This is a genomic window from Rhodoferax sp. ZS1R25 (assembly GCF_056521335.1).
In genome coordinates, this window is the sequence record NZ_JBWMAZ010000002.1 from 1,075,970 (window position 1) to 1,131,451 (window position 55,482).

Below are 55,482 nucleotides of genomic sequence, written 5' to 3' on the forward strand. Positions count from 1 at the left end.
ATAGAAATCTGAAATTCAGCAGTTCGTCAATGAAACGCCGCCAGCAGCGGCATGGAAAGCATGCGGAATGCGGCAGCACCCCGGGGGTGCTGCCAAAGCCGATTAGGCCTTTTTGTGGGACGTCGCGTAATCGATCGCGTTTTGCACGGTCGTGATTTTTTCCGCGTCTTCGTCGGGGATCTCGATCCCGAATTCGTCTTCCAAAGCCATCACCAGTTCCACGGTGTCCAGGGAGTCGGCACCCAGATCGGCCACGAAGGCTTTTTCGTTGGTGACTTGAGACTCTTCAACGCCGAGTTGTTCGGCAATGATTTTTTTGACACGGACTTCGATATCGCTCATGGGTTCCCTCTAAGGGTTGTAAAAGAATCCGAGATTTTACCCGCCCTAGAGACTTGTCTCTAACCGGGCCGCCGCTCAGACATCGGCGAGGTTGAATCACTTACATGTACATGCCGCCATTGACGTGCAATTCCTGCCCCGTCACATAGCTGGCCTGGGGGGACGCCAAGTAGGCCACAGCGTGCGCAATGTCGATGGGTTTACCCAGATGGCCCAGGGGAATCTGGCCCAACAGGGCTTTTTGCTGGTCTTCGCCCAGGGCGGCAGTCATGTCGGTTTCAATGAAACCCGGGGCCACGCAGTTCACCGTGATGTTGCGCGAACCCAGCTCGCGGGCCAGCGCACGGGTCATGCCCGCCACGCCAGCCTTGGCTGCCGCATAGTTGGCCTGACCGGGGTTGCCGGACGCGCCCACCACCGAGGTAATACTGACGATGCGGCCGTAGCGTTGTTTCATCATGGTGCGCAGTACCGAGCGGCTCATGCGGAACACGCCCTTGAGGTTGGTGTCCAGCACGGCGTCCCAGTCATCATCCTTCATGCGCATGGCCAGGATGTCGCGCGTGATGCCGGCGTTGTTGACCAGCACGTGCAGGCCGCCCTGCTCTTTCACAATGGCATCTACCAGTGCATCACCGGCAGCGCCATCCGTCACGTCCAGCGTGCGACCATCGCAACCGGGGAAGGCGGACAAGGCTTCGCGGATCTTGGCCGCGCCTGCGTCAGACGTAGCCGTGCCCATCACTTTGACACCCTTGCGGGCCAATTCCAGCGCAATGGCGGCGCCAATGCCGCGCGAGGCGCCGGTCACCAGGGCCACCTGGCCTTCAAATTTCACTTCGCTCATGCCAATACTCCCTTGACGTCTTCCAGGCTGGCGGGGTCGAACAGCGCTGCGCCGATCATTTCCGCGTCGATGCGCTTGACCATGCCGGCCAGCACCTTGCCGGGACCGCACTCTACCAAGGTGGTCAGGCCGCGGGCCTTGATGGCTTGCACGCACTCCACCCAGCGCACCGGGCCAAAGGCCTGGCGGTACAGGGCGTCGCGGATACGGTCCGCATCCACTTCCACCGCCACATCAATATTGTTGATCAGCACGATCTGGGGCGCGGCGATCTCGATGCTTTCCAGGCGCTCCTTGAGCTTTTCGGCCGCGGGCTTCATCAAGCTGGAGTGGAACGGGGCCGACACGGGCAATATCAGCGCGCGCTTGGCACCGGCTGCCTTGAGCAGCTCACAGGCCTTGTCCACGGCTGCCTTGCTGCCAGCAATCACGGTTTGGGCGGCGTCGTTGAAGTTCACGGCTTCCACCACTTCGGTGCTGTTGGGGCCGAAAGCCCCCGTCGCTTCTGCGCAACCAGCTATCACTTTCGTAGCATCCATACCGAGGATGGCCGCCATGGCGCCTACCCCTACGGGCACGGCTTCCTGCATGGCCTGGGCGCGCAGGCGCACCAGCGGTGCGGCTTGGGCCAGCGTCAGCGAACCAGCGGCGACCAGCGCGGAGTACTCGCCCAGCGAGTGGCCAGCCACGGCTTGCGGAGCCACGCCGGTCTCGGCCATCCAAACGCGGTACGCCGCCACACCGGCCACCAGCATCACGGGTTGGGTGTTGGTGGTCAGCGCCAGCGCCTCTTTGGGGCCTTCGTGGATCAGCTGGGCCACGTCTTCACCCAAGGCGTCCGACGCTTCGCGCAGGGTTTGGGCCACTACAGGGTGGTCGCCCCAGGCGTCCAGCATGCCCACGGCTTGAGAGCCTTGACCGGGAAATACAAATGCAAATGATTTCATAGAGATTGGCAATGAAAGTGGGCTCAAGCCCGCATGGAATATGCGCGAGCAGCTACAAAGTCAGGAGCACGGCGCCCCAGGTGAAACCGCCGCCCACGCCTTCTAGCATCAGGGTCTGGCCGGGTTTGACCTGGCCGGCCCGCACCGCGAAGTCCAGCGCCAGCGGGATCGAAGCCGCTGAGGTGTTGCCATGCTGGTCCACCGTCACCACCACTTTATCCATGGGAAGTTTCAGTTTTTTGGCGGTGCTCTGCATGATGCGGATGTTGGCCTGGTGGGGAATCAGCCAGTCAATATCAGCCTCGGTCTTGCCGGCCTTGGCCAGCGTGGTGCGGGCGGCGCTTTCCAGAACGCCCACGGCCAACTTGAAAACGGCCTGGCCATCCATCTTTAATAGAGGGTCGCCCAGAATGTGCCCGTTGGCCACATGGCCGGGCACGCAAAGGATGCCCACGTGCTTGCCATCGGCATGCAGGTCGCTGGCCAGAATGCCGGGCGTGTCAGAGGCCTCCAGCACCACGGCGCCCGCGCCGTCGCCAAACAACACGCAGGTGGTGCGGTCGTTGAAGTCCAGCAGGCGGGAGAACACTTCGGCCCCTACCACCAACGCTTTGTTGGCAGCGCCGGACTGGATCATGGCGTCGGCAACGGTCAGCGCGTAGACAAAGCCGCTGCACACGGCCTGCACGTCAAACGCCGCGCCACCGTTGGCGCCCAGCTTGTTCTGCAAGATACAGGCGGTCGAGGGGAAGACCATGTCAGGGGTGGACGTGGCCACAATGATCAGGTCAATGTCTTTGGCTTCCAGGCCCGCAGCCTGCAGCGCACCCTTGCAGGCCTCCAGGCCCAGGTCGCTGCTGTAGACACCATCGGCTACGAAGTGGCGGGCGCGGATACCGGTGCGCTCCACGATCCACTCGTCCGAGGTTTCCACGCCTTTGGCGGCCAGCTCGGTCACCAGGTCGGCGTTGCTCAGGCGGCGGGGAGGCACATAGCTGCCGGTGCCGGTGATTCGCGAATATCGTCTCATGGGTGTTATGGCGGGCACCCGTTCAGGCTATTGCGTTGCGTCAGACGCAGCCAATAAGGGGGCTGCATGGGCAATGCGAACCTGAACGCGGTCCAGCAAGTTGTTTCGGGCTGCATCATACGCCCGGTTCAAGGCGTTGCTGAACGCCAGCACATCGGCCGAGCCATGGCTCTTGAACACCAGGCCACGCAGGCCCAGCAGTGCGGCACCGTTGTAGCGGCGGTGGTCTACGCGGTTTTTAAGCGCCGTTAGCACCGTATAGGCTGCAATAGCCGCCATTTTTGTAAAGATATTTTTGGAAAACTCGGCCTTCAGGAAGTTGCCAATCATGGACGCCAGGCCTTCGCTGGTCTTGAGCGCCACGTTTCCGACAAAACCGTCACACACCACGATGTCGGCCGTGCCCTTGAAAATATCGTTGCCTTCGACGTTGCCCACAAAGTTCAAATCGCCAGATTTAGCTGCATTTCGCAGCAATTCACCAGCTTTTTTGATGACTTCGTTGCCTTTGATGACTTCTTCACCAATATTGAGCAGGCCCACCGAGGGTGATTCCTGGTTGGTCAGCACCGACACCAGTGCCGAGCCCATCACCGCGAATTGCAGCAGGTGTTCTGCCGTGCAGTCCACATTGGCCCCCAGGTCCAGCACCGTGGTGGCACCACCCGTGGCATTGGGGATCTGGCCCGCAATCGCCGGGCGTTCGATGCCGTCCATGGTTTTGAGGATGTAGCGCGAAATCGCCATGAGTGCGCCGGTATTGCCCGCCGAGACGGCTGCCTGGGCAGTGCCATCCTTGACCTGCTGGATAGCCACGCGCATGGAAGAATCTTTCTTCTTGCGCAGCGCCACCTCCAGCGGATCGTCCATGGTGACGACTTCGGTTACCGTGACCAGCGTGGCGCGGGGGTGCGAGAAGCCTTTGAGCGCTTCGGGCAAACCGACCAACACCAGTGCAGCCTCGGGATGCTGCTCCAGAAACTGGGTACAGGCGGGCAAGGTGACTTGGGGACCATGGTCCCCTCCCATGCAATCGACGGCGACAGTAATCATGCGTTCATCATTCCAACGACAACGAAGTCAAACATCTCAATATAGAGGCCATAAATGACAAAAGCCCGTCGCTACAGGAACTGTAGCTTCGGGCTTTTAGAGATTCAGGCGAATCAGGCTTCGGACTTGGTCTTCAGCACCTTGCGACCACGGTAGAAACCAGTGGGGCTGATGTGGTGACGCAGGTGGGTTTCACCGGTGGTGGATTCCACAGCAATACCAGGCACAACCAAAGCGTTGTGCGAGCGGTGCATACCGCGCTTGGAAGGGGACTTTTTGTTTTGTTGAACTGCCATGGTCGGCTCCTGAGCAAAAGTGCTGCACAGGTTGTGGCAACACGGTTAGGGTTAGTAAAACGCGACGGATTTACGCGCGAAGCCTCAGATTATAGCCCAAAGCGGGGCGCTTAGCCAGGGCCCTTGTCCTTGAGCTGCTGCAATACCGCAAACGGGTTCGGTTTTTCCTCAGGCGCATCGACAAAATCGGCATCCGCCACGGCCAGCTTGACCGGCAGAGGGCAGGTCTCGTGCATGGGCACGGGCGGGATGGACATGAGCAGCTCGTCCTCCACCAGGTCCAACACATTGAACTCGCGGCTCAGTACCAGCACATCCTCTTCCGATTCCTCGTCCTCGATCTCGGCCAGCGCCTCGGTCGCCACAAAGCGGAAGTCGCGCGTGAATGCGATATCCACATCCACCGGCGTCAGGCAACGCTGGCAGGTCATGGTCAGGGTGGTCTTGCCTGTCAGGTGCACCCAGGGCTCGTCCACTCCGGCCGCATCGGAGCGGATAGCGCCATGGGCGTCAAATTGCACGGCGACAGCATCTGCCGCACCCTGGGTTTCTTCGCGCAAGCGCAGCATTTGGGCCAAAGGCACCTGGCCCACCAGCTGGCCGTCGCTCTTGGCGAAGGTCAGGATGTTCAGGCTGTTGGCTGAATATTCATAAGTCATGGGCGCAGTGTAAGAGAATCGCCCCATGCAAGACTCCGCCCCCCGCAAACTCGTTTTAGGCTCCACCTCGGCCTACCGCCGCGAACTGCTGCAGCGCCTGCGCGTGCCCTTCACCGTGGCCGCCCCTGATGTGGACGAAACCCCCCAGCCCACGGAGACCCCACTCGCGCTGGCGCGCCGCCTGGCACTGGCCAAGGCGCAAGCCGTAGCCCGGCAATACCCCGACAGCGTGGTGATTGGCTCCGACCAGGTGGCCGATCTGGACGGAGAACCGCTGGGCAAACCCGGCACCCATGCCCGTGCCGTGGCCCAACTGCAGAAAATGCGCGGCAAAACGGTGATTTTTCAGACTGCCGTGGCCGTGGTGTGCCTGGCCAGCGGGTTCGAGCAGGAGGATGTGGCTCCGGTGCGCGTGGTGTTCCGCGACCTGAGCGACGCCGAAATTGAAAACTACCTCCGCGCTGAGACGCCCTATGACTGCGCCGGCAGCGCCAAGAGCGAGGGCCTGGGCATCGCTTTGCTGGAATCCATCGACAACGACGACCCCAGCGCCTTAGTTGGCCTGCCACTGATACGCACCAGCCGCATGCTGCGCGCGGCGGGCATTGCATTGCTGGGGCCGGTATGACGCAAGCGCCCTCCTCTAAAGGCACGCTGTATTTGGTGCCCGCGCCGCTGGACTTTGGCTGCGCCACCCAAAGCCCGCTGGACCAGAGCATGCCCGCCCATACGCTGGCCATAGCGGCACGCCTGCGGCACTGGATCTGTGAGAACGCCAAAAGCACGCGCGCCTATTTAAAGCGCGTAGATGCCAGCCACCCGCTAGGCGTGGCCTTGCAGGAACTGCAGATTCAAGAGCTGCCACGCGAAGTGCACAAGAAAGGCGACCACCTGGGCGGCTTTGACGCCACGCCGCTGCTGGCGGCAGCCTTGCAGGGCCACGATGTGGGCCTGGTCAGCGAAGCCGGAATGCCCGCGGTGGCGGACCCGGGTTCGTCGGTGGTGCGCGCGGCGCACGACCTGGGCCTGCGCGTAGTGCCATTGGTGGGGCCCGTGTCGTTGTTGTTGGCGCTGGCCGCCAGCGGGCTCAATGGACAAAACTTTGCGTTTGTGGGCTATGTGCCGGCCGAACCGGCCGAGCGCATCAAGCGTATTCGCGAACTGGAATCGCTGGCGCTAAAAACAGGACAAACCCAGCTCTTCATCGAGACACCCTACCGCAACACCGCCTTGCTGCAGGGTCTGCTGCAAACCCTGCAGCACAACACGCGGCTGGCGACTTCCAGTGGGCTCACGTTAGACAACGCCGCCACCCACAGTAATCTCGTGAAACAGTGGAAGCAGAGCGGCTGGGCGCTGGACAACGCCACGCCCACGGTATTTGCGATCGGCCGCTAAACCCACTCAGTGAATGGCGGGAAGCGAACGCAGCGCCTTGGCGGCACCATCGCCAATGGATGCACCAAAGCGTTTGACCAGGCGTTCGGCCACGTTGTCCTTGCGGGTGTAGTCGATGATTTCTTCGGCCTTCACCACCTCACGCGCCACATAGTCCAGGTTGCCCAGCTTGTCGGCCAGGCCCAGTTCGATGGCTTGCTGGCCAGTCCAAAACAGGCCGCTGAACATTTCAGGGGTTTCTTTCAGGCGTGCGCCACGGCCCTCTTTCACCACGGCAATGAACTGCTGGTGGATCTGGTTCAGCATGGCCTGGGCAAACGCGCGTTGCTTCTCGGTCTGCGGGCTGAAGGGGTCCAGGAAGCCTTTGTTCTCGCCAGCGGTCATCAGGCGTCGCTCAACACCCAACTTGTCCATGAGGCCGGTGAAGCCAAAGCCGTCCATCAGCACGCCAATACTGCCCACGATGCTGGCCTTGTCCACAAAGATCTGGTCGGCACCCGCGGCAATGTAATAGGCCGCTGAGGCACAGGTTTCTTCCACCACGGCATAGACCGGCTTGTTGTGCAGAGCCTTCAGGCGCTTGATCTCGTCATTGATGATGCCGGCCTGCACCGGGCTGCCACCCGGCGAGTTGATCAGCAGCACCACCGCCTTGGCGCCGTCGTCTTCAAAGGCACTGCGCATGGCGGCCACCACAAATTCGGCACTGGCTTCGGCACCCGCGGCGATCTCGCCCTGGATGGCAATGACGGCGGTGTGGGGTGTCTTTACATCGGTGGTGGAGCCGCCGCGTTGCATACCGAGCCACACCAGCACGGCCAGAAACACCAGCCAGCCAATGCGGATGGCATTGCGCCAGCGACGGGCCGCGCGCTGCTCTACCAGCGACGCCATGGCCAGCCTCTCCAACGTGGCCCGCTCCCAGCCGGGGGCCGACGTCGCAGCACTTGCTACGCTTTTAGGAGCTGCTGGCGCAGATTCCACGGGGGCTGGACGAGGATTTTCCTCAGAATCAGGCGTGGGCGGGAATGGGGAGTCAGACATAGTTCTAGAAAACCACAGGTTGTAGGTGAGGGCCAGTATGCCAGTGCACGACACCATCAACTTCGGTGAGGGCAATGGAGACCAAGCCGCCGCGGCAGGGGCCGGTACGGCACTGGCCGGTTTGGGGGCTGTACATGGCGCCGTGGGTGGCGCACATCAGCCAATTGCCGGTCATGTCGAAAAAGCGGTTGGGCTGGTAATCCATCTCCATGGGGACATGGGAGCAGCGGTTCAGGTAGGCATAGGCTTTGTCCGCGTAGCGAATGGCAAAGGCGTAGCAGGTCTGCCCGCAGTACACCACGTCAAACGGCACGGCTAGGCCGCTGTTCGCCAGGTCGCCCGAGTTGCACAGGGCGATGACTTGGGGCTCAGTGTTCAAGGCCATGGCCGCGTCTCCGTCTCTGTATCGATCAGGCGTTATCCAACAGCCAGGCGTGCAGCTCGGCCACCGAATGCACCACACAGCGCGGCCCCAGGTCCTCAAACATGGCTGGCGCATGGGCGCCGTAGCTCACGCCGACGCTGGCGCAGCCCGCGTTCAGGGCCAGCTGCAGGTCGTGCGTGGTGTCGCCCACCATCAGCACGCGCTCAGCCGGCACGCCCAGCTCGGCCATCAACTCCTGCAGCATGCGGGGGTGCGGCTTGCCCGCGGTTTCGTCCGCGGTGCGAGAGCTGTCAAACATGCCCTTGAGCTCCACCGCGTCCAGCACTTCGTTCAGGCCCGCACGGTTTTTGCCGGTGGCCACGGCCAGCAGGTGCTGCCGGGTCTTGAGCTCGACCAGCATGGGCAGCACGCCGGCAAACAGGCTGATGTCGTTCTGGTGCGCCACGTAATGGTGTTTGTAGCGCGCGCCCAGCTCAGCGTACTTTTCCTTGGGAACATCGGGCGCGGCATGGGCCAGCGCCTGCATCAGCCCCAAGCCGATCACATAGGACGCATCTTTGTCGCTGGGCACGGCACCGCCCACATCGGCCACGGCCAACTGGATGCAGCGCGTGATGATGGCGGTGGAGTCAAACAGGGTGCCGTCCCAGTCGAACGCAATCAGGTCGAACTGGCGGGCACGGGTGCGGGGAGAGGGCATAGGCTTCTACAAAAAGATCGAAAAAGGGCCGCTCAGGCGACACCGGGCAAGGCAGAGGCCAGGAAGGTACTCAATTCTGCAGGCAATTCGGCCCGCAGCTCCACCCGCTCGCCGGTGGCGGGGTGGTTGCACTGCAGGCGCCAGGCGTGCAAAAACATGCGTTTGAGGGCCGCAGCGCCCACGCCCCGGGCCAGCGCCTTGTTGCGCTCAAAGTCGCCGTACTTGTCGTCCCCGGCAATCGGCATACCTTCCGACGCCAAGTGCACCCGGATCTGGTGGGTGCGCCCGGTCTTGATGGTCACTTCGAGCAGGGAGTAGTCGTCCGCGGCGGCCCGCACCTTCACCAGCGTGAGCGAGGGCATGCCGTCCGGGTCGTCCTTGGCTACGACCTTCACACGCCGCTCGCCGGCGTCTGCCGCACCATCCTTGCTGGCCAGCAGGTACTTATGCAGGGGCTTGTCCAGCACCTTCTTATTAGCAGGCCAGGCGCCCAGCACCAGGGCCAGGTAGGTTTTGCCGGTTGCCCGCTCGCGGAACTGGTCTTGCAGGGCTTTCAGCGCACTCCGCTTCTTGGCCACCAGCAAAATGCCGCTGGTTTCCCGGTCCAACCGGTGCACCAGCTCCAGAAATTTGGCCTGCGGCCGCGCCATGCGCAGCTGCTCGATCACCCCAAAACTGACGCCCGAGCCACCGTGTACCGCCACCCCGGCAGGCTTGTTCACCGCCAAAAAGTGGTCATCCTCAAACAAAACAGGGAAGGCTTTGGCCGGAACCCGCCCGGTGGCCTGGGCGGCCACCTGCTCGGCCATGGCCTGGGTTTTCTGCTCGGCCCGCTCGGACACGCGCACCGGCGGCACCCGCACCACGTCGCCCACCGCCACCCGGGTGTCTGCGCTGGCCCGGCCCTTGTTCACGCGCACCTCGCCGCTGCGAATGATGCGGTAGACGTGGGTTTTGGGCACGCCCTTGAGCTCGCGCATCAGGAAATTGTCCAGGCGCTGGCCCGCGCTGTCTTCGTCAACCGTCACGGATTTGACTTGCGGGTTTGTCAGGGGGTCAGACGGGGTCGGATTGCCCCCTATAATGTGTTTCACTAGCGTCGCGCTGTAAGTGGTTGATTTGTCTGGAGTTTAGTCCACACCCCACGAACCGTTGCGCTGGAAGGTCGATGCCACCGGGCTGCAATGCTTGCAAATCACACGCCACCTGCCTGTGATGGTCAGCAACAGCGCGGCCAAGCCGACGAATTGAAACCCTGATACGGAATACCCCAAGTTCGCAAACCCACGGTTTGCGAATGGAATGAAACGAGATGTTTGTGTTGCTAAGCCTGATGACCTTGTGCCTGCGGAGCGTTTGCGCCCCGTTGGGTGGCACATATCGGCCTGCAGCCCCGGTACAACCTGCGCAACGAGCTATCCTTTTGATAGCAAGTTCACAAACGCACCCTCTCGTCCCCATCCCTGCGCCTACGCTTCGTCACCTCGTGTGACCTGAAGTTCTCCGGCAATTCCACCTCACTTCAATTCGTCAGTCCGGCACCGTACGCCCAATTCGGGCATGTGCTTATTGAAGAAGGATGCAATCCATGAAACGGATGCTGATCAACGCCACGCAGGCTGAAGAACGCCGCCTGGCCATCGTCGACGGACAAAAACTCCTCGACTACGAAATCGAAATCGAAGGGCGCGAACAGCGCAAGGGCAATATTTACAAGGCCGTCGTTACCCGCGTCGAGCCGTCGCTAGAAGCCTGCTTCGTGGACTACGGCGAAGACCGCCACGGTTTCCTGCCGTTCAAGGAAATCTCCAAAACCTACTTCCAACAAGGCGTTTCCGCCGGTAACGCCCGCATCCAGGATGCGATCCGCGAAGGCCAGGAACTGCTGGTGCAGGTCGAAAAAGAAGAGCGTGGCAACAAGGGTGCCGCCCTGACCACCTTTGTCTCGCTGGCCGGCCGCTACGTGGTGCTGATGCCCAACAACCCCCGTGGCGGTGGCGTATCGCGCCGCATCGAGGGTGACGACCGCGCTGAACTCAAAGAAAACATGGACCAGTTGGAATACCCCAACGGCATGTCCATCATTGCCCGCACCGCGGGTATCGGCCGCGCAGCGCCCGAACTGCAGTGGGACCTGAATTACCTGCTCAAGCTGTGGAACGCCATCGACGGCGCCGCCAAGGGTGGCAAAGGTGCTTACCTGATTTACCAGGAATCTTCTCTGGTGATCCGCGCGATCCGCGATTACTTCAACAATGACATCGGCGACATCCTGATCGACACCGACGACGTGTACGAACAGGCCCAGCAATTCATGGCCCACGTGATGCCCGAGCACGCTGCCCGCGTGAAGCGCTACCGTGATGACGCCCCGCTGTTCAGCCGCTTCCAGATCGAACACCAGATCGAATCCGCCTACGCCCGCACGGTGCAACTGCCCTCCGGCGGCGCCATCGTGATCGACCACACCGAAGCTTTGGTGTCCGTGGACGTGAACTCAGCCCGCGCCATCAAGGGCGGCGACATTGAAGAAACCGCCACCCGCACCAACCTGGAAGCCGCTGACGAAGTGGCGCGCCAGATGCGTCTGCGCGACTTGGGTGGCCTGATCGTGATCGACTTCATCGACATGGAAGAGTCCCGCAACCGCCGCGAAGTGGAAAACCGCTTGCGCGACGCGCTGCGCCAGGACCGCGCCCGCGTGCAGTTCGGCACCATCAGCAAATTCGGTCTGATGGAAATGAGCCGCCAGCGTCTGCGCCCGGCCCTCTCCGAAGGTGCGTCGATTCCTTGCCCCCGTTGCGGCGGCTCCGGCCACATCCGTGACACCGAATCCAGCGCGTTGCAGATTCTGCGGATCATCCAGGAAGAGTCCCTCAAGGACAACACCGCCTCCGTGCTGTGCCAGGTGCCTGTCGATGTGGCGTCGTTCCTGCTGAACGAAAAGCGCACCGAAATCGCCAAGATTGAGCTCAAGCAGCGCATCAACGTGCTCATGGTGCCCAACAAGACGCTGGAAACGCCCAACTACAAGCTCGAACGCCTGAAGCACGACGACCCACGCCTGGACCACATCGAAGCCAGCTACAAGATGGCCGACGACATGGAAGAGGCCACCGGCGTGACCCGCCGTTCGCAAGAGCCTACCAACAAGCAAACCCCGGTGATCAAGGGCGTGCTGCCCGATGCACCCGCCCCCATCGCCGTGCCCAAGCCCGAAGTGGCCAAGCCCCAGGCTGCAGCGCCCGCTGCCAAGCCCGTGGTGGCAACACCTGCCCCTGCCAGCCAAGGTTTCTTTGGTTGGATCAAGGGTCTGCTGGGTATCGAAGAAGCCGTACCGGTGGCCAAGCCCGCACCCGCAACTGCCAAGACCGACGACAAGCGCGAAGGCCGTGACGGCCGTGGTGGCCGCGATGGCAACCGCAACGGTGGCCGTGGTGGTGAACGTAACGACCGTGGTGGCGAGCGTGGCGAAGGCCGCAACAGCCGTGGCGGGCGCAATGAGCCCCGTGGCGAAGGCCGTGGCCCCCGCGAAGAGAACCGTGGTGAAGCCCGCCCTGAAGGCAATGGCGACCGCTCCGAACGCGGTGGCCGCAATGGCCGCAACCGTGGTGAACGCAGCGAGCGCGGTGAACGCCAGGGCGGTGCGCAGCGAAACGAACGCATGGATGCCGGCGCTCCCGCAGTAGGCCAGGACGTCCAAGTCAACGCTATCGCAGACGGCGGCAACGCCCCTGCAGCACGCGGTGAAGGCCGTGGTGAGCCCCGCCAAGACCGTGGTCCCCGCGGTGAAGGCCGTGGTCGCAACCGTGGCGAAGGCCGTGGTCCGCGTGAAGAGAATGGTGACCGCCCTGCCGAACCCCGCAACGAAGTGCGCGGTGAAGAGTCCGGTGAGGCCCGCCCTGAGGTCACTGGTGAGGTGAATGCCGAAGCCCGCGGTGAAGGCCGCGAAGGCCGTGGTCGCAACCGCAGCCGCAATGGCCGCCGTGATGAGCGCGGTCCCCGCCAGGATGACGGCAACCAAGCTGCCCCTGAGCAGCAATCCACGCTGGGCTTTGCCGACACCGAACCCCATGGTTCCGATGCCGTGGCACCAGCCCCTGCCAGCGACGACACTGGCGAAGGCCGTGCGCCCCAAGGCGAGCCCCGCGAACGTCACTCCCGTGACCGCTATGGCCGCGACCGTGGCAACCGCCAGGAACGTGGTGAGCGTGCGCCGCGCCCCGCGCAAGAAGACGTGCAATCCGACGCAGCCCCCAGCAGCGAGACCTTCGCGCCTGAAGCGGTAGCCCCTGCGCCGGTAGCAGCTACTGTGCAACACGCCGCACCAGCCCCTGTGGTGGCAGCGCCTGCCCCCGTGGCACCTGTTGCTGCACCCGCAGTGGCCGCAGGCCAGATGCCCAAGGTGCAGGGTTATGCCTTGCCCACGGACTCGCTGCAGCAAGTGGCGCAAGGTTCCGGTTTGCAATGGGTCAACTCTGACCTGAGCAAGGTCGCAGCCGTGCAGGCCGCGATTGCCGCCGAACCCAAGCCTGTGCACGTGCCACGTGAACGGCCGGCTCCGGTGGTGATTGAAGAGCAGCCGCTGGTGCTGGTGGAAACCCGCCGCGACCTGCGCAACATGACCTTGCCTTTCGAGAGCAACAACGCGGGCTAACCACGCGGCTGTGTGGGTTCGCAAGAACCCCACACAGCCATGGAAAAGGGGCACCTCGGTGCCCCTTTTTCATGGGTGAAAACTATCGATCAGACCGTCAGAACAAATCCACCGCACCAATCTTCATCGCCTCACCGAAGAAACCCCGGCGTACCAATTCAGCATGGCTGAACACCTTGTTTTGTCCATTGTGCTGGGCATAGTCCACGGCGCGCTCGGCGCGCTCCAGCGCAGTACTGGGGGAATCGTCCGGCGTCACGCGGGTAAAACCACCGCAAATCGTCAGGCGCCCCACCTGCGGGAAGTTGAATTTCTCAATATTGGCGCGAAAACGCTCAAACGCCGCCAGCACCAGCGCCTCGTCAGGGCAGTGCATCAGCACCGCAAACTGCTCGCCACCAAAGCGGTAGAGCCGGTCGTAGGTGCGGAACGTGTTGTTCATGATGCGCGCCACCAGCAGCAACACCTCTTCTGCAATCAGGTGGCCGTTCTTGTCATTGATCAGGCCAAAGCTGTCCACGCTGATGGTGCCCAGCCAGTAGTTGGGCGGCACCCGGTGGCGACGCTCCTGCCCGGGGGCAACGGCCACTTCAGGCGCGCCTCGGGCGATGGCATCGCCCTCGCCCAGTTCGTCCAGCACGGCGCTGTAAAAGGTGTCGTCCAGTGACTTGCGGTTCAGCAGGCCGGTGAGTGCATCCCGGTCGCTGTAGGCCAGCAGGTGGTACATATTGCGAAACACATGGTGCACCGCGCCAATGGTCAGCACCTGGTCTGAGCTCAGCACCGAGGCGGAATGGATTTCGAGCACGCCTTCGTCATCGCTCAGGCTTTCGGCAAACAGCGGGAAGTAGGTGATACGCGGACCGTCTTCACCGGCCCAGGCAATTTCCACCGTGCTGCGCGTTTGCAGGGCTTTCAGGCGGTCCTTGTTGTCTTCCAGCAGCGGCAGCTTTTGGAAGTCCACCCGCAGCGGGTCTACCACCTTGCCACCCCCCTTGGCGTCCAGCGTGGTCACCTCCAGCCATCGCCGAATCCCCTCCTCGCTGACCACCCGTGCCACGAGGACACGCTGGATGGGTACAAGGTCAATCAAGGCCTTGGACAGGGTGAGCTCCAACAGGTCGCGCTCGCGGTGGTCTGTGAGCTTGATGAGGTGGTCTATGAGTGTGGCCATGGGCGGATAATAGCCCTGAAAACCGGCCCCGTCACGCTTTGGCGGCTTCCTTGTAAGCCTGTGCCGCAGCCGTCATATCCTGGCGCTGTTCGGCCAGTTCGGCCAGAGCCCGCCAGGCATCGCGTTTGAGTTCCTTGTCCTTGAGCATGGAGAGCGATTGGCGCAGCAATTGCTGGGCCTTGCCCCATAGCTCCAGACGCGCGCACATCACCCCCGCCAGGTACTGCAACACCGGGTCGGCAGGATTGGACAATTGCAGCGACTCAATGCGGGACAGCCACGCCGCATCGGGTGCGCCAGTGGCCACGGCAAAGCCTTTTTCCAATACGCGAATCAACCGCAGGCGCAAGGCCGGGCTCAGCGCGTCCAAGCGCTGCGACATGGCCTGCCACAGCGGGTGCACCCACAGCCGCGACACGGCCACATCCCCACCCAGCGCCAGGCAGCGCTCCGCCGCCTCCAGGGCCACTTCGGGAATGCGCTGCTCGGTTGGGTCCAGATGGTCCCACTCGCGCTGCAGCTGGGCCGGGTCATAGGCCGAGCGAATCATCTCCAGCGCCAGACCGCGGGCAATGCCGGCACCCGCCACTTCGGAGAACGCCCGGTGTTTGGTGAGCAGGCGCGAGGCGTCCAGTGCCATGCGGGCCTTGCCCGCCTGGCGCGCCACCTTGAAACGCAGGCGCAACGCAATGGTGCGCCGCGCCGTGCCCTGGGGCAACTGGTCCAGCCACTGCATGGCAGCACCGGGGTCGCGGTCGTCAAAGGCCCAGCGCGCCGCGCGCATGTGTACGCCATCGCGGGCGTCCTGCGCCTCGCGCAGATGGGTGTGTTCCAGCGCCAGCTGGAAGTGCTGGTCGCGCACCGTGCGGTCTTGCAGCGCGTGTGCGCTCTCGGCCGCCAACAAGTGAGACAGCGTGCGCAGTCGGGCCGCCTGCACCACGTTTTCATCCCCGGCGCGCACCGACTCTTCCAGCGTCACCACCAGTTCGGCGGCCTTGCGGGCGCGCACAAAACGGCCTGCCACCAAGTGCAGCAGCGCATCGATCAGGGCGGTGTGGATGGCACGTTCTTTTTGCAGCAGGCGCCAGCGTTTGGCCTGCAGCGGAATGCTGAACAGGCCCGACAGCGCCCGCAGCGCCAGGTGCAGCGTCACAAAAGCCAGCGCCAGCACCAGCAGCACCAGGTTCAGCGATACGTCAACACGGTAGGGCGGCCAGTACAGCGTGACCGTACCCTGGTTGTTCCCCGCAAACAGCGCGGCCGCCACGGCCGTGCCAAACAACGCCATCAGCCACAGTGCAGCCCGCATCTCAGCGCCCCGCCGCCGCAGTGGCCAGTGCCGCCAGCGTCTCGTCCACGCGCGGCAGCTCCAGCGACCGCATTTGGCCCTGCAACTGCTGCAGCACGCCCTGTGCGGCCTGGGTCTTGCGCGAGGAGGTATCGAAATAGCGGCCCAGCGATGCCGATGCCGCGGCCAGGTCGGCACGCGCCGAATCGGTCTGCCGGGCCAGCAGGCCCAGGCGGGCGTTGAGCAATTTGAGCTTGAGGTTTTCGCGCACAAAGAAAGACTGTTCGGGCGACAGCAGCGGTGCCTCGGGGTTCTCGATGCGGCTCACCCGCACCAGGCCACGAACTTCTTCGCGCACCACCGACAGCATGCGCATCCACCAGGTGGGCACCGACTCTTCGGTCTTGCGCTGCAGGCTGGCAGCAGGGCGTGCCACGGCGACCGCGTTGGCCACCGGCAGATCGTCGGCCAGCAGCACGAGTTCATCGAGTTTGACCAGCAAGGCCGGCGTGTCAGCCAGCGCCGTGGCCTTGATGCGCGCCACGTCTTTGGCAATCGCGCGTTGCAGCGGCGTCAGGCGCGGCTGGGCAGCACGCGCCACCCGCAGTTCAGCCGATTTGAGGGCCGCCAACAGCGGCTCTGCGCTGCCGGTGAGCTGCGCCTGCTGCTGCGCCAAGCGCAGTGCAGACTCGATGTCCACCACCAGGTTTTCATCGCGCGAGCGCGACAGGCTTTGCATGAGTTCTTCGAGCTGGGTGCGTTGCAGCGACACCTCGCTCAGCCGCGCCTCGGTCACGGCCAGTTTGGCCGCCGTCTCGATGGCCAGCTCTTGCGCCTGGCGGGCTGTGGCGCGCGCCTCGGTCGCTTGGGTGCCGGCATCGGCGCTTTGGCGCGCCAGCTGCTCCTGGATGGAGCTGAGCTTTTGCCACAGGAACACACTGGCCACTAACCCGACCACCGCCACCACGGCAACGCCGCGCAGCAAGCGCCGGGAGGATTTGACCGCAGGCAGGATCGCGCCGGCCTGCGGCGTGACATCCACCACCTCAGGCGCCAGGGGAACCGGGGACTCAGTATTCATCACAGGGATTCTATCGACGCCATCAGCGCCGCCAGCGCAGGTTTGGACTCGCGCACCGTGCCAAAGCCCGCATCGCGCGCGGCCTGGCCAATGCGCGGGTGGGTGACCACGGCGCGGGCTTGCTGCCAGGGCTGCTGCGGGCACCAGGCTTGCAGGTTGGCGATGGCCTCAGAGCTGCTGAACAGCCAGACCGACCCATCGCTGGCCGCCTGGGCGATCAGGGCCTGGCTATCGGCCGACAGCGCGGGTCGTTGCCGCTGGTAGGCCACCACGAAGTCGACCACCGCACCGGCCGCCGTGGCCCTGCGCGCAAACCAGTCGCGGCCCACGCCCTCGTCGCTGGCATCGCCCTGCGCGGTGGTACCACGCACGATCAGCAGGCGAAAGCCGGGCACCACCCTGGGCTGGACCACGGCCCACAGGGCCTCGGAATCAAACTGGCCGGTGTCGTGCGAGGGCGCGTCGATACAGCCGGGCTCGGCGCCCGCCCGCAACAAGGCTGAATAGCTGCCGGGGCCAGTGACGAACGCTCTGCTTTTGATAGCTGCTTGCGCAATGAATACGGGGGCTGCAGCCTGTTTTAATGCAAAAAAGTGGTCTACCGCGTTGCGACTGACGAACATCACCGCGTCGTACTGGTTCTGCTCCAGCCGGGCCCAGGCCTCGCGCACCGCTTGCGGCTGGGCCGCCGGCTGCACATCGATCAGGGGCAGGCTGTGCGCCTCGTAGCCCGACGCCTGCAGGGCTTGCACCCACTGCGCGGCTTCGGTCTGCGGGCGGGTCACGATGACGCGCATGGCTCAGTGCCCTGCCGCGGTCTGCGCGCGCACGCCATCCTGCAGCTGGCGCGCCACCTGCTCACCCAGGGCCACGGCCGCGGCATGGTCTGCCACCTGGCCACTGGCCTGGGCAGTCACCAAGGGCAGCACGCCATTGGCGTCACCCCAGGCGGCGCGGATGTGCAGTTGGCTACCGTCCAGCGTGGCGTAGGCCGCCAGCGGCATGGAGCAGCTGCCGCCCATCATGCGACTGACCGAACGCTCGGCCGCCACGGCCAGCCAGGTGGGCTGGTGGGCCAGCGGCGCCAGGGCCTGGGCCACGTCGGCGCGCCCCAGACGAATCTCAATACCCAGGGCGCCCTGCCCGGCCGCGGGCAGCATCTGCTCGGGGCTGAAGGTGGCGCGGATGCGCGATGCCAGCCCCAGGCGCATCAGACCCGCAGCGGCCAACACAATGCCGTCGTACAGGCCATCGTCCAGCTTCTTGAGGCGAGTGTCCAGGTTGCCGCGCAGCGGCTCTATGCGCAGGTCGGGGCGCAGGGCGTGCAGCAGCACCGTTCGGCGCAGGCTGGAGGTGCCCACTACGGCGCCCTGCGGCAGGTCCAGCAAACTGGCGTAGCGGTTGGAAACCAAGGCATCGCGCGGGTCTTCGCGCTCCATCACGCAGGCCAAGTCAAAGCCTTCAGGCAACTCCATGGGCACGTCTTTGAGCGAGTGCACGGCGAGGTCGGCACGACCTTCTTCGAGTGCCACTTCCAGCTCTTTGACAAACAGGCCCTTGCCACCCACTTTGCTCAGCGAGCGGTCCAGGATTTGATCGCCCTTGGTGGTCATGCCCAACAGGGTCACCGAGGCCCCTTGTTGCTCCAGCAACGCCTTGACGTGTTCCGCCTGCCAAAGCGCCAATCGGCTCTCGCGTGTGGCGATCGTAAAATTGCGCAAAATCGTAACCTGTTAGTAATCGGTGGAATGCCTTCGATGCTAGCATGGGCGCGTTCCTTGCTTCGTTCGAAGCGCCCTCCACTCCCACCTGTTTGACCCATGAAAAATGCCCCTGCCGCTGAGACGGCCAAGCGTAGCAAAGACAACGAACGCCCTCTGGTGGAGGACATCCGTCTTCTGGGTCGCATTCTGGGCGATGTGATTCGCGAACAAGAGGGTGTGGAAGCCTATGAACTGATCGAACAGATCCGCAAGCTGTCGGTGGCGTTTCGCCGCGATGCCGACCACGAGTCCGACAAGGCGCTGAAAAAGCTGCTCAAGGGCCTGTCGGGTGACCAAACCGTGAGCGTGATCCGCGCCTTCACGTATTTTTCGCACCTGGCCAACCTGGCCGAAGACCGCCACCACATCCGCCGCCGCGCCATCCACGAGCGCGCCGGTGACACGCAGGAAGGCAGCATCGAGGTGGCCATGTCGCGCATGCGCTGGGCGGGCATTTCGCCCAAGACCATCTCGCAAACGCTGGCCCAAAGTTATGTGTCGCCCGTGCTCACCGCCCACCCCACCGAAGTGCAACGCAAGAGCATTCTGGATGCCGAACGCGACATCGCCCAGCTGCTGACCACGCGCGATGAAATCAAGCTGCGCGCCATCTCGGTCGACAGCAAGAAAGACGCCCTCACCCCCAAAGAACTGGCCGCCAATGAAGCCCAGATGCGGGCCCGGGTGATGCAGCTGTGGCAAACCCGCCTGCTGCGCTTCAGCAAGCTCACCGTAGCCGACGAGATCGAAAACGCGCTGAGCTACTACGAATCCACCTTTCTGCGCGAGATTCCCAAACTCTACGCCGACCTGGAAGAGATGCTGGGCAACCAGCCCGTGCACAGCTTCCTGCGCATGGGCCAGTGGATTGGCGGTGACCGCGACGGCAACCCCAACGTCAGCGCCCAGACCCTGGAATACGCGCTGCGCCGCCAGTCTGAAGTGGCCCTGCGCCACTACCTGACCGAAGTGCACCGCCTGGGTGCCGAGCTGTCCATCTCTGCCATGCTGGCCGACTGCACCCCCGAGATGCAGGCCCTGGCCGAACGCTCGCCTGACCAGAACGAACACCGCAAGGACGAGCCTTACCGCCGTGCCCTGACCGGCATGTACGCGCGCTTGGCCGCCACCCTTCTGAGCCTGACCGGCACCGAGGCCGCCCGCCACGCCGTGGCCCCGCAAAACCCCTACCTGCTGGCACAAGAGTTTGTGGCCGACCTGCGCACCATCGCCGCCTCACTCAAGGCGCACCACGGTGCGGCCCTGATCAAGCAACGCCTGCACCCGCTGATCCGCGCGGTGGAAGTGTTTGGCTTCCACCTGGCCACGGTGGACTTGCGCCAAAGCTCTGACAAACACGAAGAAGTGGTGGCCGAGCTGCTGGCCACGGCCCGTGTGGAGGCCAACTACAGCGCGCTGGACGAAGCCGCCAAGCGCACTCTGCTGCTGGGTCTGCTGAACGACGCACGAACGCTGCGCGTGCATGGCGTGGACTACTCGGCCCACGCCCAGGGCGAGCTGGCCATCTTTGCCGCCGCCAAGGTCATGCGCGAGCGCTTTGGCTTTGAAGCGATCCGCCACTACATCATCAGCCACACCGAAACCGTGAGCGACTTGCTCGAAGTGCTGCTGCTGCAAAAAGAAGTGGGCCTGATGCGCGGCACGTTGGACGCGCAAGCCATCGTGGACCTGATCGTGGTGCCACTGTTCGAAACCATTGAAGACCTGCGCAACGCCGCACCCATCATGCGCGAGTTCTATGCCCTGCCCGGCGTGGCCGATCTGGTCAAGCGCAGCGGTGCCGAGCAGGACATCATGCTGGGCTACTCTGACTCCAACAAGGACGGCGGCATTTTCACCAGCAACTGGGAGTTGTACCGCGCCGAGATCGCGCTGGTCGAGCTGTTCGATGTGCTGGACAAGCAGCACAAGATCCAGCTGCGCATGTTCCACGGCCGTGGCGGTACGGTCGGTCGCGGCGGTGGCCCCAGCTACCAGGCCATCCTGGCCCAGCCCCCCGGCACCGTGCGCGGCCAGATCCGCCTCACCGAGCAAGGCGAAGTGATCGGCTCCAAATACGCCAACCCAGAAATCGGCCGGCGCAACCTGGAAACCCTGGTCGCCGCCACGCTGGAAGCCACGCTGCTGCAGCCCACCAAGTCCGCCACCAAGGCCTTCCTGGAGGCCGCGGCCGAGCTCTCACAAAACAGCATGGCCGCCTACCGCGCGCTGGTGTACGAAACCCCGGGCTTCACCGAATACTTCTTTGCCTCCACGCCCCTGCGCGAGATCGCTGAGCTCAACATCGGTTCACGCCCCGCATCGCGCAAGGCCTCGCAAAAGATCGAAGACCTGCGCGCCATTCCTTGGGGCTTCAGCTGGGGCCAGTGCCGCCTTACCTTGCCTGGCTGGTTTGGCTTTGGCTCGGCAGTGCAGAAGTTCATCAGCTCTGGCACACCCGAGCAGCAGAAGGAGCGCACCGCCTTGCTGCAAAAAATGTACAAGCAATGGCCCTTCTTCGGCACCCTGCTCTCCAACATGGACATGGTGATGGCCAAGAGCGATCTGGCGCTGGCCTCGCGTTACTCGGAGCTGGTGGGTGATGCACGCCTGCGCAAGAAGATCTTCAGCGCCATCGAAGCCGAGTGGCAGGCCACATCGCAAGCCTTGACCACCATCACGGGCGAGAAGGGCCGCCTGGCCAACAACGCCGCACTGCAACGCTCAATCCGCCACCGTTTCCCCTACATCGACCCGCTGCACCACCTGCAAGTTGAGCTGGTGCGCCGCTACCGCGAAGGCAAGGCCGACGAGCGCGTGCAACGCGGGATCCACATTTCGATCAACGGCATTGCGGCCGGCCTGCGCAACACGGGCTAAGTGACTCAGCAGACCGTAGGGCCCACCAGCCCTACGGCTTCCAGCGTGCTTCGATGCGGGCGTACTCGCCCGACTTGCGGACTTTTTCGAGGCCTTCATCAAACTGGGCAATCGTGCGTTCAATGCCAGGAAAGTCGCGCGCGAAAGAGATGTAGAGCTGCGGCTCCACCAGCACCCCACGCTGCTTGAAGCCTTGTGCCAACTCCGGGTGCTGGCTGGCAATGTGTGCAGCCACCCGGTCAAACACCAGCGCATAGTCCACCCGCCCCGCCACCAGCTTGCGCAGCGAGGTCAGGTCGGACGACGACACGTCGCGCATCATGTAGGGGTCGTTGTCAAACGCAGCGCCGTAGTCGTAGCCATTGGTCACGCTGACGCGCGTGCCACGCAGCGCCTGCAGATCGATCTTGCTGTCGGGCTGGTTGCTGCGGCCGTAGATGGCAATGCGTGCCTTGAACAGCGGGTGTTTGTGCCATCGGTACTTGGTCTCGGTGCGTGCATCGCGCAAGGTGTCAAAGCAACCGGCCAGGCGGTTGTTGTCCACCTCTTTCATGCAGCGCGCATAGGGCAAGGGCACCAGTTCCACTTCCACACCCGCAGCCGCCCAGGCCGCACGCGCCAGGTCCACGGCAAAGCCCGCGGGCCTGCCGTCCTCCACATAGGCGTAAGGCCGCCAGTCGTCTTCGGCGCCTATGCGGATCTTGTCTGCGGCCCACACCCCTGCCGCGCCCCACAGGCAGCAGGCCAGGCCCAGCAGGCGCAGCCTCATTGCGTAATCAGCCCCCGCACCACCGTCAGCTGGCGGCGCGAGACCGACAGCAACTCGTCCACCCCCTGCAGCCGCACGGCCCAACCGTCGCCCTCTTCATGGTCAAAGTGTTTCTCCAACGCGCGCACGGCACGGCGCGCCACGATGGCGTTGCGGTGCACGCGCACGTAGTGCTCACGGTATTTTTCTTCCAGGTCGTTCAGCGAACCGTCCAGGATGTAGTGACGCGCTGCAGTGCGTACGGTGATGTATTTGAGCTCGGCCTTGAAGTAGATGACCTGGTGCAGGGGCACGCGCTCGGTGCGGTGGCGTTCCTGGATCACCAGCACTTCGTCTGAAGCGAAATTGGCCACGGGCCCCGACTGGATCTGCGCGAAGCGCTCTGCTTTTTGTAGCGCCGCCTGCAAGCGTTCCAGCCGCACCGGCTTGGTTAGGTAGTCCACCGCCTCCAGCTCAAAGGCCTGCACCGCGTGCTCGGCATGCGCGGTCACAAACACCACGGCGGGTGAGCGCGGCAGCGCCCGCAGCGATTCGGCCAGCGCCAGCCCATCGGCACCGGGCATATGGATGTCCAGAAACACCAGGTCCACGGGCTGGCGGCGCAGCAGCTCCAGCGCCTGGCTGGCGTTGGCGGCTTCAGCCACCACATCGGCGGCGGGGGACTTGCAATCGCCCAGCAGGGTGCGCAGGCGGGAACGCGCCAGGGGCTCGTCATCGACCACCATCACCTGCAAATGTCGGGGAGCAGCTACGGGCATGTTCATGCGGGGAACTCCATTCGCACCTGATAAACGCCGTCGCGCAGACCGCTGCGGAACTGGCCCTGCACATCGTGCAACAGCGACAGGCGATCTTGCACATTGCGCAGCGCCAGGCCATGGCCCTCGGCGCCCTGTCCGGCGGGCACGGTGTTGGTCACCTTGACCACCACTACGGAGCCACGCCGCTGGGTAGAAATGCGGATGGCCGCGCCAGCCGCGCTGGGCTCCACGCCGTGGCGCACTGCGTTCTCTACCAACGGCTGCAGCAGCAGGGGCGGCAGCTTGGCGTGGTCAGCCTCGGGATCCAGCGACCACTGCACGTCCAGGCGGTCGCCAAAGCGTACTTTCTCAATCGCCATATAGCGCTGAGCCAGCGCAATTTCTTCAGCCAACGTCACCTCAGCGCCCTGGTCCATCAGGGCGTGGCGAAACAGGTCGCTCAGGTCTTCCAGCAGGGTCTCGGCCTTGGCGGGTTCGGCACGCACCAGCGCAATGGCGCTGTTCAGGGTGTTGAACAAAAAGTGCGGGCGGATGCGCGACTGCAGCTCGGCCAACCGCGCCGCCGTGTCGGCCGGGGTGCGGCCCTTGGCGCGCATCACCAGCGCGGCCACCAACAACGAGGACAAAAACGCACCGCTGAACATGCTGGCCACCCAGGGCGACCGCTCCAGCAGCCCGGCCACGGCCAGCAGGCTGCAGCCGTAGGCACCGGCCACCGCACCCAGGCCCACGGCGACCGAATACTGCACCCCCGCCGGCATGCGGGCCAGCCAGCGCTTGACGATGCAGGCGGTCAGCAGCCAGGCCAGCGTGGCCGGCAGGGCCGCGCCGGTGACCAGCGCCAGGCGCATCACCCAGTCCCACAGTGAGCTGGCGGCATACATGGACGCCACCCCCACCGCCACTTCGACAAACAGCACCGCGCGCAGCACCACGCCCATCTGGCAGGCATCGAACACCAGCGCCGGCGCCTTGGGCACGGCCGGTGGCCCCTGGGGCAGGTCCTGGAACGTCGATAATATTTGGGTGTCGTTCATGTCCACCGGATTTTGACTCCATTCTGAGAAGCGCTTCCCATGTCCCAAAACCAATTCGATAAAAAGTCTCAAGCGTGGTCCGCGCTGTTTTCTGAGCCCATGAGTGATCTGGTCAAACGCTACACCTCCAGCGTGTTCTTTGACAAGCGCCTTTGGCAGGCCGACATTACCGGCAGTCTGGCGCATGCCGACATGCTGGCCGCCCAGGGCATCATTGCCGCCGAAGACCATGCCGCCATCCAGAAGGGCATGGCCCAGATCTGGGGCGAGATCGAATCCGGCGCGTTTGAATGGAAGCTGGACCTGGAAGACGTACACCTGAACATCGAAGCCCGCCTGACCCAGCTGGTGGGTGATGCCGGCAAGCGTCTGCACACCGGCCGCAGCCGCAACGACCAAGTCGCCACTGACGTGCGCCTGTGGCTGCGCAGCGAGATTGACCTGATTGGCGAGCTGCTGGTGGACCTGCAAAAGTCGCTGGTGGATGTGGCCGAAGCGAATGCCGAGGTCATCCTGCCCGGCTTCACCCATTTACAGGTGGCCCAGCCCGTGAGCTTTGGCCACCACATGCTGGCCTATGTGGAAATGTTCAGCCGCGATGCCGAGCGCTTTGGCGAAGTGCGCCGCCGCACCAACCGACTGCCGCTGGGCAGCGCAGCATTGGCCGGCACCAGCTACCCGCTGGACCGCGAACGCGTGGCCAAGACCCTGAATATGGACGGCGTCTGCCAGAACAGCCTGGACGCCGTAAGCGACCGTGACTTTGCCATCGAGTTCACCAGCGCCGCCAGCCTGACCATGGTCCACATCAGCCGCATGAGCGAAGAGCTCATCATCTGGATGAGCCAAAACTTCGGCTTCATCAAGATTGCGGACCGTTTCACCACGGGCTCGTCCATCATGCCGCAGAAGAAAAACCCCGACGTGCCAGAACTGGCCCGCGGTAAGACCGGCCGCGTGGTCGGCCACCTGATGGGCCTGATCACCCTGATGAAGGGCCAGCCCCTGGCCTACAACAAGGACAACCAGGAAGACAAGGAACCGCTGTTCGACACCGTGGACACCTTGAAGGACACCCTGCGCATCTTCTCCGAGATGATTGGCGGGCAAGTGAATGCAGCCACGGGCCAGAAGGAAGGCGGCATCAGCGTGAACGCCGAAGCCATGGAGCGCGCCGCCCTCAAGGGCTACGCCACAGCCACCGACCTGGCCGACTACCTGGTGAAAAAGGGCCTGCCCTTCCGCGATGCCCACGAGACCGTGGCCCATGCCGTCAAGGCGGCCCAGTCCCACGCCTGCGACTTGTCCGAGCTGCCCCTGGCCGTGCTGCAAGGCTTCCATGCCAGCATCGAAAAAGATGTGTACGAGTGCCTGAGCCTGCGCGGCTCGCTCAATGCGCGCAACATTCTGGGTGGCACCGCGCCTGCTCAGGTGCGGGCGCAGATTGCACGGCACCGCACTCGGTTAGGCTGAGGATCACTCAACCCGCCAGCGCCCGCTCCAGGTCATGCGCCAAGTGGTCCACCGCTTCTTCCGTGGTGGCCCAGGAGCACATGAAGCGGGCGCCGCCACCGATGAAGGTGTAGAAGGTCCAGCCCAGGGCCTTAAGGCGGGCAATCGCGGGTTCGGGCAGGTTCACAAACACGCCATTCACCTCGGTGGGCAGCAGCAACTCGGCGCCGGCAATGCCAGCCACCTTGTCGGACAGGCGCTGCGCCATGGCGTTGGCATGGGCCGCGTGGCGCAACCAGGCGCCGTCGGTCAACATGGCCAGCCAGGGGGCGGACAGGTAGCGCATCTTGGACGCCAGCTGCCCGGCCTGCTTGCAGCGGTACGAAAACTCTTCGCCCAGCTTGCGGTCAAAAAACACAATCGCCTCGCCAATCGGCAGGCCCATCTTGGTGCCACCAAAGCACAGCACGTCCACGCCGGCGCGCCAGGTGATGTCGGCCGGTGCCACCTTCAACGCGGCCACTGCGTTGGCAAAGCGCGCGCCGTCCATGTGCACCTTCAGGCCATGCTCTTGCGCAATACGGCTGATGCCGCTGATCTCACCCTTCTGGTAGACCGTGCCCATCTCCGTGGACTGGGTCAGCGTCACCACCTTGGGCCGTGGGTAGTGCACATCAGTGCGGCGGGTGATGACCTCCAGCACGCCGGCCGAGGTGAGCTTGCCGTGGCGGTGGGGGGCCGAGAGCAGCTTGGAGCCGTTGGAGAAGAACTCGGGTGCACCGCATTCGTCCGTCTCCACGTGCGCCGTGTCGCTGCAGATCACGGCCTGGTAGGACTGGCACAGCGAGGCCAGCGCAATCGAGTTGGCCGCCGTGCCGTTGAACACAAAGAACACTTCAGCATCCGCCTCGAACACCTCGCGCAGCCGGTCGCAGGCCAGGCGCGTGGCATCGTCATTGCCGTAGGACGCGGCAAAACCTGTATTCGCCGCGGCAAAGGCCTGCATGGCCTCGGGGCAGATGCCAGAGGTGTTGTCGCTGGCGAATTGCAGGTAGTGGCCGGGGTGCTGTGGGGTTGCAGTGTTCATGGTGACGTGGGCGGTGTAAGATTGGATTAGCGGATATTTCCGGTATATCGAACAAAAATCCATTTTACCGACCAAAACCACCATGGCGCAAGTCCCCTCCTCCAGTCCCCTCATCGACGGCCCGCCGGCCGTTGGCTCCAAGCTGCAGGAGATCCGCAAGGCGCAAAAGCTTTCGCTGGACGAACTGTCCAAGCGCGCGGGGGTGTCCAAGTCCATGCTGTCCGAGGTGGAGCGCAACCAGGCCAACCCCACGGTGGGCGTGCTGTGGCGTCTGGCCAGTGCGCTGGGCTTGAGCCTGACCGACCTGCTGGCCGGTGGCGTGGCCGACAAGGTTGCGCCCACGGTAGAGCTGGTGGGCGCGCACAGCATTCCGGTCACGACCAGCAACGACGGCAAATGCACGCTGCGCATCCTGGGGCCCATTGCCCTGGCCGGCAAGGTGGAGTGGTACGAGCTGGCAGTAGAGGCCGGTGGTGTGCTGGCGTCAGAGCCACACGAGACGGGTGCGCGTGAACATTTGTCGGTGCTGAGCGGCACGCTCACCGTGCAGGCGGCCGACAGCAGCAAGGTGCTGAAAGCTGGTGACAGCGCGCGCTATGCGGTGGATGTGCAGCACGCCATTCGCAATACCGGCAAGGGCCTGGCCAAGGCGCTGCTGGTGGTCGAGTACCTGAGCTAAAACCAAACCAAAGTGGCCTCTAGCCCCCGCTAGAATATGCGCTAGCAGCTACTAATACGATAGCGACTTGGCGAGGATGTTGCTGATCGACTCGGCCAATTCTTGTGGTTCGAACTTGGCCACATAGGCATCCGCCCCCACGCTGGTGGCGTGGCCTTCGCTGGCGGTGCCCGTCAGCGACGAATACACGATGACCGGGATGCCCGAGAAGCGAATGTCTTGCTTGATGTTGCGCGTGAGGGTGAAGCCGTCCATCTCGGGCATTTCCAGATCCGTCAGCACCAGGGCGACCCGGTCCTTGATCTTCTTGCCCTGCGCGGTGACTTCCGTGTGCAGGCTGTTGAGCTTTTCCCAGGCTTCCTTGCCGTTCTTCACCGCCACAAAGTGAACGCCCATGGTCTTCAGGCTTTCTTCCACCAGCATGCGGGCCACGGCGGAGTCATCGGCAAACAGCACGATAGAACCCGGTGGCATGTTGACCTTGGAGATGCCGGAGTTCTTATTCTCCTGGCTGTGCGTGGCGGGGAACACGTCGCGCAAAATTTGCTCCACATCCAGCACCTGGGCCAGGCGCGAATCCTTGGCATCGCCGTCAATGCGGGCAACGCCCGACAGCAGCATGGAAGAACTGGAATCCGCCGCCAGCAGGTGCTTCCACTCCAGCTGCACGATCTCCACCACCTCGTCCACCAAAAACGCCTGGGTGTTGCGCGCAAATTCGGTCACCAGCACGATGCCCGATTCGGTCTGCGGCACGCAACCCGCCAGGCGCGGCAGATCGATCACCGGGATCAGCTGGCCGCGCACATTGGCCAGACCCATGGCGAACTGGGGGGCATTGACGATGGCGGTGATGTGCGGCGCCACCACGATCTCGCGCACCTTGAACACATTGATGCCGAACAGCTCGCGCCGGGTAGAACCCTTCTCTTCACCCAGGCGAAACAGCAGCAGCTGCAGCCGGTTGTCGGCACCGCTGGACGCGTGCTGGGTGGGTTTCATTGCTGTGTTCATGTCAATTCCCGCGGTGTTTTGGACCACACGATAGCAGGATGGCGCGCCGCCTCCAACTTTCCCGCGCCGGGCTGACTCAGGCGATCCACTCCACGGGGGGCTTCCAGGTCGCGCACCAGGCAGGAATCTGCTCGGCCGGCATGGGGCGCGCAATCTCATAGCCCTGGCCCAGGTGGCAGCCCAGCGCAATCAGCTGCCGGCCGTGGGCCACGCTTTCCACCCCCTCGGCAATCACTTCGCGGTGAAAGGCCACGGCCAGCCCGATCAGCCCGCTGACGATGGACAGATCACTTTGGTCGTCCAGCATGTCGCGCACAAAGCTGCGGTCGATCTTCAGCACGTCCACCGGCAGGCGGCGCAGGTAGGTGAGCGAGGAGTAGCCGGTGCCAAAGTCGTCGATCGCAAAGCGCACGCCCACGCGGTGGCACTCTTGCATGATGGTGGTGGTGGAGCCTATGTCGTCCAGAGCGCTGGTCTCCAGTACCTCCAGCTCCAGATGGCTGGCATCCACGTCAGGGTGGCTGGCCAGCACTGCAGCCAGCTGCTGCGCAAAGTCCTGCTGCTGCAGTTGTCGGGCGGCGATGTTCACGCTCACCGGCAGCAGCAGGCCCTGGGCTTTCCACGCCACCATTTGCTGCAGCGCCGCATCAATCACCCAGGCGCCCACGGCCTCGATCAGTGGGTGCTTTTCGATCGACGGCAGGAAGGCGTCGGGCGGCAGCAGCCCTTTTTCGGGGTGCTGCCAGCGGATGAGCGCCTCCACGCCCACGATGGCGCCCGTGCGCATGTTCACCTTGGGCTGGTAGTGCAGCACAAACTCCTGGTTGCTCAGGGCCTGCGAAATCAGTTCCTGTTGCAGGCTGCGGCTTTTCACCTCGGCGTCTTGCGCAGAGTCGAACATGTGGAAGCGGTTTTTGCCACTCTGCTTGGCCTCGTACATGGCCTGGTCTGCATGGCGCATCAGCTGGTCGGCCTCGGCGTTGTCCTGCGGGTATATGGTGACACCAATGCTGGCGGTGACCCGCAGGTCGCGACCGTCGATGCGCACCGGCTCGGAGCAGGCGTGCAGCACCCGGGTCACCATCTGGATGCAATCCTGGACGTTTTCCACATTGGTCAGCACCGCCACAAACTCGTCACCGCCCATGCGGGCCAGCGTGTCCACATCGCGCAGCGCGGCCTGCATGCGCTGGGACACGGCCACCAGCAGCGCATCTCCCGCCTCGTGGCCAAACTGGTCGTTGACGGCCTTGAACCCATCCAGGTCCAGGTACAGCACCGCCAGGCTTTGGTAGTGGCGCTGGCACATGGTCATGGCCTGGTGCAGGCGGTCTGAGAGCAGCAGGCGGTTGGGCAAATCGGTCAGCGCGTCAAAGTGTGCGCCGTGCTCCAGCTTCTCCTGCTGCAGCTTGAGCACGGTCACATCGGAGAACAGCGCCACGTAGTTGCGCACCTTGCCCGAACTGTCCTTGACCTTGCTGACCGTGAGCCAGGCCGAGTAGGCCTCACCGTCCTTACGACGGCTCCACATCTCGCCCTTCCACTCGCCATGCCGCAGCAGCGCGCGGCGCATGCCCTGGAACACCTCGGGCCCTTGCCGGCTGGAGCGGAACATGCTGGGCGGGTTGCCCACCACGTCTTCGCGGGTGTAACCGGTGATGCGGGTGAAGGCCTCGTTCACCTCCACGATCAGCCCCGCCCGGTCGGTGATCATGATGCCCTCACCCGTGTTGTTGAACACGCTGGCCGTGAGCCGCAGCTGGCGTGTGGCGCTTTTTTGGGCGGTGATGTCGCGGGCGATTTTGGACGCCCCCACCAAGTGGCCAAAGCTATTGCGGATGGGCGAGATGGTGACCGAGACATTGATCTCGCTACCGTCCTTGCGCAAGCGCACCGTCTCAAAGTGCTCCACGCCTTCGCCACGCCGGATTTTCTCCAGGATGACCCCTTCTTCACCCAGCCTGTCGGCTGGCAGCAGCCGCAGAATGGGCTGGCCAATCATCTCGGCGGCCGAGTAGCCAAACATGCGCTCGGCCCCCGGGTTCCAGCTGTTGATGATGCCCTCGAGCGACTTGCCGACGATGGCCTCATCGGTGGAGTGGATGATGGCCTCGGACCGGCGCGAAGACGTCAGCGCCCGCATGAGTACCGAGCTCATCACCAGGCTGGCAATGGACAGCAAGCCCGCCACGACGCCGAAGATGGCGGTGTGCTGCCGCCAGGGCGACAACACATCGTCCTTGCTGGCGCTGACGTACACCACCAGCGGGTAGTCGTCCACCCTGGAGAACGACACCAGGCGCGGCCGGCTGTCGAACAGACTGCGCTCGGATTCGTACGCGCCCTTGGCCATCACGCTCATGTAGTTGCCCCAGGCCTGGCCCTTGGCAATGGACATGCCGACGGTCTTCTCGTTCATGGGGCTGCGAAACAGCACCGTGCCATCGGTGCGCACGATGCCAATGGTGCCCGCGGGCTTGATGCGCTCGGCGTCAAACGCGCCGTCAATGCGCTCCAGCTCAATGATGATCAGTATGAGCGCCACATTGCCACCCCCGCGGTCCACCGGCGCCGAGATGGGGATCACCCACTTCTTGCTAATCCGGCCCAGGATGGGCTGGCCGATGAAGAGGCCGCGAGTTTTGGGGTCGCGCTGGGCCAGGAAGTAGTCGCGGTCCGCCACATTGACGTTTTGGCCCTGTCCCTGGTCGGGCACAAAGCGCAGGTCCCCGCTTTGGGTGACCAAACGAATGTCCAACAGACCATTCGAGGCCTTGCGCAGCTTGTCCACCTGGGCCACAAAATCCGGGTTTTTGGACGGGTCCTGGTCCGGGTGATCGGCCATCCAGTGGTCGGTGGCGATCACCAACGACTCGGCCTGCTTGAACAGGCTGTGCGTTTGCGCCTGCACGGCGGCGGTCAGCTGCTCCAGCACGCGGGTGTTGGAGTTGATGGTGTTGGTGTATTCCCACCACGACCAGAAGCCTACAAAGCCCCAGATGCACACCAGCAGTGCACCCATGAGCGCAATCACCTCACGGTGACTGTTGGCGTTAAAACGCTGAGTCAGTCGTTGCCACATCGGTTTCACACGGCTTTCCCCACGGGGGTTGAGAGGCCTATTGGTCCGTTTGGCAGGTTGCCCTGCCGTCGCCCCCATTCTGTGGGGGTGTCCCCGGGTGTGCCTATCCCCCAAACGGGTGAATTTGCACCCGTTTGTCGTCTGTGGGACCCCGGTGAACAGGGTCCCCACTCTTTACATGGCGCGGTAGAAGATGTAGTCCGCGGTGTACGGCACCAGCTGCTTGGCACCTTCGTTGGCCTGGGCACACACAGCCTTGGGAGCGGTGCCGCCCAGGGTGGCCACGCGCTGGATGTAGCTCACGCTCTGCATGGTGCCCATGCCCATGGCGGGGTTCGCTTTCACCAGCTGGAAGGGGATGTTGGCATCGCCATTCGGCGCCACGGCCACTTGTGTGGCGGTGACCTTCGAGCCATCGGTGCTCTCCCACGTGGCGGGCGGGCCGTAGTAGCGGCCCACAACCTTGCCGCTGCGGTCTTTCAGGCCCGCATCAGGGCCCACAAACACCCATTCAAACTGGCCGGCCATGTCTTTCTTGGCGCGGCATTGGTAGAGGATGTCGCCCGCGGCGGCGGTTTCCATCGCCACGGTATGGCCGGCGGGCACCTTGACGGCTGCGGGCAGGCTGTCCTGGCTGAAGGGCGCACGCATGGGTTGGCTGGCGCAAGCGGCCAGGCCAGCAACGAGCAGCAGGGAGAGGGAGGTACGTGTGTTCATGGTTTTACTTTCGTGCGGGTGCGGACACAGAGGCTAGGTAAGCCACCACGTCTTCGCGGTCTTGGGGAATGTCCAGGCGGTAGTTCATCTCTTGCCCGGGCACCACGTCTTCAGGGTTGGTGAGCCAGGCCTTGAGCTTGGGCGCGTCCCACACATGGGTGGCGGCGGCCATGGCTTCGGAATAAAAATAGTCCTTGGCCTTGCCCGCCGTGCGGCCCACCACGCCGCGCAGGGCGGGCCCCACGCGGTTGGCGTCCAGGCTGTGGCAGGCCACGCAGCGGCTTTCGAACAGCGCCTGCCCGCGCGCCACTGATTGGGCTTGGACCCCTGCGCACAGGCCCAGCAGACCCCACAGCAGCACACAAGGCAAACGCATACCGATCACGCGCCGAAGGACAAAGCGCCAGCGGGCAGCGGACGGCCCAGCGCGTTTTGCAGCAGCGTGTAGTGCATGGTCTCGTCAGCGGCCAGGCGACCGGCCACCTTGGCCAGGTCTTTGTTGCCAAACGCGGGGATCACACCCAGGTAGGCGTTGATGGCGCCCAACTCCAGGCGTGCGGCCAGGTCCAACACATCACCCTGGTTGCGCAGGGTGTCGGCCTTCAGGGCCTTGGCATAGTCGTCCAGCTTCTTTTCCATCACGGGTGTGCCGCCCAGCTTCTGGATGGTGGCAATCAGTGCATCGCGATGGGCCTTGTGGTCGGCCTGAAAACGCACGGCAACGTCCAGCACGGGCTTTTGCAGCAGGCCGCTGCCGGCGCCCAGTTGGTAGGCGTTGATGGCTTCGTGCTCCAGGCCCAGCGCCACGTTCAGGATACTCACGTCTTTGGACGTATCACCAGCCATGCCCTGGGCCATGGCGTCCTGGCCAGCCATCAGGGCTACAGCCACGGCAGACAGTGTGCCCGTGCGGCCCATGAAGGCACGGCGGGATGCAAAAGAAGAAGTACCAGCAAGGGTAGAAATCAGGGATGTCATGGTCAGGTCCTTTGAAAAGGTGAGAGACGAAACAGGCGGGACGAAAAATGCCGACCCACGCTGTCAATACGCACCCTGCCCCCCGGCTGGATTCAGATTGCCCCACTGCCGCGCTCGGACATTGCGGGGGTGAATCCAGCGGCCCGGTGAGCGCGTACTCACTACAAGCCGTGTACTCACCCTGTATGCAGCGCCACCTGGCAATACACCATGCTTTTAGCCTCTAGCCCCCGTAGAACCTGCGCGAACAGCTCTCCTTTTGATAGCAGTCCATTGCCCGCGTCGGACTTGCCACACGCCGGGGCAGCCGTTGCCACGTTCCGTGACAATCGCAGCATGACCACCGACAACCACGACGCACAGCTCATTGCCCTGCTAGACCGCATTGCCCGCCAGGACGACACCGCGCTCAAAGCGCTGTATGACTTATGCGCCTCCAAGCTCTATGGCCTGGCCCTGCGCGTGGTGACGCGCCGCGAACTGGCCGAGGATGTGCTGCAGGAGGCCTTCTTGTCCATCTGGCGCTCGGCCGCGGACTACCGCGCATCGCTGAGCCCGCCCATGGCCTGGCTGGGCCTGATCGTGCGCAGCCGCGCGCTGGACATGCTGCGCCGCCGGGCCGCCGACCGCAGCCACCTGACCCAAGAGCTGGACGACACCCTGAGCGACACGCTGGAAGGCGACGCCCCCAACCCGATGGACACCGCCCAAGCCAGTGAGCAGGCCTGGGCCTTGCACCAGTGCCTGGGCCGGCTGGAAAGCAAGCAGCGCGAGGTGGTGAGCCTGGCGTATGTGCGCGACCTGAGCCACAGCGAACTCGCCCAACAACTGAGCCTGCCGCTGGGCACGGTCAAAACCTGGATCCGCCGCGGGCTGGACCAGCTGCGCCTGTGCATGGCGCGCTTTGCGTAAGGAGCCCCACCATGAACCTGATTCAACACCCCGAACTGCTGGACCGCCTGGCCAGCAGCTACGCGCTGGGCACCCTGCGCGGTGGCGCCCGCCGCCGCTTTGAAACCCTGGCCCGCGAACAGGCCCCCGTGCGTGCCGCCGCCCTCATCTGGCAAAGCCGCCTGGCCAGCCTGAACGAACTGCAGCCCCAGGCCCAACCCAGCCCCGCCGTGTGGACGCGCATTGACAACCTGGTCCAGGGTGAAAAGCAAAGCGCCGCACAACAAGCCGTGCGTGCGCAGGCCGCATTGGCCGCGGCAGAGCCTGCGGGCTTGGGCAGTTGGCTACGCAGCCTGACCGTATGGCGCACCGCCACCGCGGCTGGTGCCTTTGCCACCATCGCCGCCGTGTCGTTCGGCATCGGCATGCGCCAGGAGCTGGGTGGCGAGATTGCCCGCCTGCAGACCCAGCTGCAAAGCGCCCCGCAAATCGAATACGTGGCCGTACTGGCCGACGACAAAGCCGCCGCTTCCATGCTGGTGACGTTTGACCCCAAGGCCAAAAAACTCACGCTGCAACGCGTGGGTGGCTACCAAGAGGCCGGTGACCGGTCCCTGCAACTCTGGGCCCTGCCCCCAGGCGGTGGCCCCAAGTCGCTGGGCGTGCTGGGCAGCGACAAGCTGCTGCGCCTGACTGCGGGTGAGAGCGATGTGCGCGAAGTGCCCACCCTCGCCATCAGCCTGGAACCCAAGGGTGGCGTACCCAGCGAGACCGGGCCTACGGGGCCGGTGCTGTTCAAGGGGGCGTTGATTCAGAAGATGCTGTGAGCACAGCCAGAGTCAACTTTCGTATGCCCGCATCGGAAACACAGCACCACCAAGAGCTGATCGAAATCGCGAGCCAATCGCCCTGGCTCATGGCCGCCTTGGCTACGGTGAGGCAGTTGGGCTTGCCCCAGTGGTGCATCGGCGCAGGTGCCATTCGGAATCTCGTGTGGGATTCTTTGCACGGCAAATCGTCACCGTCGCAACTGCCCGATGTCGACGTCGCCTACTTTGACGCCTCCGACATTTCGCCGCAACGGGACCTCGAACTGCAAGCCCGGCTGCAGGCGCTGGCCCCCAACGTTCCCTGGGAAGTGACAAACCAAGCGGGCGTACATGGGTGGTTTGAGGCGCAGTTCGGGCATCCTGTGGAACCGCTGCATTCCCTGGAAGAAGGCATTGCATCCTGGCCCGAATTCGCCACGGCCGTAGGAATTTTTCTAGGCGCAGACAACGCGCTGCAAATCATCGCGCCGCATGGACTGGATGATCTTTTCTCGATGGTGGTTCGCCGCAACCCCACGCGTGTGAGTGTGGAAACGTACCGGCAGCGTGTCGCGCAGAAGCGCTATACCGAGCGCTGGCCGAAAGTCAGGGTGATACCTGTCAGCCAGGAACCCCAAGAGGCATCGATTCGTCAGTGACTGGCGAGCACCTGCTCCAGTTGCGCAAAGGTCTGCGCTCTGTCATGGCGCGGCAAGGTTTGGCCCAGCTGGCGCTCCACCTGCGCCTGCGATATGAGGCCCCGGATGCATGTGGTTCCGTCTTCGGTGGATGTTTCGACCACCAAAAGATGCGGTTGCCCATGCTGCACCAGGGTTTCAACCACCTGGGCAACCGTGGCGCGGCGCAAGGCCGCCAAGGGCACCGTATCAATCTCGGTCAGCGGTGTCATCAGGTCACCGGCTGTCAACTCCTGGCGCTTCATCTTTCGCTGTTGCACCAGGAGCGTGGGGCGCTCGCCCGCAATGTCCACATAGGTCAAAACGCCATCCACCGCAGGCATGTCGGACACCACAAAAAGCAGACGCACGCCCAAGTAAATCATTTTCAACTCTGCCTGGTCCAGTGTGGTGTGCGCCTGCACGGTGGCGGCCCGCACCTGCGACAAATCGGTAAACACGGACATCGCCGGTGACGCCAACGTAACGGGCCCATGCTGATTCAATTGAAATTGAACAATGGGTGTCGCCTTGTGGAGGCGGGAGGTGGCCAGCGGTGCAGAGGACATGAACGTCTTTCGTAAATTCACCCTAAGCGTCCGGAGAGCCTTGGCTGGGCGGGTGCTAATCGCAAATGGGCATTGCTAGAGCGACTGGTACTTTTATACGCCTGTGCACCTACTTGATCCAGATCATTTACGCAGGTTTTCCTCGGGTTTACCGCGTCTTTGCAAAACAGTTCTGAGCCCAAGATGCTCAACTCCTCCGCCGCGGCACCACATCCAGCTGAAACGTCACCTTCGCCGGCGCATGACCCACGGTCAACGCCTGTGGCGTTTTCTCCACCAGCTGCGCTGCGTGCCACACCTTCAAGGTGGCGGCGCCTTCGGGCACATCCTCCAACACAGCCACGCCGTCTGCATTGGTCTTTACCGTCCAGGGTGACTCGGCCACGTACACCACGCCGCTCATGCGGCTGTGGATAAAGCAGCCCAACAAGGCCGCGCCCGCGGCGCCGGGTTTGTCCATGGTGAACACGGCGGAGCTGGCGGGCTTGCCCTCGGCCTTGCCTTCCAGCAAGGCCGACTGACCCTCCGAGTTGCCCGCGGCCGCCCCAGCCGTGCCCAGGCGCACATGGTGGTTCCACGGGTCGGTGTTAGTGAAGCGCACGCGGGCGCCCACGCCCACCACGGTGACCGCGGGCACAAACTGCTGCTTCTCCTGGTTCACCACGGCGCTGTTGGGCAGCGGCGTTTTGGGCTGGCCTTTGCCGCTGGGCACGACGACGACCACCGCATCGGGCGTGGGTTTGCCCTCGCGGTCCAGCACCAGCACTTCCAGCGTGCCGGCCGTGGCCAGGCCGCACGCCGTCAATGCGGCCAGGGCGAGGGGTCCTTTCAAAAAGCGGTTGCGCATGGCCGGGCTCATTGGGCGGTGATCACATCGCGGTGCATGGGCGCCAGGCGCGCCAGCAGCTGGTTTTGCGTGGTGAACGGAATGCCGCGCGCGTCCATGGCGCCCTGCAGCACTTCCACCAGCGCGTTGAACTGCGCCTTGTTGATCTCCATGCCTGCGTGGGCGGCCTTCATGTCGGCGCCCTTGTAGGCGCAGGGCCCACCGCTGACCATGCAGATCTGGTCCACCAGCTGCTCTTGCAAATACTTGGCATTGGTGTCTTTGAACTGCGCGCCAATGCGGCTGTCCGCCTTCAGGGCGGGCACAAACACGTCCATCAGCGCCTCCAGGCCGGGCTTGGCGCCCAGCGCCTGGTACAGCGTGTCGTTTTGCATGGGGGCGCTTTGGGCCATGGCGGGCACGGCAGCCAGGCCCAGGGTGGCCATGGCCAGGGCAACGAATAGTTTTTTCATGATGGGTCCTATGAATATGGGGGCTTAGAACGCGAACTGGGCGGACAGGTAGAAACCGGTCTGGCTGCGGTTGGCGGTGATGGCGGGCAGGATGCGGCCCAGGTCCAGATAAGCCAGGGTGACGGAGGCATGCTTGTTGGGCGCCCAGGCCACGAACACGTCTTGCCAGGCGTCTTCCGCCAGGCCGCTGGCCAAGCCGGATGCCCGGCCCAGGGCTTCCAGGTTGTTGGGCTTGACGCGGTATTCGGCGCCCACAGCCAGGTTTTTGCTCAGCAGGTAGGCCACCGACACCTCGGGCACCCAGCTGCCTTCGTTTTTGCCCGGCGCCTTGCTGCCAAAGCCCAACAGGCCGTTTTGGTTGGCATTGGTATAGCGCAGCGTGCCGTTCACCAGCAGGCTTTGGCCCAAAAACAGCTTGGTGGCGCTGACATAGAAGTCGGTGCCACTGGTCTTGGCGCCCAAAAAGTCCAGCACCGGGGTGATAGAGCCTGCATCCACCGACTTTTGCTCCACGCCCACGGCGATCTGCGGCATCCAGTTGTCGCTGTCCAGTACGGCATCGCCGGCCACTTTCACCTTCAGGCCCAGCACATCCATCTTCACGTGCTGGCCGGCCTGCACATTGAAGCCCAGGCCGTTCAGCGCGGTGGCGGGGGATGCGTCAAAGTCCTGCCGCGCCAGGGATACCTCCACCCGGTCTTTGAATCCCACGGCTACGCCCATGGTGTTGAGGCTGTAGTCCTGCGTGGCGGCGCGGCTGACGTGGGCAGAGAAGCCCACTTCGCCTTCGGTGGCGTTGGTGCCGATGACGGCCCAGGGCGTCAGGCCCCCGCCGGCGGCGCCGTCGATGGAGCTAACGCCCCCGGTGAGCAGAAGTTTGCCGGTATCGGCGTGCGCCAGGCCGCTGCACAGGCCAGCGGCACTGAGCAGCAGTGCGGTACGAAGGTGGTTCATGGGGCGTCCAATCGGTCGAGGGTTGATAGGTGGGCACACAAGCAAACGCGTTGCGGCTTGTTACAGGTACGCAGCGCAGCAACGACTGGATTCAATTGGTTTCAATTTTTTTCGGCTACGCTCCATGCTGCTTTTCGGGAGCCCGTGTGAAAGTCCATAAAATCATCGTCGCCTGCGGCCTGGCCGCATCCTCTTGGGCCGCCCTGGCCCTGCAAATCACCAGCCTGTCCCCCCAGGGCGAAATCGCCCAGGTCCGCCAGGTGGTGGCCAAATTTGACGAGAGTGCCGTCAACTTTGGCGACCCCAAGGCCGAAGCCCCGCTGACGCTGAGCTGCAGCGACGCCCAGGTAACCAAGGGCACCGGCCGCTGGGTGAACGACCGCGTGTGGGCGTTTGACTTTGAAAACGACCTGCCCCCTGGCATCAGCTGCACGGTGCAGGCCAAAGCGGGCTTCAAATCACCCAAAGGCGCAGAGCTGGCGGGCACGACCAGCTACAAATTCAATAGCGGCGGCCCGTTTGTGCAAAACGTCCGCCCCTACTCCGGCAGCCGCATTGACGAAGAGCAGTTCTTCACCCTGCGCCTGAACGGCGCGGCCACGCTGGAGAGCGTGCAGACCAATGTGTGGTGCGCGGTGGAGGGCCTGGGCGAACGCGTGGCGGTGCGCCTGCTGAGCGGCAAGGAACGCGACGGCCTGCTGCAAGCCCAGGGCATGGAGGCCGAAGCCAAAGCCAACCCGCTGTCCGTGGTCACACTGGCCTGCAACCGCAAGCTGTCATCCTCGGCCAAAGTACAGATCGTGTTTGGCAAGGGCGTAGCTACCCCCGCACGCGGGGGCGCCGCCAGTGGCGTGCCCAACAGCGTGGAAAAACGCTTCAACTTCCAGGTGCGCGACCCGTTTGCCGCCACCTTCAGCTGCGAACGCGAAAACGCACAAAGCGCCTGCCTGCCGATTCGCCCCATGACGTTGAACTTCAACGCGCCGGTTCCGGTGAAGCTGCTGCAAGGCATTCGCCTGAAGGGTGGCAAAGACACCATCAAACCCGACCTGGCCGAGCAAGGTGGCGATGGCGACGACGTGGTGAACGGCATCTCATTCACCGCACCGTTTGCCGAGCAAACCCAGTTCAGCATTGAGCTGCCCAAGGATTTCAAGGACGCGTCGGGCCGCGCGCTGCGCAATGCGGACAGCTTCCCGCTGAAGGTGGCCACGGGCTCCATGCCGCCGCTGGCCAAATTTGCCGCGTCGCCGTTTGGCATCGTGGAGCGCTTTGCCGAGCCCAATGGCGTGGCCCTGCTGCCGGTCACGCTGCGCAATGTGGAAGCCGCCCTGAATGTGAAGGGGCTGAACGCGGAACAGACCAAGTCCACCGCGCCCAAGGCGCCGGCGGGCAAGGTCAGCACCTTCCAGCCCGGTACCGACGCCGACATCATTGCCTGGTGGCGCAAGATCCAGCGTTTTGATGCCTACACCGTTTCGCGCAAGCAGGCCGCGGCCGACGTACAGGGCCCGCTGCCCAAGATCGTGAGCGACCAGGACAAATACGGCGTGCAGACCCGCATGGTGTCGCTCTTGCAGGGCCAGGCCAGTGTGAAGACGCTGGACCTGCCCAAGCCCGAGAACAACGACCCGCGCCCCTTTGAGGTGGTGGGCATTCCATTGCCCCCCGGCTTCCACGTGGTGGAGATTGCCTCGCAAAAGCTGGGCACCAGCCTGCTGGACGAACGCCATGGCGCAGGCCGCACGATGTATGTGCGCACCTCGGCCCTGGTGACCAACCTGGGCGTGCACTTCAAGCTGGGGCGCGAGAACGCGCTGGCCTGGGTGACATCGCTGGACAAAGGCACCCCCGTGGCTGGCGCCACGGTGCGCGTGTCCGACTGCCGTGGCAAGGAAGTGGCCACCGGCGTGACCAATGCCCAGGGTATTGCCAACCTGAGCGGGATCTCGCCCCAGGCGCCACAGTGCAATGGCGAAGAGGGCTACAGCCAGGCCTATTTTGTGAGCGCACGCGCCACCCAGCCCGCAGGCGATGGCAAGGGCACGGTGCAAGACCTGGCCTTTACCTGGAGCGACTGGAACCGCGGCATCGAACCCTGGCGCTTCAACCTGCCCACCAGCCGCGACGTGGTGCCCGACGAACGCGCCCACACCATCTTTGACCGCACGCTGCTGCGCGCGGGCGAAACCGTGTCGATGAAGCACCTGCTGCGCGCCGAGACGTCCAAGGGCTTTGACCTGCCCGCCAAACAACCCGACACCCTGCTGATCACCCATGTGGGCAGCGGCCAGCAATACGAGATGGACCTGAAATGGCGCAAGACCGCCACCGGCGGCCTGAGTGCGGAGAACAGCTTTTCCATCCCCCCAGCGGCCAAGCTGGGCGTGTACCAGGTGCAGCTGTCTGGTGGCACGCGCAACCAGGACTTCTACACCGGCCAGTTCCGCGTCGAAGAGTTCCGCCTGCCGGTGCTGGAAGGCCGGGTCACTCCCGCTGAAAAGAAGGCACTGGTGAACGTGGACAAGGTGCCTGTGGATGTGCAGATCAATTACGTATCGGGTGGCGGTGCGGTTAACCTGCCGGTGCGCGTGTCGGCGCTGGTGCGCGCCAAATCGCTCAACTACGCGGACTTCAGTGAATTCAACTTTGCGGCACCGCGTGGCGGGCGTGAGGTATCCAACGGCGAGGGCGAAGAAGATGCCAACGCTGGCAGCGATGCACGCGTGATTGCCGACAAGCTGGCGCTGACGCTGGACAAAACCGGCGCTGGCAAAGTGGCCATCGACAAGGTGCCCAAGAGCCGCCAGCCGCAAGACCTGCTGCTGGAAGCCACCTACTCTGACCCCAATGGCGAGGTGCAAACCATCCGCAGCACACAAACCCTGTGGCCCGCCGCGGTGGTGGCTGGCATCAAGACCGAGGGCTGGGTGTCGAGTAGTCAAAAGATCAAGTTCCAGGCCCTGGCGCTGGACCTGACTGGCAAGCCACAGGAAGGCGTGGCGCTGGAAGTGAAAGCCACGGCCCGCATCACCACCACCACGCGCAAGCGCATGGTGGGTGGCTTCTACACCTACGACAACAAAACCAGCACCAAAGAGCTGGGCAGCGTATGCAGTGGCAAGAGCGATTCGCGCGGCCTGCTGCTGTGCGAAACGGCGCTGAACGAAGCCGGCGAAGTGGAACTGGTAGTGACGGCCAAAGACGCATCCGGCAACACTATCCAGGCGGCCAGCAGCGTGTATGTCACCAAGCAGGGCGAGCTGTGGTTTGGGGGCGAGAACACCGACCGTATCGACCTGCTGCCCGAGAAAAAGAGCTACCAACCCGGCGAGACCGCCAAGTTCCAGGTGCGCATGCCCTTCCGCTTTGCCACGGCCCTGGTGGCGGTGGAGCGCGAAGGTATTGTGCAGACCGAGGTGGTGCAACTCAACGGACAAGACCCCACCATCAGCCTGAAGATTCAGGAAGGCTGGGGACCCAACGTGTATGTGAGCGCGCTGGTGCTGCGCGGCCGCCTGCGCGAGGTGCCGTGGTACAGCTTCTTCACCTGGGGCTACAAGGCCCCGCGTGAGTGGTGGACCAGCTTCTGGTACGAAGGGCGCGAGTACGTGGCGCCCACGGCTCTGGTGGACTTGAGCAAGCCGGCCTTCCGTTTGGGCGTGGCCGAAATCCGCGTGGGCACCAAGGCCCATGAGCTGGCCGTGAGCGTGAAGGCCGACAAGGAAAGCTACGCCGTGCGCAGCCAGGCCAAGGTCACCATCACCGTGAAGCTGCCCAATGGCCAGCCCGCCGCCAACGCCGAGGTGGCCCTGGCCGCCGTGGACCAGGCCCTGCTGGAGCTGATGCCCAACAGCAGCTGGAACCTGCTGGACGCCATGCTGCAGCGCCGAAGCTGGGGCGTGGAAACGTCCACCGCGCAGATGGAAATCATTGGCCGGCGCCACTATGGCCGCAAGGCCGTGGCACCCGGCGGCGGCGGCGGCCACAGCGGTGCGCGTGAGCTGCTGGAGACCCTGCTGCTGTGGAACCCCAGCGTGAAGCTGGACGCCAACGGCCAGGCCGTGGTCACCGTGCCGCTGAACGATGCACTGACCACCTTCAAGATCGTGGCCGTGGCCGATGCCTTCACCGGCATGTTTGGCACCGGATCGACGAGCATCCGCGCCACGCAAGATTTGCAGATCATCAGTGGCCTGCCGCCGCTGGTGCGTGAGGACGACCAGTACCGCGCGCAACTGACCCTGCGCAACACCACCAAGCAGGCCATGAAGGTGCTGGTAACGCCACGCGCCACGTTGCTGGATCTGCCACCGCAAACGGTGGACATCCCCGCCGGTGATGCGCGCGAAGTGGCCTGGAACGTGACCGCGCCTGCACAGCTGGCGCTGACGCGCAACGAAGCCATCCTGTGGGAGATTGAGGCCAAGGACACGATCAGCGGTGCACGCGACGCGCTGAAGGCGCGCCAACGCATCATTCCCGCGGTGCCACTCACCGTGCAGCAGGCTACGCTGGTGCAGATCGACGGCCCGCTCTCCATGGACGTGAACGCCCCGGCCGACGCCCTGCCCGGCCGCGGCGGCCTGAAGATGGCGCTGCAGCCCAAGCTGGCCGAAGGCCTGCCAGGTGTGCGTGACTGGTTTGCGCTCTACCCCTTTGCCTGCCTGGAGCAAAAGACCAGCAAGAGCGTGGGCCTGCGCGACGGCAAGCTGTGGCAGACCGTGGCCACGCAGATCCCGAGCTACCTGGACAGCGATGGCCTGGCCAACTACTTCCCGCCACGCGATGGCGAGGCCAACCGCGGCAGCGACACGCTGACCGCCTACCTGCTGGCCGCCACGCATGAGGCCTCCGGCATCAACCCGGCGTTTGCGCTGAGCGATGAGATTCGCGCGCCCATGGAGCGCGGCCTGATCGCCTTTGTGGAGGGCCGCATCCAGCGCGAGTTCTGGAGCCCGCGCAAAGACCTGGACATGCGCAAGCTGGCAGCGATTGAGGCGCTGTCGCGCTACGGCAAGGCGCAGGGCCGCATGGTCAACAGCATCACCATCGCGCCCAACCAGTGGCCCACACATGCGGTGATTGATTGGCTCAACATCCTGAAGCGCGTGAACGATGTGCCCGAGCGCGACAAGCGCATTGCCGAGGCCAACCAGATCCTGCGCAGTCGCATCAGCTACCAGGGCACCAAAATGATCTTCAGCAGCGAGAAAGACGACTACTGGTGGTGGCTGATGCAAAACGGCGACGTGAACACCGCACGCCTGATCCTGAGTGTGTTGGACGACCCAGCCTGGAAGGACGACATGGGCCGCCTGGCCAACGGCTTCATCAGCCGCCAGCAAAACGGCGCCTGGCACACCACCACGGCCAACCTGTGGGGTGGCCTGGCCCTGGAAAAATTCAGCGCCAAGTTTGAAGCCGTGCCCGTCGCAGGCACGACCAAGGCATCTATGAGCACGGGTGCGGCCAGCGTGGACTGGAGCAAGGTGGAGCGCATCAAGACCACCGATGCATCGGGCGCTGCGCACCAGACCAGCATCTTTGGCGCGCCCGCATCGCCGGGCAACCTGAAGAACAACACCATGTTCCTGCCCTGGGGCAATACGGCTACCAAGGACACCTTGAACGTGACCCACCAGGGCGCAGGCAAGCCCTGGCTCACGCTGCAATCAGTGGCTGCGGTACAGCTGAAGGCACCGTTCTTTGCGGGCTACCAGATCAAGAAAACGATCACTCCCGTAGAGCAGGCCAACAAGAACCTGCCCGCCGGCAGCTACACCCGCGGTGACGTGCTGCGCATCAGCATCGAGGTGAACGCCAGCGCCGACATGACCTGGGTCGCCATCACCGACCCGGTGCCCGGCGGTGCCACCATCTTGGGCAACGGCCTGGGCCGCGATAGCGAGATCGCCACGCAGGGCGAGAAGAAGGAAGGCTACGGCTGGGCCGCGTTCGAGGAACGCAGTTTTGAGTCCTTCCGCAGCTACTACGAGTACCTGCCCAAAGGCGTGGTGAAGATGGAATACACCATCCGCCTGAACAACGTGGGCGAGTTCTCGCTGCCTCCCTCACGCGTAGAGGCGATGTACGCGCCGGAGATGTTTGGGGAGATGCCGAATGTGAAGGTTAAGGTGGAGGCGGCGAAGTGATGGCGGTCTGGAAAGTAGCAGCATCGAAATTCAAACTACTGCGCTATCAAGCCGCAAGGTTGGGCATGGGAACACTCAATGCTGACGACATCAAGTCGACTATCCATGCACTTGTAGATGATGGCATTTATCTGGATGAATTTCTGGAGGCACTGGATGCTAAAAAGCCTCGGTTGGATGAGGTGTTACCTGCATTCTTTGCTGCCCTGAACCACGAGGGGCTTTCAGTTCCAGACAAAGATCAAGCAATATGGAATCTCATTAAATTTCATCTGCAGGAAATTGCTCTTGCGACCTCCGATCCCTTGGAGCAATTGCAGAAGCTGATAGCCGACGTTTACTGGAACTACGACTTCCACACTCCGACGAAAGAATACTTGGGGGATTCACATGGAATTGAACAACTGATCGGTTTGTTTTGGGCGGCAGATGACCTTCGTGACAATCCCAAGAACATTTCGTTTGGCGGACAATTCGGCGAAGAGGCTTGGTCTCAACTCAAACAACAAATTATTGTGGAGGCGAAGCATTGGATAAATGCAAGCCAACCTCTCGACTAGCTAGTCGTCTCCCACACTTACCCCTAGCTCTTAGCGGCGTGCGGACGCTACGCTTGCACCACCACTTCACCAAACCGCAGGTGGTGCAAACATTCCCGCAAAATAACCAACGCCGCATAAAACTCCGGCGTGGTCGGCAAGGCCTCCTGCCCGCTGGGCCGCCCTTGGCTCACCATGGCGATGCGGTTGAAGAGGTCTTCCACCTCCTCCAAACTCCAACGTAGCACTGCATCCGGCTCAGCCCCCACACCTTGCAGAATCAATGCAGCACCTGAGCCCCGCAACAGCAACTGCTCGGTGCGCACCAACTTCTTGGCCAAGGGCATCACCACGTCTTCGGTCTGCTCGATGGCGTGTTCGATATCCAGCGGCGTGGGCGGTGTGTGCCGCATCCATTGGCGTGCCAACGATGCGGTGCCTAGTGGTATGTCTTGCTGCAGAACGACGCGACCGTCTTCGGTACACAGGACCGTACTGGTCTCAGCACCCAGTTGGAATGTGGTCTCAACAGTCATCGCGCATCCTTGTTACGCAAGCCTTCGAGCATGGCCACCAGGCATTGCTGGGTGTCTGCCAGTGCGTCCTGAACACCGGCCTCGTCGTCAGGCAGTGAATCCATGCCGCCATACAGCGCGCCAAGGACGATGCGTGCAAGCCGCTCCGCATCGTGCCCCGGAAAAATGCCATGCGCCTGCAGTGCGCCGATCTGGGCGCGCATCGCTCCCAGCCCCTGCCGCTGTCGAATCTCGCCCCACACCTGAGCGCCCAGCACCGCGGGTGCTTCCACCAGCATGAGCCGGCGCAAGGGCGCGTTGGTGCCTGCCTGCAGCACGGTGTCGATGGACGCCAGAAACGCATCCCAAGGCGAGCCACCGCCATCGATCACAGCGGCGCGCGCGCTCAAGGCGCGCTGCACTAGCTGTGCGTCCACCTGCTCGGCCACGGCGGCAAACAGGCCCTTCTTGTCTCCATAGTGGTGGTACAGCGCGCCGGCGGTCACTTTGGCCTCTCCGCAGATGGCCCCGACAGAGGCCTTCTCAAACCCCTGCGCGCTGAACCAGTGCAGCGCCGCCAGCTGCAGTGCAGCCTGGGTGTTGCTGGCGTTCTCTTTGCGGCCGTCGCGCTTGATGGGGGTGTCTGTCACGGTAAGAATGTGGGGGACGTTGCCAAAAATTGTAGTGGGACGCCTAGGCACTTTACAAACATAACGTGATTATGTATTCTTCGCACACTTTCAACCAACCGGACATCTGACATGCATATCGCCGCCCAAATCCTCGTCGCACTGGTCTGCCTGATCCACGTGTACATCTTCCTGCTGGAGACCGTGCTGTTCAAGTCGCGCGGCGCCAAGGTGTTCGGCATTCCCCAGGCCGAAGTGGAATCCCGCGCCGTGGCCATGTCCAACCAGGGTTGCTACAACGGCTTTTTGGCGGTGGCCTTGCTGCTGGCGTTGGTAGTCCCCGATCCAGCCATCGCAAAAGCCTTTGCTACGTATGGCTTGGCGTGCGTGGCGGTGGCGGGTATCTGGGGCGCAGCCACAGTGATGGTGCGCATTTTGTACATCCAAACCGTGCCCGCCGTGTTGGGCTTGGCTGCGCTGTTTCTGCTCTGATCCGAAGAGCGCTAGCTGCCGTGCGCAGCTAGCACCTCAGTTCCATTTACACCCTGTTTCGGTATACGCCGCGTTGTCTTGCGCGAACGCTATTTCCTTGCCGGTGCGTCGATTCTTGTAGTCGAACCCATAGACATTGGCGCCCTGGGTGGTGACACGGTATTCACCCGAGATCTGCCCGTCCACCACCTCCAGCCACACCGATTCGAACTCCATCGGGCGACCGGGCGCGGTCTCGGTCGCCTTGGTTGAGCGCAACACCAGCGAAATGGGCTGCTTGGCGCCTTTGTATTTCACGTAGCTCGCCGACCAATTGCTCTTGTCCTCCGAAAACAGCCGCCATTCCAGCCGGATGGGCTTGCTCCCTTCGGTGGCCAGACAGCGAAAGTCGACAGACACCGACTCTGCTGCGGATGCCGACAGAGCCAGTGCCACAAGGGGAGCCAAAAGCAGTGCGCGCATGCAATGCCCGTTACACCAGACTCGCCAACGCCGCCGGCGAAAAGTCCGACAGTTCGGCCATGCGCCCATCGCGCACCTTCACCGCCCAGTCCGGGTCGCTGATCAGCGCCCGGCCCACGGCCACGAGGTCGAAGTCGCCGCGGTCAAAGCGGCGCAGCAGTTCGTCCAGCGACGCGGGCTTGGAGCTTTCGCCGCCAAAGGCCGCGATGAATTCGCCGCTCAGGCCGACCGAACCCACGGTGATGGTGGGGCGGCCGGTGAGCTTTTTGGCCCAGCCGGCAAAGTTCAGGTCCGAGCCATCAAACTCCGGCTCCCAGAAGCGGCGTTGCGAGCAGTGGAAGATGTCGGCGCCGGCATCGGCCAAGGGCTGCAGCCAGGCGGCCATCTCGTCGGGGTTTTGCGCCATGCGCACGCTGTAGTCCTGCTGCTTCCACTGCGACAGGCGGATGATCACCGGGTAGTCGGGCCCCACTTCAGCACGCACAGCCTTGAGGATGTCCGCCGCAAAACGGCCACGTGCCACCAGATCGCTGCCGCCAAAGCGGTCGTCACGTTGGTTGGTGCCATCCCAGAAGAACTGGTCGATCAGGTAGCCGTGGGCACCATGCAGTTCAATGCAGTCAAAGCCCAGGCGTTTGGCCGCGCCGGCGGCCTTGGCAAAAGCGGCGATGGTGTCGGCAATGTCCGAATCGCTCATGGGCGCGCCAAACTGTTTACCAGGGCGCGACAGGCCGGACGGCGAATCAATAGGTGCCGGCGCCGTCCAGGTGGTGCGCGGGTTGCGCGCGGCGCCTACGTGCCAGAGCTGGGGCGCCATCACACCACCGGCGCTGTGCACGTTGTTGATGACGTCTTGCCAGCCAGCCAAGGCGGCATCGCCCCAGAAGTGCGGCACATCAGGGTCGTTGGCGGCCGACGGGCGCTGCACTACCGTACCTTCGGACACGATGAGGCCCACGGCGGATGCGGCGCGCTTGCGGTAATACTCACTCACTGCTTGGGTGGGCACACCACCGGGCGAGAACGAACGCGTCATGGGTGCCATGACAATGCGGTTGGCGAGCTTGAGGCCCTTGAAGGTGAAGGGTTGGAACAACGGAGCAGCGTGGGACATACAGATGGGGATGGATGAGTTGCAAAAAAAACCAGTTTACGGGGATGGGCCCAACCTATGTGGCCGCAGGGTCACCAAGGCTACAGGCCATGCAGGCCAGAGTGGCCGTGGGGTTTTTGCTCGCCTTTTTAAAACAATTGCTACTTTTTTAGTAGCTGCCTGCGCATATTCCACGGGGGCTGCAGCCACATTTAATGAGGTAAAGGCTGGCTACCAGTCGTCTGACACACTGGTGCTGGACCGCCAGGGCGAGCTGCTGCACCGCCTGCGCACCGACGCCACCGTGCGGCGCGGGCAATGGGTGGCGCTGGCCGACATCTCGCCTGCCCTGCGCACGGCGCTGGTGCTGAGTGAAGACAAACGCTTTTACGAGCACAGCGGGGTGGACTGGCGTGCCGTGTCCGCCGCGGCCTGGGGCAACCTGTGGAACACCAAGACGCGTGGCGCCTCCACCATCACCATGCAGCTGGCAGGCCTGATGGACGAGGACCTGAAGCGCGGCAGTGGCGGGCGCAGCGTGGTGCAGAAGTTGGGCCAAACCTTCTCGGCCCAGAGCCTGGAGCGCGGCTGGCGCAAGGACCAGATTCTGGAGGCCTACCTGAACCTGGTGCCGTTCCGCGGCGAGCTGGTGGGCATCGACGCGCTGAGCCAGACCCTGTTTGGCAAGGCCGCGCACGGCCTGGACAACCGCGAGGCCGCGGTGGCCGCCGCCCTGGTGCGCGCGCCCAACGCCAAGGAGCCACAGGTGGTGCAACGCGCCTGCAGCGTGATGAAGACGTTGGAGCCTGCCGGCAACGCCAACTGCGACGCCATGGACCTGTTTGTAGCCGGCGCGCTGCAGCGGCGCGACTACGCGGCCAGTGAAGGCATTGCGCCGCATGTGGCCAGCCAGTTGGCCCGGTCCGGCGCCAACAACGCCCACCGCATCACCACCACACTGCGCGCGCCGCTGCAGCGCTTTGCGGTGCAGACGCTGCAAACCCATCTGCGCGAACTGGCAGGCCGCCATGTGGAAGACGCGGCTCTGCTGGTACTGGACAACGCCACGGGCGAGGTACTAGCTTGGGTCGGCTCCAGCGGGCCGCTCAGCAACGCGGCCGATGTGGACGCTGTCACCGCGCTGCGCCAGCCCGGCTCCACGCTCAAGCCCTTCCTCTACGCGCAGGCGATGGCCGAGCGGCGCATCACCGCCGCCTCGCTGTTGGAAGACTCCGCCACCCAAATCCAGACCACCGGCGGCCTGTATATCCCGCAGAACTACGACCGGCATTTCAAGGGCTGGGTGTCGGCGCGCACGGCGCTGGGCGCCTCGCTCAATGTGCCCGCGGTGCGCACGCTGGTGATGGTGTCGCCCGATGCATTTCAGAAGCAGCTGGTGCGCCTGGGCCTGCCGCTCAAAGAAAGTGGTGACTACTACGGCTACAGCCTGGCGCTGGGCAGCGCCGAGGTCTCGCTGCTGAACCTGACCAACGCCTACCGCGCGCTGGCCAATGGCGGGCGCGCCAGCCCCACCACGCTGCTGCCCGGCAAGGCCGCACCCACCACGCAGGCACTAGACCCACGCGCCGCCTTCATCATCAGCGACATCCTCAGCGACCCGCTGGCGCGCGCCCGCACCTTCGGCACCGACAGCGTGCTGGCCACGCGTTTCTGGACCGCGGTGAAAACCGGCACCAGCAAAGACATGCGCGACAACTGGGCGCTGGGTTACTCCCAGCGCTACACCGTGGGCGTGTGGGTGGGCAACGCCAGCGGCGCACCCATGTGGGACGTGAGCGGCACCACAGGGGCCGCGCCCATCTGGGCCGCGGTGATGAACTTTCTGCACGCCAGGCAGCCCAGCCGCGCGCCCAATCCGCCCGCGGGCGTGGTGCAAAAGGCCGTGCAGTTTGCCAGTGCTGACAGTGCGCCCAGCCTGGAGGCCGCGCGCACCGAGTGGTTTGTGGACGGTACACAGCAGGCGGCGTTTGCTATGGATTCAGGAGCTGCTCGCGCAATGAATACGGGGGCTAGAGGCTCTAAAGGCTTGAAATCTGGCGCAGCACCCACCGCCCGCATCACCGCGCCCACCACGGGCACCATCATCGCGCTGGACCCGGACATCCCGCCCAACCGCCAGCGCCTGACGCTGCAGGCCGAGGGCAGCAACCTTCGCTGGCTGATGGACGGCAAACCGCTGGCCAAGGGCAACACCGCGCAGTGGGCCCTGTGGCCCGGGCGCCATGTGGTGCAGATTGCCGACGCCAAGGGCCAGGTGCTGGACGAGGTGCGCTTGGAAGTGCGCGGCGCCGGGGTGAAAATGCGGCAATGAATGAAGAACTGAAGGCGCTGGAATCCATGGGCTTGGTGCTGCCCAGCCCTGCCTACCTGGTGGGCGCGCTGCTGTTTGGCATCGTGGGCTACATCGCGTTTCGGCGCGGCCGCAAGACCACGCAGCCGGTGCTGGTCTGGACTGGCATAGCCCTGATGCTCTACCCCTACGCCGCGCAGGAAACCTGGTTGCTGTGGGGCATAGGGCTCATCCTCACCGCCTGGGTGTACCTCAAGTGGAACTGAAATAGCCTCGGGACGAGGTGGTATGGTCAAACCATGAAAACACAAATCGATCATCTGGTAGTCGCAGCAGCGTCGTTGGAACAGGGCGTGCAATGGTGTGAGGCCACACTGGGCATCACCCCCGCCCCGGGCGGCGAGCACCCGCAGTACGGCACCCACAACCGCCTGTTCAAAATCGCCACGCCCGGCCACCCGCTGGCCTACTTTGAAATCATCGCCATCGACCCCGGCGCCAAGCGCCCGGCCAACGCACCCACACGCCGCTGGTTTGACCTGGACGATGCCGCCTTGCAGGCCGCCGTGGCCACCGAGCCGCGCCTGGTGCACTTTGTGGCCAACACCGACGACATCCGCACCGCGCGCGCCGCACTGAAGGCGCTGGAGATTGACCGCGGCCCGGCCATGCCCGCCAGCCGCCACTCACGCCGCGGTCTGCTGCAGTGGCAAATCACCGTGCGCGAAGACGGCCAGCGCCTGTTCAACGGCGCACTGCCCAGCCTCATCCAGTGGGGCAAGCCGGACGACGCCGAGCCGCTGCGCCTGCACCCGCGCAACAGCCTGCCACGCTCGGGCGTCACGCTGCACAGTATCGCCATCACCCACCCCACCGCCGCCAAGCTGCAAGCCGCCTACGAGGCCATGGGCTTGACGGGCATGGAGATCGCCACCGGCCCGGCCAACCTGACTGCCACCCTGAAGACCCCCAAGGGCCTGGTCACGCTGCAAAGCCAGGGCATTTAAGGCCTCAGGGCGCTGCAGGGTCGGCGGCCACGCCGTGCACACGCACCTGGTTGCCCCCGCCTTCCTTGGCCAGGTACATCTGGGCGTCCGCCCATTTGAGGATCGTGTCCTCACTGGCTTGCTGCTCAAAGAACATCACCACGCCAATGCTGGCACTGCAGTGGCACACCACGGGTGGCGGACCTTGGCCATTGGCCTGTAGCGCCAGCATGTAGGGCCGGCCCAGCGCAGCGCGCACTTTTTCTGCCACCGCCGCGGCCTGGCCGGTGGAGGCGGCCAGGGTGGTGTCCAGCGCGCTCAAGATCACCACAAACTCATCGCCCCCAAAGCGGGCGACAAAGTCCACTTCGCGCACACAGCTGCCAATGCGTTGTGCGATCTCGATCAACAGCAAGTCCCCCGCGTGGTGGCCATGCGCATCGTTGAGTGGCTTGAAGTTGTCGATATCCAGAAACATCAGCGCGCCATAGCGACCACTGCGCTTGCTGCTGGCGGCCATCTGGGCCAGCCGGTCTGACAGCAGGCGGCGGTTGGGCAGGCGTGTCAGCGCGTCGTGCAGGGCCAGGCTCAGAATTTGTTCCTCTGCCTTCTTGCGCTCGGTGATGTCGCGGGCCGCGGCAAACACGCCCTGCAAACGCCGCTCCTGGTCAAAGAAGGTGGTGGCGTTGTACGACACCACGGTCTGACCTCCGTTGCGGTGCCGCGCAGTCAACTCGTAGTTGGTCAGCTTCTTCTTGGCCAGCACCAGCTTGATACCGGCCTGCGCCCGCTCGGGGTCGGTGAAATAGTCTTTGAAGGCCGAGCCGATCAGTTCCTTGCGCGTGCGCCCCGTGAGCAAGCCCATTTGCTCGTTCACATCGGAAATGATGCCCGCAGGGTCCGTGGTCATCAGCGCATCGATGTTCGACTCAAACAACGAGCGCGTGTAGAACTGCAGGTCGCGCAGGCGCTGCGCCAGCACCCCCTGCGCCGCTTCGATGGCTTTGCGCGCCGTGTTGTCCGTGCCAATCAGCAGGTAGCCAATGATGGCTTCCTGGGTGTCGCGCAGCGCGGTGACCGACACTACCGCGGGAAACCGCGTGCCGTCCTTGCGGACGTACGTGAGCTCGTAAATGTCTTCAATTCCGCGCGAAGCCTTGAACACCAGAGTCTCAAACCCTGGCGCGATGCGCGTGCCCAGCTCTTCGGTCAGCGCCTGGGCCCGGTCCACCAGCTCCTGGGCGTCCGAAATATCGGCCGGAGTGATCTGGTTGACCACCTCGTCTGCGCTGTAGCCCAGCATGCGCTGGGCACCCACGTTGAAAATTTGAATGACGCCCCGGGCATCGGTGGCAATGCTGGAGAAATTGGCGCTGTTGAAAATGGCGGTTTGCAGGGCGCCCGCAATGGGGGAGGGGTCGAGCGAAAGATCAAGGGCTGGCGCGGGAGATGCGATGGTGGTCATGGCCAGTCTTAGTGAGACCCAAAAGGGTAGGCACACCGCGCGACCGATGGTGCGCGCAGCACCCACCGTACCGCTTATACGCGCAATCCGCCTTGTGCGGTTGTTTGCCGCTTGGCGTACGGGGCGGCCATGCGTGGCTTTATTGACTTTCTGCAAGCACCCATGCAAGCTGCGGCTCCATCCACCCGCCCACCCATGCCCACCCTCGCCTACGCCGTGTTCCCCACCCCGCTGGGTTACTGTGGCATCGCATGGGGTGCCGCCGGGTTGACCGGGGTGCAACTGCCCGAAGCGGACGAGGCTGCCACGCGTGCGCGCATGGCAAAGCGCTTTCCCGATTGCGCCGAGGCAGCACCGCCGCCCGATGCACAAACCGCCATCGCCGCCATCGTGGCCCTGCTGGAAGGCCAGCCGACCGAGCCCACCGATCTGTCCCACCTGCCACTGGACATGAGCGGTGTGCCACCGTTTCACCAGCGTGTGTACGCGCTGGCGCGCCGCATTCCACCGGGCGAGACCCTGACCTATGGCGAGCTGGCCCGGCTGCTGGGCGAGCCCGGTGCGGCCCGCGCCGTGGGCCAGGCGCTAGGCGCCAACCCGTTTGCCCCGGTCGTTCCCTGCCACCGCATCCTGGCGGCGCAGAGTGGTGCAGGCGGTTTCTCGGCGCCGGGCGGCGTGTCCACCAAACTCCGCATGTTGCTCACCGAGCGGGCCCGGTTTAACGGGCCGGGCCTGTTTGACGACTAAAAAACTTACCCCGTGTATATGTGGGCCACGTTGTGGATAACCCATCGCACAACTGCTGGGAGCCGCGCCAGATGGGGCTTTCAACACGGCGCCCAAATATGAGGCAGTTCATGATGCAGCGCCGCAAATAGTTGGCGTATTTGCCAATGGCAGAAAAATTTGTGGTATCAATCATTACAAATTTGTGTATGTGGAGAAGTCGTTTTCTACAGGCCCCAAGTTACCCACCCAGACTGTGTGCCACTTTGTGGATAACTATGTTCACAAGCTGCAAAACCCGCGCCAGTACTGGGTTTGCAGACGGTGCCTGCGAAATGACCACCTGGGGAACCTTCTGCACCCGTGCACACTCCATCTTTGTTGATTTCTTTCACTGCCACCAACATGCACCACACCCTCCCTACCGCTGACCTGTCCCGCCGCCATCTCGTGGCTCTGCCCCTGGCCGCCGCCTTGGCCCTGGGCCTGGCAGCCTGCTCGCAACAAGACGCCGCCCCCTCCAAAGCAGCGGCCAGTGGCATGCCAGCAGCCCAGGCTTACGACAAGATTGCGGCCGAGGGCAAGGGCTTCACCGTGGGCGCACTGATGAGTGCCAACCCGGTATACGTGTTGTTTGACCCCCAGTGCCCGCACTGCGGCCACCTGTGGCAGGCATCGCAGCCGCTGCTGGGCAAAGTGAAGTTTGTGTGGGTGCCGGTGTCGTTTCTGAACGGCAAGAGTGCACCGCAGGGCGCCGCCATCCTGAGCGCAAGCAGCCCGGCCGAATTCATGTCGGCGCATGAGGCGTCCATCCTCGCGGGCACGGGCGGTGCACCGCTGCCCGCCAATGTGGCGCCAGAGCTGGAAGCCACCATCAAGGCGAACACCGTGCTGTTCAACAGCCTGGCGGTGGAATCGGTCCCCTATGTGGTGGCCAAAAACAGCAAGACGGGCACCGTGGTCAGCAACACCGGTGCCATGGACACCGCGGCACTGGCCGCTTTTGTGGGCGCCAACTAAGCCGCGCAGGCCTGCCTAGCGCAGGCCTTCCAGCAAGTCCTTTTGCAGTTCGGCCTGGGTGCCAATGCCATCGTGCCGACGCAGCAGTTTGCCGTCCTGGTAGGTCAAAAACACCGGCAGACCGCCCACGCCCAGCGCCTTGGCAAAAGGGTCTTGGCCCACACCCGTCCAGGGGCGGTACACCACGCGGATGAATTGGGCGTCGTTCACGCTGTCTTTGGCCAGGGCCTCAAAGGTCGGGTTGCCACGGATGCAGAACGAACAGGTGGTCTCGAACGAGGTGAGTTGCACCACCACCACCCCGGCGGTTTTGGCCAGGTGGGCTTCTACGCGGGTGGGGGCAAAAAGGGGCAGCACACCGCCCACATCTTGGCGAACGGTAGCGGGCGCAGCTTCCGTCGCTTGGGCCAAGGCGCAGGCCCCGGCCAGACACATGGCGAAAAGGGCTTGGCCCAGCCCTGGTTTGCTATTTTTCACGGTCCACTCCCTGTCTAATCCAGTGTGTTTGTTTTTATCTGGAGCTGTGAGTGTACGCACGCAACCCTGCAGACTCAAGGGAAAACCACCGCGGGAGTACGGACAAGCGAAATGAGGGGCTGCTACAGCACCGCGTAGCGCCCGGGCCGGTGGTTGACGGCGATGAACAGGTTCATCACCACGGCCGCCAGCACCGAATAGGCCACGCGCACCGGGTCCACCACGGTCAGGGCCAGCAGCACGATGGTGCAGTCCATGCCCATTTGCACCACACCGGCGCGCCAGCCGCGCGA

54 protein-coding genes (2 of these 54 only partly in view) are annotated in these 55,482 nt (G+C 63.8%); 17 read left to right on the plus strand and 37 right to left on the minus strand.

Annotated elements, in window-relative coordinates; translation table 11 throughout:
* From fabF to AC097R_RS15880, 8 genes are all read right to left on the minus strand, one after another.
* Positions 1-2 carry a 2-nt sliver of a beta-ketoacyl-ACP synthase II gene (gene fabF / locus AC097R_RS15845; protein ID WP_479599092.1) on the minus strand. The gene continues 1,243 nt to the left of window position 1, outside the view, so a 2-nt sliver of its 1,245-nt coding sequence is all that appears in the window; only part of the start codon is in view: it crosses the left edge, with 2 bases visible at positions 1-2; the stop codon falls past the left edge of the window.
* A gap of 100 nt (positions 3-102) precedes the next feature.
* Positions 103-342, minus strand: coding sequence for an acyl carrier protein (acpP, locus tag AC097R_RS15850; RefSeq protein WP_094479684.1), 240 nt, complete (start codon positions 340-342; stop codon positions 103-105).
* Between the two features lie 100 nt (positions 343-442).
* Positions 443-1,189 carry a 3-oxoacyl-ACP reductase FabG gene (fabG, locus tag AC097R_RS15855; protein WP_479599094.1) on the minus strand — a complete coding sequence of 249 codons (747 nt, stop codon included), beginning with the start codon at positions 1,187-1,189 and terminating at the stop codon, positions 443-445.
* Positions 1,186-2,136 carry an ACP S-malonyltransferase gene (fabD, locus tag AC097R_RS15860; RefSeq protein WP_479599096.1) on the minus strand — a complete coding sequence of 317 codons (951 nt, stop codon included), beginning with the start codon at positions 2,134-2,136 and terminating at the stop codon, positions 1,186-1,188. The genes fabG and fabD overlap by 4 nt, the downstream gene beginning before the upstream one ends.
* Positions 2,137-2,188: 52 nt before the next feature.
* Complete coding sequence (locus AC097R_RS15865) at positions 2,189-3,166, minus strand: beta-ketoacyl-ACP synthase III (protein ID WP_479599098.1); 978 nt, start codon at positions 3,164-3,166, stop codon at positions 2,189-2,191.
* 27 nt (positions 3,167-3,193) lie between these two features.
* Positions 3,194-4,219 (minus strand): phosphate acyltransferase PlsX, encoded by a 1,026-nt coding sequence (plsX, locus tag AC097R_RS15870; protein ID WP_479599099.1) that lies wholly within the window; start codon positions 4,217-4,219, stop codon positions 3,194-3,196.
* Between the two features lie 113 nt (positions 4,220-4,332).
* Complete coding sequence (rpmF, locus tag AC097R_RS15875) at positions 4,333-4,515, minus strand: 50S ribosomal protein L32 (protein ID WP_105259923.1); 183 nt, start codon at positions 4,513-4,515, stop codon at positions 4,333-4,335.
* A gap of 110 nt (positions 4,516-4,625) precedes the next feature.
* Positions 4,626-5,174: a YceD family protein gene (locus AC097R_RS15880; RefSeq protein ID WP_479599100.1), complete on the minus strand. Its 549-nt coding sequence runs from the start codon at positions 5,172-5,174 to the stop codon at positions 4,626-4,628.
* Between the two features lie 25 nt (positions 5,175-5,199).
* Between AC097R_RS15880 and AC097R_RS15885 the strand changes: the two genes are divergently transcribed.
* Positions 5,200-5,802, plus strand: a complete 603-nt coding sequence (locus AC097R_RS15885; RefSeq protein ID WP_479599102.1) for a Maf family nucleotide pyrophosphatase — start codon at positions 5,200-5,202, stop codon at positions 5,800-5,802.
* The gene (locus AC097R_RS15890; RefSeq protein WP_479599103.1) at positions 5,799-6,572 is read left to right on the plus strand and encodes an SAM-dependent methyltransferase; all 774 of its coding nucleotides are present in this window, start codon (positions 5,799-5,801) and stop codon (positions 6,570-6,572) included. The genes AC097R_RS15885 and AC097R_RS15890 overlap by 4 nt, the downstream gene beginning before the upstream one ends.
* 6 nt (positions 6,573-6,578) lie before the next feature.
* On the opposite strand, the gene AC097R_RS15895 is transcribed toward AC097R_RS15890, so the two are convergent.
* The 4 genes from AC097R_RS15895 to AC097R_RS15910 are packed head-to-tail and all read right to left on the minus strand — an operon-like array spanning position 6,579 to position 9,795.
* A complete protein-coding gene (locus tag AC097R_RS15895) occupies positions 6,579-7,616 on the minus strand; it encodes a S49 family peptidase (RefSeq protein ID WP_479599105.1) in 1,038 nt (345 codons plus the stop codon).
* A gap of 4 nt (positions 7,617-7,620) precedes the next feature.
* Positions 7,621-8,001, minus strand: coding sequence for a Rieske (2Fe-2S) protein (locus AC097R_RS15900; RefSeq protein WP_479599106.1), 381 nt, complete (start codon positions 7,999-8,001; stop codon positions 7,621-7,623).
* A 25-nt stretch (positions 8,002-8,026) separates the two neighbouring features.
* Entirely contained in the window at positions 8,027-8,701 is a 675-nt protein-coding gene (locus AC097R_RS15905; protein ID WP_479599107.1) for an HAD family hydrolase, read from the minus strand.
* A gap of 32 nt (positions 8,702-8,733) precedes the next feature.
* Positions 8,734-9,795, minus strand: a complete 1,062-nt coding sequence (locus AC097R_RS15910; RefSeq protein ID WP_479599108.1) for an RluA family pseudouridine synthase — start codon at positions 9,793-9,795, stop codon at positions 8,734-8,736.
* A gap of 494 nt (positions 9,796-10,289) precedes the next feature.
* On the opposite strand from AC097R_RS15910, the gene AC097R_RS15915 reads away from it, so the two are divergent.
* Complete coding sequence (locus AC097R_RS15915) at positions 10,290-13,358, plus strand: Rne/Rng family ribonuclease (RefSeq protein WP_479599109.1); 3,069 nt, start codon at positions 10,290-10,292, stop codon at positions 13,356-13,358.
* A gap of 97 nt (positions 13,359-13,455) precedes the next feature.
* Here the strand turns inward: AC097R_RS15915 and AC097R_RS15920 are convergent, their stop codons facing one another.
* Genes AC097R_RS15920 through hemC form a run of 5 tightly spaced genes read right to left on the minus strand, consistent with a single transcriptional unit; the run spans position 13,456 to position 18,622 of the window.
* Entirely contained in the window at positions 13,456-14,532 is a 1,077-nt protein-coding gene (locus AC097R_RS15920; protein WP_479599110.1) for a GGDEF domain-containing protein, read from the minus strand.
* A gap of 31 nt (positions 14,533-14,563) precedes the next feature.
* Positions 14,564-15,841 (minus strand): heme biosynthesis HemY N-terminal domain-containing protein, encoded by a 1,278-nt coding sequence (locus AC097R_RS15925; RefSeq protein ID WP_479599111.1) that lies wholly within the window; start codon positions 15,839-15,841, stop codon positions 14,564-14,566.
* A gap of 1 nt (position 15,842) precedes the next feature.
* Positions 15,843-16,901: a uroporphyrinogen-III C-methyltransferase gene (locus AC097R_RS15930; protein ID WP_479599112.1), complete on the minus strand. Its 1,059-nt coding sequence runs from the start codon at positions 16,899-16,901 to the stop codon at positions 15,843-15,845.
* On the minus strand, positions 16,901-17,698 hold the full coding sequence (locus AC097R_RS15935; RefSeq protein WP_479599113.1) for a uroporphyrinogen-III synthase: 798 nt from the start codon (positions 17,696-17,698) through the stop codon (positions 16,901-16,903). Before AC097R_RS15935 ends, AC097R_RS15930 begins: the two co-directional genes overlap by 1 nt.
* A 3-nt stretch (positions 17,699-17,701) precedes the next feature.
* Complete coding sequence (gene hemC, locus AC097R_RS15940) at positions 17,702-18,622, minus strand: hydroxymethylbilane synthase (RefSeq protein WP_479599114.1); 921 nt, start codon at positions 18,620-18,622, stop codon at positions 17,702-17,704.
* A 99-nt stretch (positions 18,623-18,721) separates the two neighbouring features.
* Between hemC and ppc the strand changes: the two genes are divergently transcribed.
* Complete coding sequence (gene ppc / locus AC097R_RS15945) at positions 18,722-21,544, plus strand: phosphoenolpyruvate carboxylase (RefSeq protein ID WP_479599115.1); 2,823 nt, start codon at positions 18,722-18,724, stop codon at positions 21,542-21,544.
* Between the two features lie 31 nt (positions 21,545-21,575).
* Here the strand turns inward: ppc and AC097R_RS15950 are convergent, their stop codons facing one another.
* The 3 genes from AC097R_RS15950 to AC097R_RS15960 are packed head-to-tail and all read right to left on the minus strand — an operon-like array spanning position 21,576 to position 24,111.
* Complete coding sequence (locus AC097R_RS15950; RefSeq protein ID WP_479599116.1) at positions 21,576-22,313, minus strand: substrate-binding periplasmic protein; 738 nt, start codon at positions 22,311-22,313, stop codon at positions 21,576-21,578.
* Positions 22,310-23,077: a LytR/AlgR family response regulator transcription factor gene (locus AC097R_RS15955; RefSeq protein ID WP_479599117.1), complete on the minus strand. Its 768-nt coding sequence runs from the start codon at positions 23,075-23,077 to the stop codon at positions 22,310-22,312. The genes AC097R_RS15950 and AC097R_RS15955 overlap by 4 nt, the downstream gene beginning before the upstream one ends.
* On the minus strand, positions 23,074-24,111 hold the full coding sequence (locus AC097R_RS15960; RefSeq protein ID WP_479599118.1) for a sensor histidine kinase: 1,038 nt from the start codon (positions 24,109-24,111) through the stop codon (positions 23,074-23,076). Before AC097R_RS15960 ends, AC097R_RS15955 begins: the two co-directional genes overlap by 4 nt.
* Positions 24,112-24,150: 39 nt before the next feature.
* Here AC097R_RS15960 and argH point away from each other — a divergent pair, with 39 nt between their 5' ends.
* Entirely contained in the window at positions 24,151-25,584 is a 1,434-nt protein-coding gene (gene argH / locus AC097R_RS15965; protein WP_479599119.1) for an argininosuccinate lyase, read from the plus strand.
* A 7-nt stretch (positions 25,585-25,591) separates the two neighbouring features.
* On the opposite strand, the gene AC097R_RS15970 is transcribed toward argH, so the two are convergent.
* Complete coding sequence (locus tag AC097R_RS15970) at positions 25,592-26,650, minus strand: threonine aldolase family protein (protein WP_479599120.1); 1,059 nt, start codon at positions 26,648-26,650, stop codon at positions 25,592-25,594.
* Between the two features lie 82 nt (positions 26,651-26,732).
* Between AC097R_RS15970 and AC097R_RS15975 the strand changes: the two genes are divergently transcribed.
* Positions 26,733-27,329, plus strand: coding sequence for a helix-turn-helix domain-containing protein (locus AC097R_RS15975; RefSeq protein ID WP_479599121.1), 597 nt, complete (start codon positions 26,733-26,735; stop codon positions 27,327-27,329).
* Positions 27,330-27,380: 51 nt separating this feature from the next.
* On the opposite strand, the gene AC097R_RS15980 is transcribed toward AC097R_RS15975, so the two are convergent.
* From AC097R_RS15980 to AC097R_RS16000, 5 genes are all read right to left on the minus strand, one after another.
* Positions 27,381-28,343: a chemotaxis protein gene (locus tag AC097R_RS15980; RefSeq protein ID WP_479599122.1), complete on the minus strand. Its 963-nt coding sequence runs from the start codon at positions 28,341-28,343 to the stop codon at positions 27,381-27,383.
* A 76-nt stretch (positions 28,344-28,419) separates the two neighbouring features.
* Entirely contained in the window at positions 28,420-31,365 is a 2,946-nt protein-coding gene (locus AC097R_RS15985; protein WP_479599124.1) for a bifunctional diguanylate cyclase/phosphodiesterase, read from the minus strand.
* 234 nt (positions 31,366-31,599) lie between these two features.
* A complete protein-coding gene (locus AC097R_RS15990) occupies positions 31,600-32,142 on the minus strand; it encodes a DUF3455 domain-containing protein (protein ID WP_479599126.1) in 543 nt (180 codons plus the stop codon).
* Between the two features lie 4 nt (positions 32,143-32,146).
* Positions 32,147-32,518 carry a c-type cytochrome gene (locus AC097R_RS15995; RefSeq protein ID WP_479599128.1) on the minus strand — a complete coding sequence of 124 codons (372 nt, stop codon included), beginning with the start codon at positions 32,516-32,518 and terminating at the stop codon, positions 32,147-32,149.
* 5 nt (positions 32,519-32,523) lie between these two features.
* A complete protein-coding gene (locus AC097R_RS16000; protein ID WP_479599131.1) occupies positions 32,524-33,120 on the minus strand; it encodes a ferritin-like domain-containing protein in 597 nt (198 codons plus the stop codon).
* 336 nt (positions 33,121-33,456) lie between these two features.
* Between AC097R_RS16000 and AC097R_RS16005 the strand changes: the two genes are divergently transcribed.
* The 3 genes from AC097R_RS16005 to AC097R_RS16015 are packed head-to-tail and all read left to right on the plus strand — an operon-like array spanning position 33,457 to position 35,479.
* On the plus strand, positions 33,457-34,032 hold the full coding sequence (locus AC097R_RS16005; RefSeq protein WP_479599133.1) for an RNA polymerase sigma factor: 576 nt from the start codon (positions 33,457-33,459) through the stop codon (positions 34,030-34,032).
* A gap of 11 nt (positions 34,033-34,043) precedes the next feature.
* Positions 34,044-34,838 carry an anti-sigma factor gene (locus tag AC097R_RS16010; protein ID WP_479599137.1) on the plus strand — a complete coding sequence of 265 codons (795 nt, stop codon included), beginning with the start codon at positions 34,044-34,046 and terminating at the stop codon, positions 34,836-34,838.
* 23 nt (positions 34,839-34,861) lie between these two features.
* Complete coding sequence (locus tag AC097R_RS16015) at positions 34,862-35,479, plus strand: nucleotidyltransferase family protein (RefSeq protein ID WP_479599139.1); 618 nt, start codon at positions 34,862-34,864, stop codon at positions 35,477-35,479.
* On the opposite strand, the gene AC097R_RS16020 is transcribed toward AC097R_RS16015, so the two are convergent.
* From AC097R_RS16020 to AC097R_RS16035, 4 genes are all read right to left on the minus strand, one after another.
* Complete coding sequence (locus AC097R_RS16020; RefSeq protein ID WP_479599141.1) at positions 35,473-35,964, minus strand: CBS domain-containing protein; 492 nt, start codon at positions 35,962-35,964, stop codon at positions 35,473-35,475. The genes AC097R_RS16015 and AC097R_RS16020 overlap by 7 nt on opposite strands.
* A 289-nt stretch (positions 35,965-36,253) precedes the next feature.
* Positions 36,254-36,913 carry a cupredoxin domain-containing protein gene (locus AC097R_RS16025; protein WP_479599144.1) on the minus strand — a complete coding sequence of 220 codons (660 nt, stop codon included), beginning with the start codon at positions 36,911-36,913 and terminating at the stop codon, positions 36,254-36,256.
* Positions 36,914-36,921: 8 nt separating this feature from the next.
* On the minus strand, positions 36,922-37,365 hold the full coding sequence (locus tag AC097R_RS16030; RefSeq protein WP_479599147.1) for a group I truncated hemoglobin: 444 nt from the start codon (positions 37,363-37,365) through the stop codon (positions 36,922-36,924).
* A 24-nt stretch (positions 37,366-37,389) separates the two neighbouring features.
* On the minus strand, positions 37,390-38,319 hold the full coding sequence (locus AC097R_RS16035) for a DUF3034 family protein (protein ID WP_479599149.1): 930 nt from the start codon (positions 38,317-38,319) through the stop codon (positions 37,390-37,392).
* Positions 38,320-38,465: 146 nt separating this feature from the next.
* Between AC097R_RS16035 and AC097R_RS16040 the strand changes: the two genes are divergently transcribed.
* Positions 38,466-44,474 carry an alpha-2-macroglobulin family protein gene (locus tag AC097R_RS16040; RefSeq protein ID WP_479599151.1) on the plus strand — a complete coding sequence of 2,003 codons (6,009 nt, stop codon included), beginning with the start codon at positions 38,466-38,468 and terminating at the stop codon, positions 44,472-44,474.
* Positions 44,474-45,034 (plus strand): hypothetical protein, encoded by a 561-nt coding sequence (locus AC097R_RS16045; RefSeq protein ID WP_479599153.1) that lies wholly within the window; start codon positions 44,474-44,476, stop codon positions 45,032-45,034. Before AC097R_RS16040 ends, AC097R_RS16045 begins: the two co-directional genes overlap by 1 nt.
* A 47-nt stretch (positions 45,035-45,081) precedes the next feature.
* On the opposite strand, the gene AC097R_RS16050 is transcribed toward AC097R_RS16045, so the two are convergent.
* Entirely contained in the window at positions 45,082-45,549 is a 468-nt protein-coding gene (locus AC097R_RS16050; RefSeq protein WP_479599155.1) for a hypothetical protein, read from the minus strand.
* Positions 45,546-46,178 carry a TetR/AcrR family transcriptional regulator gene (locus tag AC097R_RS16055; RefSeq protein ID WP_479599158.1) on the minus strand — a complete coding sequence of 211 codons (633 nt, stop codon included), beginning with the start codon at positions 46,176-46,178 and terminating at the stop codon, positions 45,546-45,548. Before AC097R_RS16055 ends, AC097R_RS16050 begins: the two co-directional genes overlap by 4 nt.
* A gap of 111 nt (positions 46,179-46,289) precedes the next feature.
* Here AC097R_RS16055 and AC097R_RS16060 point away from each other — a divergent pair, with 111 nt between their 5' ends.
* Positions 46,290-46,649, plus strand: coding sequence for a DUF1304 domain-containing protein (locus tag AC097R_RS16060; protein WP_479599160.1), 360 nt, complete (start codon positions 46,290-46,292; stop codon positions 46,647-46,649).
* Between the two features lie 36 nt (positions 46,650-46,685).
* On the opposite strand, the gene AC097R_RS16065 is transcribed toward AC097R_RS16060, so the two are convergent.
* Both AC097R_RS16065 and AC097R_RS16070 read right to left on the minus strand, forming a co-directional pair.
* Entirely contained in the window at positions 46,686-47,111 is a 426-nt protein-coding gene (locus AC097R_RS16065) for a hypothetical protein (protein ID WP_479599163.1), read from the minus strand.
* Positions 47,112-47,121: 10 nt separating this feature from the next.
* Positions 47,122-48,225: an NADH:flavin oxidoreductase gene (locus tag AC097R_RS16070; protein ID WP_479599167.1), complete on the minus strand. Its 1,104-nt coding sequence runs from the start codon at positions 48,223-48,225 to the stop codon at positions 47,122-47,124.
* A gap of 136 nt (positions 48,226-48,361) precedes the next feature.
* Here AC097R_RS16070 and pbpC point away from each other — a divergent pair, with 136 nt between their 5' ends.
* Genes pbpC through AC097R_RS16085 form a run of 3 tightly spaced genes read left to right on the plus strand, consistent with a single transcriptional unit; the run spans position 48,362 to position 51,522 of the window.
* Positions 48,362-50,536 (plus strand): penicillin-binding protein 1C, encoded by a 2,175-nt coding sequence (gene pbpC, locus AC097R_RS16075; protein ID WP_479599562.1) that lies wholly within the window; start codon positions 48,362-48,364, stop codon positions 50,534-50,536.
* The gene (locus AC097R_RS16080) at positions 50,533-50,781 is read left to right on the plus strand and encodes a hypothetical protein (protein WP_477891086.1); all 249 of its coding nucleotides are present in this window, start codon (positions 50,533-50,535) and stop codon (positions 50,779-50,781) included. The genes pbpC and AC097R_RS16080 overlap by 4 nt, the downstream gene beginning before the upstream one ends.
* 33 nt (positions 50,782-50,814) lie before the next feature.
* Positions 50,815-51,522, plus strand: a complete 708-nt coding sequence (locus tag AC097R_RS16085) for a VOC family protein (RefSeq protein WP_479599173.1) — start codon at positions 50,815-50,817, stop codon at positions 51,520-51,522.
* 4 nt (positions 51,523-51,526) lie between these two features.
* Here AC097R_RS16085 and AC097R_RS16090 read toward each other — a convergent pair whose 3' ends face one another.
* The gene (locus tag AC097R_RS16090; RefSeq protein ID WP_479599175.1) at positions 51,527-52,966 is read right to left on the minus strand and encodes a diguanylate cyclase domain-containing protein; all 1,440 of its coding nucleotides are present in this window, start codon (positions 52,964-52,966) and stop codon (positions 51,527-51,529) included.
* A gap of 195 nt (positions 52,967-53,161) precedes the next feature.
* Here AC097R_RS16090 and AC097R_RS16095 point away from each other — a divergent pair, with 195 nt between their 5' ends.
* Positions 53,162-53,713 (plus strand): methylated-DNA--[protein]-cysteine S-methyltransferase, encoded by a 552-nt coding sequence (locus AC097R_RS16095; RefSeq protein WP_479599177.1) that lies wholly within the window; start codon positions 53,162-53,164, stop codon positions 53,711-53,713.
* Positions 53,714-54,097: 384 nt separating this feature from the next.
* Positions 54,098-54,712: a DsbC family protein gene (locus AC097R_RS16100; RefSeq protein ID WP_479599179.1), complete on the plus strand. Its 615-nt coding sequence runs from the start codon at positions 54,098-54,100 to the stop codon at positions 54,710-54,712.
* Positions 54,713-54,727: 15 nt separating this feature from the next.
* On the opposite strand, the gene AC097R_RS16105 is transcribed toward AC097R_RS16100, so the two are convergent.
* Together AC097R_RS16105 and AC097R_RS16110 are read right to left on the minus strand one after the other, a co-directional pair.
* Complete coding sequence (locus AC097R_RS16105) at positions 54,728-55,189, minus strand: thioredoxin family protein (RefSeq protein WP_479599181.1); 462 nt, start codon at positions 55,187-55,189, stop codon at positions 54,728-54,730.
* Between the two features lie 122 nt (positions 55,190-55,311).
* A protein-coding gene (locus AC097R_RS16110) for a YitT family protein (protein ID WP_479599183.1) crosses the window boundary here: on the minus strand, positions 55,312-55,482 show its end. The gene runs 453 nt beyond the window's last position; only the last 171 of its 624 coding nucleotides appear in the window; the start codon falls outside the window, past its right edge; its stop codon occupies positions 55,312-55,314.

What these genes read in the sequence shown, in the direction of transcription:
- AC097R_RS15950 (WP_479599116.1), bottom strand. Translation starts at nt 22,313, where the DNA reads ATGAGGCTGCGCCTGCTGGGCCTGGCCTGCTGCCTGTGGGGCGCGGCA.
- AC097R_RS15995 (WP_479599128.1), bottom strand. Translation starts at nt 32,518, where the DNA reads ATGCGTTTGCCTTGTGTGCTGCTGTGGGGTCTGCTGGGCCTGTGCGCA.
- AC097R_RS16000 (WP_479599131.1), bottom strand. Translation starts at nt 33,120, where the DNA reads ATGACATCCCTGATTTCTACCCTTGCTGGTACTTCTTCTTTTGCATCC.
- AC097R_RS15975 (WP_479599121.1), top strand. Translation starts at nt 26,733, where the DNA reads ATGGCGCAAGTCCCCTCCTCCAGTCCCCTCATCGACGGCCCGCCGGCC.
- AC097R_RS15885 (WP_479599102.1), top strand. Translation starts at nt 5,200, where the DNA reads ATGCAAGACTCCGCCCCCCGCAAACTCGTTTTAGGCTCCACCTCGGCC.
- AC097R_RS16090 (WP_479599175.1), bottom strand. Translation starts at nt 52,966, where the DNA reads ATGACCACCATCGCATCTCCCGCGCCAGCCCTTGATCTTTCGCTCGAC.
- plsX (WP_479599099.1), bottom strand. Translation starts at nt 4,219, where the DNA reads ATGATTACTGTCGCCGTCGATTGCATGGGAGGGGACCATGGTCCCCAA.
- fabD (WP_479599096.1), bottom strand. Translation starts at nt 2,136, where the DNA reads ATGAAATCATTTGCATTTGTATTTCCCGGTCAAGGCTCTCAAGCCGTG.
- AC097R_RS15920 (WP_479599110.1), bottom strand. Translation starts at nt 14,532, where the DNA reads ATGGCCACACTCATAGACCACCTCATCAAGCTCACAGACCACCGCGAG.
- AC097R_RS15925 (WP_479599111.1), bottom strand. Translation starts at nt 15,841, where the DNA reads ATGCGGGCTGCACTGTGGCTGATGGCGTTGTTTGGCACGGCCGTGGCG.
- AC097R_RS16045 (WP_479599153.1), top strand. Translation starts at nt 44,474, where the DNA reads ATGGCGGTCTGGAAAGTAGCAGCATCGAAATTCAAACTACTGCGCTAT.
- AC097R_RS16035 (WP_479599149.1), bottom strand. Translation starts at nt 38,319, where the DNA reads ATGAACCACCTTCGTACCGCACTGCTGCTCAGTGCCGCTGGCCTGTGC.
- AC097R_RS16030 (WP_479599147.1), bottom strand. Translation starts at nt 37,365, where the DNA reads ATGAAAAAACTATTCGTTGCCCTGGCCATGGCCACCCTGGGCCTGGCT.
- AC097R_RS15890 (WP_479599103.1), top strand. Translation starts at nt 5,799, where the DNA reads ATGACGCAAGCGCCCTCCTCTAAAGGCACGCTGTATTTGGTGCCCGCG.
- AC097R_RS15865 (WP_479599098.1), bottom strand. Translation starts at nt 3,166, where the DNA reads ATGAGACGATATTCGCGAATCACCGGCACCGGCAGCTATGTGCCTCCC.
- argH (WP_479599119.1), top strand. Translation starts at nt 24,151, where the DNA reads ATGTCCCAAAACCAATTCGATAAAAAGTCTCAAGCGTGGTCCGCGCTG.
- fabG (WP_479599094.1), bottom strand. Translation starts at nt 1,189, where the DNA reads ATGAGCGAAGTGAAATTTGAAGGCCAGGTGGCCCTGGTGACCGGCGCC.
- AC097R_RS16100 (WP_479599179.1), top strand. Translation starts at nt 54,098, where the DNA reads ATGCACCACACCCTCCCTACCGCTGACCTGTCCCGCCGCCATCTCGTG.
- rpmF (WP_105259923.1), bottom strand. Translation starts at nt 4,515, where the DNA reads ATGGCAGTTCAACAAAACAAAAAGTCCCCTTCCAAGCGCGGTATGCAC.
- AC097R_RS16050 (WP_479599155.1), bottom strand. Translation starts at nt 45,549, where the DNA reads ATGACTGTTGAGACCACATTCCAACTGGGTGCTGAGACCAGTACGGTC.
- AC097R_RS15990 (WP_479599126.1), bottom strand. Translation starts at nt 32,142, where the DNA reads ATGAACACACGTACCTCCCTCTCCCTGCTGCTCGTTGCTGGCCTGGCC.
- AC097R_RS15895 (WP_479599105.1), bottom strand. Translation starts at nt 7,616, where the DNA reads ATGTCTGACTCCCCATTCCCGCCCACGCCTGATTCTGAGGAAAATCCT.
- AC097R_RS16015 (WP_479599139.1), top strand. Translation starts at nt 34,862, where the DNA reads ATGCCCGCATCGGAAACACAGCACCACCAAGAGCTGATCGAAATCGCG.
- AC097R_RS16060 (WP_479599160.1), top strand. Translation starts at nt 46,290, where the DNA reads ATGCATATCGCCGCCCAAATCCTCGTCGCACTGGTCTGCCTGATCCAC.
- AC097R_RS15930 (WP_479599112.1), bottom strand. Translation starts at nt 16,901, where the DNA reads ATGAATACTGAGTCCCCGGTTCCCCTGGCGCCTGAGGTGGTGGATGTC.
- AC097R_RS16080 (WP_477891086.1), top strand. Translation starts at nt 50,533, where the DNA reads ATGAATGAAGAACTGAAGGCGCTGGAATCCATGGGCTTGGTGCTGCCC.
- AC097R_RS15905 (WP_479599107.1), bottom strand. Translation starts at nt 8,701, where the DNA reads ATGCCCTCTCCCCGCACCCGTGCCCGCCAGTTCGACCTGATTGCGTTC.
- AC097R_RS16085 (WP_479599173.1), top strand. Translation starts at nt 50,815, where the DNA reads ATGAAAACACAAATCGATCATCTGGTAGTCGCAGCAGCGTCGTTGGAA.
- AC097R_RS16005 (WP_479599133.1), top strand. Translation starts at nt 33,457, where the DNA reads ATGACCACCGACAACCACGACGCACAGCTCATTGCCCTGCTAGACCGC.
- AC097R_RS15880 (WP_479599100.1), bottom strand. Translation starts at nt 5,174, where the DNA reads ATGACTTATGAATATTCAGCCAACAGCCTGAACATCCTGACCTTCGCC.
- AC097R_RS15980 (WP_479599122.1), bottom strand. Translation starts at nt 28,343, where the DNA reads ATGAACACAGCAATGAAACCCACCCAGCACGCGTCCAGCGGTGCCGAC.
- AC097R_RS15960 (WP_479599118.1), bottom strand. Translation starts at nt 24,111, where the DNA reads ATGAACGACACCCAAATATTATCGACGTTCCAGGACCTGCCCCAGGGG.
- AC097R_RS15985 (WP_479599124.1), bottom strand. Translation starts at nt 31,365, where the DNA reads ATGGGTGCACTGCTGGTGTGCATCTGGGGCTTTGTAGGCTTCTGGTCG.
- AC097R_RS15900 (WP_479599106.1), bottom strand. Translation starts at nt 8,001, where the DNA reads ATGGCCTTGAACACTGAGCCCCAAGTCATCGCCCTGTGCAACTCGGGC.
- AC097R_RS15915 (WP_479599109.1), top strand. Translation starts at nt 10,290, where the DNA reads ATGAAACGGATGCTGATCAACGCCACGCAGGCTGAAGAACGCCGCCTG.
- AC097R_RS16065 (WP_479599163.1), bottom strand. Translation starts at nt 47,111, where the DNA reads ATGCGCGCACTGCTTTTGGCTCCCCTTGTGGCACTGGCTCTGTCGGCA.
- AC097R_RS15935 (WP_479599113.1), bottom strand. Translation starts at nt 17,698, where the DNA reads ATGCGCGTCATCGTGACCCGCCCGCAGACCGAAGCCGCGCAGTGGGTG.
- AC097R_RS16095 (WP_479599177.1), top strand. Translation starts at nt 53,162, where the DNA reads ATGCCCACCCTCGCCTACGCCGTGTTCCCCACCCCGCTGGGTTACTGT.
- AC097R_RS15955 (WP_479599117.1), bottom strand. Translation starts at nt 23,077, where the DNA reads ATGAACATGCCCGTAGCTGCTCCCCGACATTTGCAGGTGATGGTGGTC.
- AC097R_RS15970 (WP_479599120.1), bottom strand. Translation starts at nt 26,650, where the DNA reads ATGAACACTGCAACCCCACAGCACCCCGGCCACTACCTGCAATTCGCC.
- AC097R_RS16070 (WP_479599167.1), bottom strand. Translation starts at nt 48,225, where the DNA reads ATGTCCCACGCTGCTCCGTTGTTCCAACCCTTCACCTTCAAGGGCCTC.
- AC097R_RS16025 (WP_479599144.1), bottom strand. Translation starts at nt 36,913, where the DNA reads ATGCGCAACCGCTTTTTGAAAGGACCCCTCGCCCTGGCCGCATTGACG.
- acpP (WP_094479684.1), bottom strand. Translation starts at nt 342, where the DNA reads ATGAGCGATATCGAAGTCCGTGTCAAAAAAATCATTGCCGAACAACTC.
- AC097R_RS16020 (WP_479599141.1), bottom strand. Translation starts at nt 35,964, where the DNA reads ATGTCCGTGTTTACCGATTTGTCGCAGGTGCGGGCCGCCACCGTGCAG.
- ppc (WP_479599115.1), top strand. Translation starts at nt 18,722, where the DNA reads ATGAAAAATGCCCCTGCCGCTGAGACGGCCAAGCGTAGCAAAGACAAC.
- AC097R_RS16010 (WP_479599137.1), top strand. Translation starts at nt 34,044, where the DNA reads ATGAACCTGATTCAACACCCCGAACTGCTGGACCGCCTGGCCAGCAGC.